The 53,307-nt window shown below is 60.2% G+C and carries 59 protein-coding genes and 1 tRNA gene (2 of these 60 only partly in view); 33 read left to right on the forward strand and 27 right to left on the reverse strand.

Translation table 11 applies throughout. The features are described 5' to 3' along the window. Positions 1 to 686 carry the 3' portion of a DUF3298 and DUF4163 domain-containing protein gene (locus BLW21_RS08005; RefSeq protein ID WP_092738929.1) on the forward strand. It extends 610 nt beyond the left edge of the window, so the window shows 686 of its 1,296 coding nt (coding positions 611–1,296); the start codon falls outside the window, past its left edge; it ends in the stop codon at positions 684 to 686. 311 nt (positions 687 to 997) lie between these two features. Next, positions 998 to 2,062, forward strand: a complete 1,065-nt coding sequence (locus BLW21_RS08010; protein WP_092738930.1) for a fatty acid desaturase family protein — start codon at positions 998 to 1,000, stop codon at positions 2,060 to 2,062. 7 nt (positions 2,063 to 2,069) lie between these two features. On the opposite strand, the gene BLW21_RS21090 is transcribed toward BLW21_RS08010, so the two are convergent. Beyond that, complete coding sequence (locus BLW21_RS21090; RefSeq protein WP_139255132.1) at positions 2,070 to 2,336, reverse strand: hypothetical protein; 267 nt, start codon at positions 2,334 to 2,336, stop codon at positions 2,070 to 2,072. A gap of 81 nt (positions 2,337 to 2,417) precedes the next feature. Further along, the gene (locus BLW21_RS08015; protein ID WP_092738931.1) at positions 2,418 to 3,341 is read right to left on the reverse strand and encodes a DUF58 domain-containing protein; all 924 of its coding nucleotides are present in this window, start codon (positions 3,339 to 3,341) and stop codon (positions 2,418 to 2,420) included. Positions 3,342 to 3,657: 316 nt separating this feature from the next. Between BLW21_RS08015 and BLW21_RS08020 the strand changes: the two genes are divergently transcribed. The 5 genes from BLW21_RS08020 (at position 3,658) to BLW21_RS08040 (ending at position 6,254) form a co-directional block, all read left to right on the forward strand. Further along, positions 3,658 to 4,029, forward strand: coding sequence for a DUF3276 family protein (locus BLW21_RS08020; RefSeq protein WP_092738932.1), 372 nt, complete (start codon positions 3,658 to 3,660; stop codon positions 4,027 to 4,029). Positions 4,030 to 4,253: 224 nt separating this feature from the next. Further along, on the forward strand, positions 4,254 to 5,351 hold the full coding sequence (ychF, locus tag BLW21_RS08025) for a redox-regulated ATPase YchF (RefSeq protein WP_092738933.1): 1,098 nt from the start codon (positions 4,254 to 4,256) through the stop codon (positions 5,349 to 5,351). 206 nt (positions 5,352 to 5,557) lie between these two features. Then, on the forward strand, positions 5,558 to 5,767 hold the full coding sequence (locus tag BLW21_RS08030; protein WP_092738934.1) for a zinc ribbon domain-containing protein YjdM: 210 nt from the start codon (positions 5,558 to 5,560) through the stop codon (positions 5,765 to 5,767). A 12-nt stretch (positions 5,768 to 5,779) separates the two neighbouring features. Beyond that, positions 5,780 to 6,037 (forward strand): hypothetical protein, encoded by a 258-nt coding sequence (locus tag BLW21_RS08035; RefSeq protein ID WP_092738935.1) that lies wholly within the window; start codon positions 5,780 to 5,782, stop codon positions 6,035 to 6,037. A gap of 25 nt (positions 6,038 to 6,062) precedes the next feature. Continuing rightward, positions 6,063 to 6,254: a hypothetical protein gene (locus BLW21_RS08040; RefSeq protein WP_092738936.1), complete on the forward strand. Its 192-nt coding sequence runs from the start codon at positions 6,063 to 6,065 to the stop codon at positions 6,252 to 6,254. 25 nt (positions 6,255 to 6,279) lie between these two features. Here the strand turns inward: BLW21_RS08040 and BLW21_RS08045 are convergent, their stop codons facing one another. The 4 genes from BLW21_RS08045 to ltaE all read right to left on the reverse strand — a co-directional run bounded on the left by BLW21_RS08045 (position 6,280) and on the right by ltaE (position 10,022). Then, positions 6,280 to 6,894, reverse strand: coding sequence for a DNA-3-methyladenine glycosylase family protein (locus BLW21_RS08045; RefSeq protein WP_092738937.1), 615 nt, complete (start codon positions 6,892 to 6,894; stop codon positions 6,280 to 6,282). Between the two features lie 21 nt (positions 6,895 to 6,915). Further along, on the reverse strand, positions 6,916 to 7,578 hold the full coding sequence (locus tag BLW21_RS08050; RefSeq protein ID WP_092738938.1) for a metallophosphoesterase: 663 nt from the start codon (positions 7,576 to 7,578) through the stop codon (positions 6,916 to 6,918). Positions 7,579 to 7,634: 56 nt separating this feature from the next. Further along, complete coding sequence (locus BLW21_RS08055) at positions 7,635 to 8,897, reverse strand: cation:proton antiporter (RefSeq protein ID WP_092738939.1); 1,263 nt, start codon at positions 8,895 to 8,897, stop codon at positions 7,635 to 7,637. 99 nt (positions 8,898 to 8,996) lie between these two features. Beyond that, the gene (gene ltaE, locus BLW21_RS08060; protein WP_092738940.1) at positions 8,997 to 10,022 is read right to left on the reverse strand and encodes a low-specificity L-threonine aldolase; all 1,026 of its coding nucleotides are present in this window, start codon (positions 10,020 to 10,022) and stop codon (positions 8,997 to 8,999) included. A 101-nt stretch (positions 10,023 to 10,123) separates the two neighbouring features. Between ltaE and BLW21_RS21490 the strand changes: the two genes are divergently transcribed. Further along, the gene (locus tag BLW21_RS21490; RefSeq protein WP_175470902.1) at positions 10,124 to 10,297 is read left to right on the forward strand and encodes a hypothetical protein; all 174 of its coding nucleotides are present in this window, start codon (positions 10,124 to 10,126) and stop codon (positions 10,295 to 10,297) included. Positions 10,298 to 10,405: 108 nt separating this feature from the next. On the opposite strand, the gene BLW21_RS08065 is transcribed toward BLW21_RS21490, so the two are convergent. Continuing rightward, positions 10,406 to 10,912 (reverse strand): metallophosphoesterase family protein, encoded by a 507-nt coding sequence (locus BLW21_RS08065; protein WP_092738941.1) that lies wholly within the window; start codon positions 10,910 to 10,912, stop codon positions 10,406 to 10,408. Positions 10,913 to 11,160: 248 nt separating this feature from the next. Between BLW21_RS08065 and BLW21_RS08070 the strand changes: the two genes are divergently transcribed. Together BLW21_RS08070 and BLW21_RS08075 are read left to right on the forward strand one after the other, a co-directional pair. After that, complete coding sequence (locus BLW21_RS08070) at positions 11,161 to 11,862, forward strand: NUDIX hydrolase (RefSeq protein ID WP_092738942.1); 702 nt, start codon at positions 11,161 to 11,163, stop codon at positions 11,860 to 11,862. A 22-nt stretch (positions 11,863 to 11,884) separates the two neighbouring features. Further along, the gene (locus tag BLW21_RS08075; RefSeq protein WP_092738943.1) at positions 11,885 to 12,367 is read left to right on the forward strand and encodes a hypothetical protein; all 483 of its coding nucleotides are present in this window, start codon (positions 11,885 to 11,887) and stop codon (positions 12,365 to 12,367) included. Positions 12,368 to 12,454: 87 nt separating this feature from the next. Here BLW21_RS08075 and coaD read toward each other — a convergent pair whose 3' ends face one another. From coaD to BLW21_RS08090, 3 genes are all read right to left on the reverse strand, one after another. Further along, on the reverse strand, positions 12,455 to 12,928 hold the full coding sequence (coaD, locus tag BLW21_RS08080; RefSeq protein ID WP_092738944.1) for a pantetheine-phosphate adenylyltransferase: 474 nt from the start codon (positions 12,926 to 12,928) through the stop codon (positions 12,455 to 12,457). A 134-nt stretch (positions 12,929 to 13,062) separates the two neighbouring features. Next, the gene (locus tag BLW21_RS08085) at positions 13,063 to 13,956 is read right to left on the reverse strand and encodes a DUF3822 family protein (RefSeq protein ID WP_092738945.1); all 894 of its coding nucleotides are present in this window, start codon (positions 13,954 to 13,956) and stop codon (positions 13,063 to 13,065) included. A gap of 86 nt (positions 13,957 to 14,042) precedes the next feature. Beyond that, positions 14,043 to 14,549 (reverse strand): NUDIX domain-containing protein, encoded by a 507-nt coding sequence (locus tag BLW21_RS08090; RefSeq protein WP_092738946.1) that lies wholly within the window; start codon positions 14,547 to 14,549, stop codon positions 14,043 to 14,045. Between the two features lie 111 nt (positions 14,550 to 14,660). Here BLW21_RS08090 and BLW21_RS08095 point away from each other — a divergent pair, with 111 nt between their 5' ends. The 4 genes from BLW21_RS08095 to BLW21_RS08110 all read left to right on the forward strand — a co-directional run bounded on the left by BLW21_RS08095 (position 14,661) and on the right by BLW21_RS08110 (position 17,798). Beyond that, positions 14,661 to 15,095: a PaaI family thioesterase gene (locus BLW21_RS08095; RefSeq protein ID WP_092738947.1), complete on the forward strand. Its 435-nt coding sequence runs from the start codon at positions 14,661 to 14,663 to the stop codon at positions 15,093 to 15,095. 2 nt (positions 15,096 to 15,097) lie between these two features. Continuing rightward, positions 15,098 to 15,661, forward strand: a complete 564-nt coding sequence (locus BLW21_RS08100; protein WP_092738948.1) for a hypothetical protein — start codon at positions 15,098 to 15,100, stop codon at positions 15,659 to 15,661. Positions 15,662 to 15,694: 33 nt separating this feature from the next. Continuing rightward, positions 15,695 to 17,122: an ATP-dependent DNA helicase gene (locus BLW21_RS08105; protein WP_092738949.1), complete on the forward strand. Its 1,428-nt coding sequence runs from the start codon at positions 15,695 to 15,697 to the stop codon at positions 17,120 to 17,122. A gap of 133 nt (positions 17,123 to 17,255) precedes the next feature. Beyond that, positions 17,256 to 17,798 (forward strand): DUF1573 domain-containing protein, encoded by a 543-nt coding sequence (locus BLW21_RS08110; RefSeq protein WP_092738950.1) that lies wholly within the window; start codon positions 17,256 to 17,258, stop codon positions 17,796 to 17,798. Positions 17,799 to 17,914: 116 nt separating this feature from the next. On the opposite strand, the gene BLW21_RS08115 is transcribed toward BLW21_RS08110, so the two are convergent. Next, positions 17,915 to 18,292, reverse strand: a complete 378-nt coding sequence (locus BLW21_RS08115; RefSeq protein WP_092738951.1) for a DUF423 domain-containing protein — start codon at positions 18,290 to 18,292, stop codon at positions 17,915 to 17,917. 176 nt (positions 18,293 to 18,468) lie between these two features. Beyond that, entirely contained in the window at positions 18,469 to 19,134 is a 666-nt protein-coding gene (locus tag BLW21_RS08120; RefSeq protein WP_092738952.1) for a YggS family pyridoxal phosphate-dependent enzyme, read from the reverse strand. Positions 19,135 to 19,327: 193 nt separating this feature from the next. On the opposite strand from BLW21_RS08120, the gene BLW21_RS08125 reads away from it, so the two are divergent. From BLW21_RS08125 to cphA, 4 genes are all read left to right on the forward strand, one after another. Further along, positions 19,328 to 19,693 (forward strand): hypothetical protein, encoded by a 366-nt coding sequence (locus tag BLW21_RS08125; protein ID WP_092738953.1) that lies wholly within the window; start codon positions 19,328 to 19,330, stop codon positions 19,691 to 19,693. Between the two features lie 148 nt (positions 19,694 to 19,841). Then, positions 19,842 to 21,665: a 30S ribosomal protein S1 gene (gene rpsA, locus BLW21_RS08130; protein ID WP_092738954.1), complete on the forward strand. Its 1,824-nt coding sequence runs from the start codon at positions 19,842 to 19,844 to the stop codon at positions 21,663 to 21,665. 313 nt (positions 21,666 to 21,978) lie between these two features. After that, positions 21,979 to 22,049, forward strand: a tRNA-Cys gene (locus BLW21_RS08135). Between the two features lie 226 nt (positions 22,050 to 22,275). Further along, a complete protein-coding gene (cphA, locus tag BLW21_RS08140; RefSeq protein ID WP_092738955.1) occupies positions 22,276 to 24,909 on the forward strand; it encodes a cyanophycin synthetase in 2,634 nt (877 codons plus the stop codon). 160 nt (positions 24,910 to 25,069) lie between these two features. Here the strand turns inward: cphA and BLW21_RS08145 are convergent, their stop codons facing one another. Then, the gene (locus tag BLW21_RS08145; RefSeq protein WP_092738956.1) at positions 25,070 to 26,017 is read right to left on the reverse strand and encodes a hypothetical protein; all 948 of its coding nucleotides are present in this window, start codon (positions 26,015 to 26,017) and stop codon (positions 25,070 to 25,072) included. Positions 26,018 to 26,103: 86 nt separating this feature from the next. On the opposite strand from BLW21_RS08145, the gene BLW21_RS08150 reads away from it, so the two are divergent. Further along, complete coding sequence (locus BLW21_RS08150) at positions 26,104 to 26,739, forward strand: methyltransferase domain-containing protein (RefSeq protein ID WP_317040224.1); 636 nt, start codon at positions 26,104 to 26,106, stop codon at positions 26,737 to 26,739. A 62-nt stretch (positions 26,740 to 26,801) separates the two neighbouring features. After that, positions 26,802 to 27,626, forward strand: coding sequence for a 3-deoxy-8-phosphooctulonate synthase (gene kdsA, locus BLW21_RS08155; protein WP_092738958.1), 825 nt, complete (start codon positions 26,802 to 26,804; stop codon positions 27,624 to 27,626). Between the two features lie 141 nt (positions 27,627 to 27,767). Here the strand turns inward: kdsA and BLW21_RS08160 are convergent, their stop codons facing one another. Further along, positions 27,768 to 28,601 carry an O-methyltransferase gene (locus BLW21_RS08160; RefSeq protein ID WP_092738959.1) on the reverse strand — a complete coding sequence of 278 codons (834 nt, stop codon included), beginning with the start codon at positions 28,599 to 28,601 and terminating at the stop codon, positions 27,768 to 27,770. Positions 28,602 to 28,824: 223 nt separating this feature from the next. After that, on the reverse strand, positions 28,825 to 29,211 hold the full coding sequence (gene apaG / locus BLW21_RS08165; RefSeq protein WP_092738960.1) for a Co2+/Mg2+ efflux protein ApaG: 387 nt from the start codon (positions 29,209 to 29,211) through the stop codon (positions 28,825 to 28,827). Between the two features lie 122 nt (positions 29,212 to 29,333). Between apaG and BLW21_RS08170 the strand changes: the two genes are divergently transcribed. Continuing rightward, a complete protein-coding gene (locus tag BLW21_RS08170; RefSeq protein WP_092738961.1) occupies positions 29,334 to 29,999 on the forward strand; it encodes a uracil-DNA glycosylase in 666 nt (221 codons plus the stop codon). 179 nt (positions 30,000 to 30,178) lie between these two features. Here BLW21_RS08170 and lepB read toward each other — a convergent pair whose 3' ends face one another. The 7 genes from lepB to BLW21_RS08205 all read right to left on the reverse strand — a co-directional run bounded on the left by lepB (position 30,179) and on the right by BLW21_RS08205 (position 36,431). Beyond that, the gene (gene lepB, locus BLW21_RS08175; RefSeq protein WP_092738962.1) at positions 30,179 to 31,390 is read right to left on the reverse strand and encodes a signal peptidase I; all 1,212 of its coding nucleotides are present in this window, start codon (positions 31,388 to 31,390) and stop codon (positions 30,179 to 30,181) included. Between the two features lie 134 nt (positions 31,391 to 31,524). Continuing rightward, entirely contained in the window at positions 31,525 to 32,244 is a 720-nt protein-coding gene (dapB, locus tag BLW21_RS08180; protein WP_092738963.1) for a 4-hydroxy-tetrahydrodipicolinate reductase, read from the reverse strand. Between the two features lie 130 nt (positions 32,245 to 32,374). Then, the gene (locus BLW21_RS08185; RefSeq protein WP_175470903.1) at positions 32,375 to 33,016 is read right to left on the reverse strand and encodes a DUF5683 domain-containing protein; all 642 of its coding nucleotides are present in this window, start codon (positions 33,014 to 33,016) and stop codon (positions 32,375 to 32,377) included. Between the two features lie 110 nt (positions 33,017 to 33,126). Beyond that, complete coding sequence (locus BLW21_RS08190) at positions 33,127 to 34,071, reverse strand: ParB/RepB/Spo0J family partition protein (protein ID WP_175470904.1); 945 nt, start codon at positions 34,069 to 34,071, stop codon at positions 33,127 to 33,129. 219 nt (positions 34,072 to 34,290) lie between these two features. Beyond that, positions 34,291 to 34,701 carry a hypothetical protein gene (locus BLW21_RS08195; protein WP_092738965.1) on the reverse strand — a complete coding sequence of 137 codons (411 nt, stop codon included), beginning with the start codon at positions 34,699 to 34,701 and terminating at the stop codon, positions 34,291 to 34,293. A gap of 141 nt (positions 34,702 to 34,842) precedes the next feature. Further along, positions 34,843 to 35,658: a ParA family protein gene (locus tag BLW21_RS08200; RefSeq protein WP_092738966.1), complete on the reverse strand. Its 816-nt coding sequence runs from the start codon at positions 35,656 to 35,658 to the stop codon at positions 34,843 to 34,845. 92 nt (positions 35,659 to 35,750) lie between these two features. Further along, the gene (locus BLW21_RS08205; RefSeq protein WP_092738967.1) at positions 35,751 to 36,431 is read right to left on the reverse strand and encodes a metal-dependent hydrolase; all 681 of its coding nucleotides are present in this window, start codon (positions 36,429 to 36,431) and stop codon (positions 35,751 to 35,753) included. A gap of 74 nt (positions 36,432 to 36,505) precedes the next feature. On the opposite strand from BLW21_RS08205, the gene BLW21_RS08210 reads away from it, so the two are divergent. Continuing rightward, positions 36,506 to 38,200: an ABC transporter substrate-binding protein gene (locus BLW21_RS08210; protein WP_092738968.1), complete on the forward strand. Its 1,695-nt coding sequence runs from the start codon at positions 36,506 to 36,508 to the stop codon at positions 38,198 to 38,200. Between the two features lie 183 nt (positions 38,201 to 38,383). Here the strand turns inward: BLW21_RS08210 and BLW21_RS08215 are convergent, their stop codons facing one another. Continuing rightward, on the reverse strand, positions 38,384 to 39,103 hold the full coding sequence (locus BLW21_RS08215; RefSeq protein WP_092738969.1) for a 3-ketoacyl-ACP reductase: 720 nt from the start codon (positions 39,101 to 39,103) through the stop codon (positions 38,384 to 38,386). Positions 39,104 to 39,343: 240 nt separating this feature from the next. Between BLW21_RS08215 and BLW21_RS08220 the strand changes: the two genes are divergently transcribed. Both BLW21_RS08220 and BLW21_RS08225 read left to right on the forward strand, forming a co-directional pair. Beyond that, the gene (locus BLW21_RS08220) at positions 39,344 to 41,197 is read left to right on the forward strand and encodes a DUF885 domain-containing protein (protein WP_092738970.1); all 1,854 of its coding nucleotides are present in this window, start codon (positions 39,344 to 39,346) and stop codon (positions 41,195 to 41,197) included. 175 nt (positions 41,198 to 41,372) lie between these two features. After that, positions 41,373 to 41,882, forward strand: a complete 510-nt coding sequence (locus BLW21_RS08225) for a DUF4126 family protein (RefSeq protein WP_092738971.1) — start codon at positions 41,373 to 41,375, stop codon at positions 41,880 to 41,882. A 160-nt stretch (positions 41,883 to 42,042) separates the two neighbouring features. Here the strand turns inward: BLW21_RS08225 and BLW21_RS08230 are convergent, their stop codons facing one another. After that, positions 42,043 to 42,360, reverse strand: coding sequence for a hypothetical protein (locus BLW21_RS08230; protein ID WP_092738972.1), 318 nt, complete (start codon positions 42,358 to 42,360; stop codon positions 42,043 to 42,045). 93 nt (positions 42,361 to 42,453) lie between these two features. Between BLW21_RS08230 and BLW21_RS08235 the strand changes: the two genes are divergently transcribed. The 4 genes from BLW21_RS08235 (at position 42,454) to BLW21_RS08250 (ending at position 45,223) form a co-directional block, all read left to right on the forward strand. After that, complete coding sequence (locus tag BLW21_RS08235; protein ID WP_245711841.1) at positions 42,454 to 43,149, forward strand: adenine nucleotide alpha hydrolase; 696 nt, start codon at positions 42,454 to 42,456, stop codon at positions 43,147 to 43,149. A 92-nt stretch (positions 43,150 to 43,241) separates the two neighbouring features. After that, positions 43,242 to 43,634, forward strand: a complete 393-nt coding sequence (locus BLW21_RS08240; RefSeq protein ID WP_092738974.1) for a thiol-disulfide oxidoreductase DCC family protein — start codon at positions 43,242 to 43,244, stop codon at positions 43,632 to 43,634. A gap of 186 nt (positions 43,635 to 43,820) precedes the next feature. After that, positions 43,821 to 44,831 (forward strand): zinc-binding dehydrogenase, encoded by a 1,011-nt coding sequence (locus tag BLW21_RS08245; protein ID WP_092738975.1) that lies wholly within the window; start codon positions 43,821 to 43,823, stop codon positions 44,829 to 44,831. Between the two features lie 104 nt (positions 44,832 to 44,935). Continuing rightward, the gene (locus BLW21_RS08250; protein ID WP_092738976.1) at positions 44,936 to 45,223 is read left to right on the forward strand and encodes a hypothetical protein; all 288 of its coding nucleotides are present in this window, start codon (positions 44,936 to 44,938) and stop codon (positions 45,221 to 45,223) included. A 101-nt stretch (positions 45,224 to 45,324) separates the two neighbouring features. Here BLW21_RS08250 and BLW21_RS08255 read toward each other — a convergent pair whose 3' ends face one another. After that, positions 45,325 to 46,737, reverse strand: a complete 1,413-nt coding sequence (locus BLW21_RS08255) for an FAD/NAD(P)-binding protein (RefSeq protein ID WP_092738977.1) — start codon at positions 46,735 to 46,737, stop codon at positions 45,325 to 45,327. 242 nt (positions 46,738 to 46,979) lie between these two features. Then, positions 46,980 to 47,945, reverse strand: a complete 966-nt coding sequence (gene rfaD / locus BLW21_RS08260; protein WP_092738978.1) for an ADP-glyceromanno-heptose 6-epimerase — start codon at positions 47,943 to 47,945, stop codon at positions 46,980 to 46,982. 215 nt (positions 47,946 to 48,160) lie between these two features. On the opposite strand from rfaD, the gene BLW21_RS08265 reads away from it, so the two are divergent. The 4 genes from BLW21_RS08265 (at position 48,161) to lpxB (ending at position 51,786) form a co-directional block, all read left to right on the forward strand. Beyond that, the gene (locus BLW21_RS08265) at positions 48,161 to 49,093 is read left to right on the forward strand and encodes an ABC transporter substrate-binding protein (RefSeq protein ID WP_092738979.1); all 933 of its coding nucleotides are present in this window, start codon (positions 48,161 to 48,163) and stop codon (positions 49,091 to 49,093) included. Further along, positions 49,090 to 50,091: a FecCD family ABC transporter permease gene (locus BLW21_RS08270; RefSeq protein WP_092738980.1), complete on the forward strand. Its 1,002-nt coding sequence runs from the start codon at positions 49,090 to 49,092 to the stop codon at positions 50,089 to 50,091. The genes BLW21_RS08265 and BLW21_RS08270 overlap by 4 nt, the downstream gene beginning before the upstream one ends. Positions 50,092 to 50,117: 26 nt before the next feature. Next, positions 50,118 to 50,537 (forward strand): 6-pyruvoyl trahydropterin synthase family protein, encoded by a 420-nt coding sequence (locus tag BLW21_RS08275; protein WP_092738981.1) that lies wholly within the window; start codon positions 50,118 to 50,120, stop codon positions 50,535 to 50,537. A 127-nt stretch (positions 50,538 to 50,664) separates the two neighbouring features. Beyond that, on the forward strand, positions 50,665 to 51,786 hold the full coding sequence (gene lpxB, locus BLW21_RS08280; RefSeq protein ID WP_092738982.1) for a lipid-A-disaccharide synthase: 1,122 nt from the start codon (positions 50,665 to 50,667) through the stop codon (positions 51,784 to 51,786). Between the two features lie 61 nt (positions 51,787 to 51,847). Here the strand turns inward: lpxB and BLW21_RS08285 are convergent, their stop codons facing one another. Next, the gene (locus tag BLW21_RS08285; RefSeq protein WP_092738983.1) at positions 51,848 to 52,513 is read right to left on the reverse strand and encodes a YiiX family permuted papain-like enzyme; all 666 of its coding nucleotides are present in this window, start codon (positions 52,511 to 52,513) and stop codon (positions 51,848 to 51,850) included. Between the two features lie 56 nt (positions 52,514 to 52,569). Here BLW21_RS08285 and BLW21_RS08290 point away from each other — a divergent pair, with 56 nt between their 5' ends. Next, positions 52,570 to 53,307, forward strand: the 5' portion of a protein-coding gene (locus tag BLW21_RS08290) for a hypothetical protein (protein ID WP_139255133.1). It continues 3 nt past the right edge of the window; 738 of the gene's 741 nt are visible here — the first part of the coding sequence; it begins with the start codon at positions 52,570 to 52,572; its stop codon lies off the right edge, out of view.

A 53,307-nucleotide genomic window follows, 5' to 3' on the forward strand; every position in this document is an offset into this window, starting at 1 on the left:
TAATGCACGCGCTGGTGCCTTTCATGGCTCCCAACCAGGAGGTGCTGGCCGCCAATATCCGCCGCGGTTTGCACGGCGATACGCTCGATACCGCGCCCGTCCCAGCCCTCGACTCCATCTGGCACGAGCAGCTGCGTGCCTTCACCCGAGACTACCGCTCCGACGCTACCCCGCTCCTGGTGGCTGCCGCCAAGGATAAGTCCGGGGAGTACCGCCCGCTCGAAAGCCTGGCCTACGAGCAGGAAGTGAACACCTACGTGCTCTGGAACGAAGGCGACCTGCTAAGCATGGGTTTCTTCGGCTACGACTACTCGGGTGGGGCCCACGGCATCTATGGCACCTACGTGCAGAGCTACGACACCCGCACCGGTAAGTCGTTGCGCTACGACGATATTTTCCAGGCCAGTGCCAAGGCTAAGCTGGAAAAGCTGCTCGGCCAGTACGCCCGCCCCAGCCTGGGCCTGGGCGCCAACGAGCCGCTGTCGAAAACCCTATCGGTGAAAACGTTGCCCGTTACCCGCAACGTGTACCTGACCAGCGGCGGCGCCGTGTTCGTGTACCTGCCCTATGAAATTGCCGCGTATGTATATGGGCAAATCAGCGTGTTTGTGCCATTTTCGGCCATGAACGGCCTGCTGAAGCCAGGCCTGCCGGTCGGTGGCAACCCGGCCCTGGCCGCCCGCTAGGAGCACGAGCGCTAAATCGCGCAAAAGTCCGTGGCACCTGAACCAGGCAAGCGCCGGCCCCTGTGCCGGTTGCCCCTAGTTGGGGGGCGCGGACTTTTGCGTGGCTTTTTATGCTGCCGCCCTAATGGAGCCGGACGTTGTGTAAAATACCGGGCTTTGCAGGCCGAATCAGAATAAGCGTACTGCTTGGCTGTATCTTTGTAGTCGTGGCTGTAGCCCCTTGTGGTACCGCCCAACCCGACCAGCTTTGTTCCCGCCAACGAGTAGGGCAACAATTCGGAACCTCATTTCCTCCTCACCACCCCACATCCATGCACGCCCCCAAATTTGCGGCTTCCCGTTCCTTCCACCAGGAACTGAAGCGGCGCACGGCCGACTATTTTGCCGAGGCCGGTAAAAGTACTACCGGTGGCAAGACCCTGTTCTTTAAGGCCCTGCTGCTCACTGGTGCCTTCGTTGGCGTTTACCTACACCTCGTGTTCTGGACGCCGCCTGCTTTGCTGGGCATTATCGAGGCCGTGGTGCTAGGCCTGTTGGGTGCGGCCATCGGCTTCAACGTGATGCATGACGGCGCCCACGGTTCGTTCAGCAAGCGTAAGTGGATGAATCAGTTTGCCTCCTTTACGCTCAACGTGCTGGGCGGCAACTCCTTCATGTGGCACAACAAGCACAACCTCATCCACCACATGTACACCAACGTGGAGGGTGTAGATGACGACCTCGATGCGCAGCCTTGGTTGCGCCTAAGCCCCGAGCAGCCGCGCCGGTTGTTGCACCGCTTCCAGCACCTGTACTTCTGGTTTTTCTACGCTCTGCTGTTCATCGCCTGGATCTTCTTCATGGATTACCAGAAGTACTTCAAGGGCAAAATCGGCGACATAGCCATCAAGAAAATGACGGCTTCCGACGAAGGCGTATTCTGGGGCTTCAAAGCGCTGCATTTGGTCCTGTTCGTGGTTCTGCCAATTTACACGGTCGGTATTGTGAGCTGGCTGGTGGGCTTCCTCGTATTTGCGGCGGTGGCCGGCTTCACGCTTAGCATCGTATTCCAGTTGGCCCACACCGTTGAGCAAACATCTTTCGTGGTGCCCCACGAAACCACCCGCAAAATCGAGGACGAGTGGGCCATCCACCAGATCCGCACTACCGCCAACTTCGCCACCGACAGCAAGCTCATCAGCTGGCTCGTGGGCGGGCTCAACTTCCAGGTTGAGCACCACCTGTTCCCCAACATCTCGCACGTGCACTACCCGGCCCTCAACAAAATCATCCGCCAGATGTGCACCGAGTTCAATGTGGAGTACAACGAGTACCCCAAAATGCGCTATGCCGTAGCCTCCCACGTAGCCCACCTACGCGAGCTAGGCAGGCGGTAAACCAAGTTCAGGAAACTGAAGAGGCATCCCCTTCTGCTGCCAGTGCTCCGGTACTGACAGCAGAAGGGGATGCCTCTTCAGTTAAAGCCTTTGTCAGTGCTTGCCGGGCCACCCGCTCCGTTGCGCACTGGGCGTCATACACTCGTTCCCGGCGGCGGCTTTCGGGTATGACAGCTAAGATGATGAGCAGGGTAGAGAGAAGAGGTAACGTCACGGCAGGTACAACCCACCACCATGACCGGTTATAGGCGCGGGCAATGTAGATGGTGGTCATAGTTGACAATAGCCACCCTGCTTTCAGCATGTATAGTTCCAAGTTGCTACGCGAGACTCCTAATCAGAATAATCATTTGTTTTAGCCCCGCACCTTGCCACGCTTTATCAGGTAGGCATACAGCACTTTGTCGAACGGCTCGCGGATATCAACCGGTACGAAGTCGATTTTGTACTGGCCGCAGCGCAGCGCTAACTCCTGCTCGTAGCGGCGCATAGCGGCCTGGTACTGCTCGCGCACCTGGTTGGGCTGTAGCTTGAGGGTCTGGCCGGTTTCGAGGTCTTCGAACAGGTAGGGGCGGTCCTGGAAGTTAAAATCGGCCTCGGTGGCGCGGTCCATCACGTGGAACAGCAGTACTTCGTGGTGCTGATGGCGCAGGTGTTGCAGCGCGGCCAGCATCTCGTCCTGCTCCTCGGGGGCGCGGCCCAGCATATCGGAAAACAACACGACCAACGAGCGTTTCGGGATTTGCTGGGCTATGGTGTGGATGACGCCCGCTACATCGGTGCGGGCCCGGCCCGGGGCGGCGGGCCGCTCCAGCAGCTGTTGCAGCGTGAGCAGCAGCGTGTGGCGGTGGGTGCTGGTCGAGCGCACCGGTGTCTGCAGTTCCACGGTATCGGCAAACGTAACGAGGCCCACGGCGTCGCGCTGCTTTTGTAGCAGGGTGGTAAGGGCCGCTGCGCACAGCACCGAGAAGTGCAGCTTGTCGTGGCCGGGAGCGGGGTAGTACATGCTCGGGCTCACATCGAGCAGCAGGTGGCAGCGTAGGTTAGTTTCCTCCTCATAGCGCTTCACAAACAGCTTGTCGGTGCGGGCAAATACCTTCCAGTCGAGGTGGCGGGTGCTTTCGCCGGGGTTGTAGAGACGGTGCTCCGAAAACTCGACCGAAAACCCATGATAGGGCGACTGGTGCAGGCCCGTAATGAAGCCCTCCACCAGCTGGCGGGCCAGAAATTCGAGGTTGGTAAAGGAGCGGACGGCGGCTAAATCGAGCGGTTGGGCCATAGCTGGGAGGAGGGAAGCAGGAGGAAGAGCAAGATACGGCCGAATCGGGGGCAGGCGTCGCCACCACCCCTGCAACGGGGTGCGGACCGGTCCGGTGTTCGGCAAGAGTACTCGTTATAATCTTGTTTTCACGCCCCAGACAATCTGAATAGCGCTGACGCAAATCATGGTATAAATCAATTTAAAAGCTATTTTCTCAACTATTGTCCTGCAATAAGAAAATTTTGGCCGCAAAACTTCCTAATATTCTGGTAACTGCGTATTTTGCATTCAACTTCAATCATCTTAGAAAAACCAAACTTTAACGGAAAGGCCAGTGGAAGACCGCTACGAACAAGAAGAAATTTACTCCCAACGCATTAAAGCCGGCAAGCGCACGTACTTTTTCGACGTGAAAGCCACCCGCGGGCAGGACTATTATCTGACCATCACGGAAAGCAAACGCCGCCTGCGCGACGACGATACTTTTTCCTACGAAAAGCACAAGATTTTCCTCTACAAGGAAGACTTTCTTAAGTTCGTAGATGCCCTGCAGGATGCAGTAGAGTACGTGCGCGAGGAATTGCTGACGGCCGAGGAAGTGGCCGAGCTCGACCGCCCGCGCCCCGCCTACGAGGAGCGCGACAACCGGGATAACCGCGAAAACAACGACGGCAACAGCTACAACAGCCCCGACGCGACTTATTAGCCCCCACTCATAGCCCTGCGCCTACCGAAACAAGCTTTACCTACTACCCGCTTACCACAGCGCGCGCCCGGCTTCGGCTTGGGCGCGCGCTGCTGGTTTGTGGCCGGCTCGTTTGGGCTGGCGCGTGCTTTCCTTGGAAAAGCCCCGTACCTTTGCCCCCTGAATTGCCAGGCAGCCTGCCGGGGCAATTTTTACTTTCTACTTCTTCATTTCAACCAAATACAATGGGTCTCCGCTGCGGTATCGTCGGCCTGCCGAATGTTGGCAAATCCACGCTTTTCAACGCCCTTTCCAACGCCAAAGCCGAATCGGCCAACTACCCGTTCTGCACCATCGAGCCCAACGTGGGCGTGATTACGGTGCCCGACGAGCGGCTGCGGATTCTGGAGGAGTTGGTAAACCCCAAGCGGGTGCTGCCCACCATTATCGAGTTCGTCGATATTGCCGGCCTCGTGAAAGGCGCCAGCAAGGGCGAAGGCCTGGGCAATAAATTCCTGGCCAACATCCGCGAGGTCGACGCCATTATCCACGTCGTGCGCTGCTTCGATGATGAGAACATCGTGCACGTGGCCGGCGGCGTCGATCCGGTGTTTGACAAGGACGTAATCGACACCGAGCTGCAGATCAAGGATCTGGAGAGCGTTGATAAGAAGCTGGCTAAGTCGGAACGCTCGGCTAAGAGCGGCGATGCGGCCGCCAAGAAGGAAGTGGTGGTGCTGCAACGGTTCAAGGATGCCCTGGAGGCCGGCCAGAACGCCCGCGCCCTCGACGTTACGCCCGAGGAGCTGGAGGCAGTGGCCGATTTGCAGCTGCTCACCATTAAGCCCGTGATTTACGTGGCCAACGTAGACGAAGGCAGCATCCAGAATGGCAATGCCCACGTGGCGGCCCTGCAGGCCCACGTGGCCCAGGAGGGTGCCGAAGTGGTGCTGGTGTCGGCCGCCATCGAGTCGCAGATTGCCGAAATGGAAGACCCCGAGGAAAAAGAAATGTTCCTGGGCGAGTACGGCCTCACCGAGTCGGGCCTCAACCGCCTCATCCGCGCTTCCTACTCGCTGCTCAACCTGATTACCTACTTCACGGCCGGTGTGCAGGAAGTACGGGCCTGGACGGTGCACCGGGGCGACAAAGCCCCCGCCGCCGCCGGCGTCATCCACTCCGATTTTGAGAAGGGTTTCATCCGGGCCGAGGTAATCAAACTGCCCGATTACCAGCAGTACAAGACGGAAGCCAAAATCAAGGAAGCCGGTAAAATGGCTGTGGAAGGCAAGGAGTACGTGGTGCAGGATGGCGACATCATGCACTTCCGCTTCAACGTCTGATCACGGATTAGCACGGATTCTAGCGGATTTCACGGATTTTGTAGCTGGCTCGTTGAACGGAGTGGTGCCACGAATTGCCCTACGGCTTCGTAGCACCACGCTCGTTGCCCGCTTTTCCGGAACAAGTAAAACCGCATAGCTTCTACACTTTCTGAATCTAAAAAACTGGCAGTCAGTATGCCAGCTAACAGCTCAGCCCCAAGGCTATGGATGTAAAAGACAGCAACGGCAACCTGCTTGCCGAGGGCGACTCGGTGACGCTGATTAAGGACCTGAAAGTGAAGGGTTCGTCGCTCACGCTCAAGCGCGGCACGGTGGTCAAGAACATCCGCCTCACCAACAGCCCTGCCGAAGTAGAGGGCCGGGCTGGTGGCAGCACCATGGTGCTGAAAACCGAGTTTCTGAAGAAGGCCTAGCGGCCCCGCACCATGCCGCTGTGGTTCTGCCGCGTGTGCGGCCTCGATTACGATGAGTCGCCCTGGGGACCCGATGGGCACACGCCCGACCATACGCTGTGCGGTTGTTGCGGAGCCGAGTTTGGCTACCACGACGCTACGCCCACCGCCGCCCGGCAGTATCGGGCGCAGTGGCTGGCGGCCGGGGCTGGCTTGTTTTATCCCAACCTGGCGCCCGCCAATTGGCAGCTAGCCGAACAGCTGGCCCAGATTCCGGTTGCTTATCAATAACCCGTAATCACCGCCCCGTTTCTTCATGGGAATTATTGATAACCTGCTGTTTGCCCTGCCCGTCTGCCTGATTTCGGCGCTGATTACCGTCTACATTGCCCACATGTATGGGCGGCGGTTCTGGCCCTGGCTGCTGTTCGGCTTCTTTGTGCCGCTACTGTCCACCTTTGTCGCCATTGCTCTCGGCATCCGCGACGCCCGCCGCAATGGCGAATGAGTGACTTTTTACTTCACTCACCGCCTCAATCCAACGACTGCCAAAGGTACTTGCTGGCCAGAGTGCGGTGGGGGCGCCAGGGCTCGGCCAGCGCGGTGAGGCGGCGCAACAGGGCGCGGCCGGTTTCTTCGAGGCCGTAGTGGCGGCGCATGGCGTTCTGGATGCCCAGGTCGCCTTCCGGGAATACGTCGGGCATGTCCAGCGCGAACATGCACAGCATCTGGGCGGTCCAGCGGCCTACGCCTTTTATTTGGGTGAGATGCCGGGTTAATTCCTCTTCATCCAGCTGGCTGAGACGGGCGTGGTTGAGCTCATCGCGCAGGTAAAAATTGGCAATGGCGCGCAGATAGCCGGCTTTCTGGTGCGAGAGGCCGGCCGTGCGCAGCTCCTCGTCGGAAAACGCCAGCAGCGCCGCCGGCTCGGGGTAGCCCTCGGGCCCGAATAGCGCTTGGAATTTGCGCCAGATAGCTGCCGCGGCCTTGGTCGAAATCTGCTGGCTCACGATGGCCCGTAGCAGGCCCAGGTACAGGTCTTCGTGGGCAGCGGGGGCAATGGGCCGGCCGGCGTCAATCAGGCGGGCCAGCACCGGGTCGGCGGCGCACAGGTAGCGCAGGGCGGCTTCGGGCGAGGGAGTAGGCATAGGGCAAAAGGTAACCGACGGCTATTCCAAGTCGATATCAAGCGGCGAGGTGGGTACCGCAAATTCGGCCAATACCTCGCCGGCTGCCGAGAGGCGCACGCCAATCAGGCCCCGGTTCAGGTAGGCTCCGGTGTCGACGTACAGCGCGTTGGTAAGCGAGTCGAGCAGGATTTTCCCATCCGGGGTGGGCGTGTGCCCCACCACCTGGCGGCGATTCTCCAGCGCCAGCAGCGGCCCGCGCCGCCACAGCACGCCGTTGGGGTCGTCGGGCTCCAGGGGCGTGGGCGTGCCGGCAAAACCGGCGTGGCTGACCACTACCTGGTCGTTGGTCCAGAATAGGGGCCTCTCGTGCAGCCAGGCCAGGTGTTCGCGCAGAAGCTGGGGCCGCCCCCGGTACTGATCCACGGTCGTCTGGCCGCCCCAACTCAGCCACGGCCGGTGGGGGCCGTGGGGGCCGTAGTGGCGCATCATGGCATGTTCATGGTTGCCCAGCAGAAACACCGTGCGGTCGGGGTGGGCCGCTTCCAGCTCGCGGGCCAGCGTTACGCAATCGGGCACGCCGTGGCCCCGGTCTACCAGGTCGCCCACCTGCACCAGCAATTCCTGCTCCGGCTGCCAGTGCCGCAACACCGCCCGGAAGGTGTGGGAGCACCCATGCACGTCGCCGATAACGAATAGATTCATTGGTAAGCTGTTAGCCACTTCTGTTGAATGAAAGCTGTCAGCTAACAGCTTGGAAATTAGTGCATCCCTGGCTCGGGCTCGGTGCTAAGGCCAAGTTTCTTGACCAGCGGCCCGATGGTGAGGCCCTGCACGATGATGCTGAACACGACGACCACGTAAGTGATGCCGACAATCAGGTCGCGGGGCATAGTGGCGGGCAGCGACAAAGCCAGCGCTACCGAAATACCGCCCCGCAAACCGCCCCAACTGAGCACCCGCAACGTGGGCCCGTTGAAATCGGTGTAGCGGCGCAGAAAGCTCAGCGGCAGCGCCACCGAGATAAAGCGGGCCAGCAGCGTGAGCACAATGGCCACCACGCCCACCAGCAGCACCGAGTTGCTGATGTCGAGTACCAGCATTTCAAGGCCGATAAGTACGAAGAGCACCGCGTTCAGGATTTCGTCGAGCATTTCCCAGAACTTGTCGAGGTACTCACGCGTCAGGTCCGACATGCCCTTTGCCCGGCCCTTATCACCCACAATCAGGCCCGCTACCACAATAGCCAGCGGCCCCGAGGTATGCCAGGATGAGGCCAGGGCCGTGCCGCCCATCACCAGGGCCAGCGTAATGAGTACCTCAATCTTGTAGTTATCGATGGTGCGCAGGGCCCAGTAGGCGGCGTAGCCCAGCAGCACACCCAGAATGATTCCGCCCACCGCCTCGCGCAAAAACAGCTCGCCGATAAACGAGGCCGTGGCCTTGTCGGTGCCATACACGGCAATTTCGTAGAGGCTGATGAACACCACCACGGCAATGCCGTCGTTAAACAGCGACTCGCCCACAATCTTGATTTCCAGGTTTTTGCTGATGCGTGCCTGCTTGAGAATGCCCATCACGGCAATCGGGTCGGTGGGCGAAATCAGGGCCCCGAACAGCAGGCAATAGATGTAGGGCGTCGGGAAGCCCATCAGCGGCAGCAGGTAGTACATGCCCGTGGCCACGAGCAGCGTCGAGAGCAGCGTCCCGATGACGGCCATGGCCGCCACCGCCCCGCGCTCCTTGCCCAGCGTACGCACATCGACGTGCAGCGCGCCGGCAAACAGCAGGAAGCTCAGCATCACTTCCATCAGCACCTTATGGAAATCGATGCTGCGCACGAGCTGGCTGGCCGTGAGCACCCAATGCACCCCCAGCCGGCCCAGCCCAATGGCCACCATCGAGGAAACAAGGGCCAGAATCATCAGGCCGATGGTGGAAGGCAGCCGCAGGAAACGGTGATTGATGTAACCGAAAGCTGCCGCTATGACCAATAGCAACGTCAGGGTATTATATAACTCCATGCAGAAAAAGAGGGAAAAGGATTTCAGTAAAAGACGCAAATTCAAAACGAATCAAGGAATCGTAGCGCGAAACGGAGTTGAGCGGCTGCCGCTTCCGTCCTACAACTCGGCCAGGGCCGCTTCTACCCGCGTCAGCATGGCGTCGTCCACATCAAGGTGCGTAACGAAGCGGATGAGCTGGGGGCCGAACGAGGAGGCCCGGATACCGCGCTGCTCCAGGTGCGCCAGAAAATGCTCGGCGGGCATGGCATCGGCGAGGCGGAATATAACAAGGTTGGTTTCGACGGGCAGCACCTCGGTCACGTAGGAGCGGGCCGTGAGCATGTCGGCCAGCTGCCGGGCGCGGCGGTGGTCGTCGGCGAGGCGCGCAACGTTGTGCTCGAGGGCGTAGAGGCCCGCGGCGGCCAGGTAGCCGGCCTGCCGCATGCCGCCGCCCATTACCTTGCGAATCCGCTGGCACTTGGCAATAAACGCCTTGGAGCCCAGCAGTACCGAGCCCACCGGCGCGCCCAGTCCCTTGCTCAGGCACACCGAAATAGTATCGAACAGGCGGCCGTACTCGCGGCCATCCTGGCCGGTGGCTACCAGAGCGTTGAACACCCGGGCCCCATCCAGGTGCAGGGGCAGGCGGTGGCGGTGGGCTACTTCGGCCACTGCCGCCAACTCGGGTAGGGCGTAGCAGCTGCCGCCGCCCCGGTTGTGGGTGTTTTCGAGGGAAATCAGGCGGGTGATGGGGTAGTGCACATTCTCGGGGCGGATGGCGGCCTCCACCTGCGCGGCCGTCAGGCGGCCCCGGTCGCCGGCCAACAGGGCCACCGAAGCGCCCGAATGGAAGGCAATGCCGCCCACTTCCCACAAATAGATGTGCGAAGTCTGCTCGCAAATAACCTCGCTCATGGGCTCGGTGTGGGCCTTGATGGCGACCTGATTGGTCATGGTGCCCGAGGGGCAGAACAGGCCGGCTTCGAGGCCGAAGCGGGCGGCCGTTTCGGCCTCCAGGGCCCGCACGGTGGGGTCTTCGCCATACACGTCGTCGCCGACCGGGGCCTGGAACATGGCCTCCAGCATGGCGGGCGTGGGGCGGGTAACGGTGTCGGAGCGCAGGTCGATAAGGGGGTGGGTCATGGGAGGTAGTAAGGGTAAAATCAGCGAAAGGTTTTCGGGTGTCAAATTTAGTCGTTACTTTTGCCCCTCAATTACCGAAAGACTTAACCGACCCGGAAAAAATGAGCGTTACCCGTCTGAAGCGGAAGCACCGCAAGAACATTGCCCGCGCCAACAACAAGCAGCGCATCATCAAGCAACTCCTGTTGACCCCCGTTCTGAAGAACGTGGACCTCGACGAGCTGAAGTCGCGCTTCGGCCAGAAGAGCGAAGCCAAAACCGAAGCCGCCGCCTAACCCGCGCCGCCTCTGGCTGCCCGTATCCCGGTGTCGGTGGGTTTGCTAGCCAGCCTTTTCAAAGTGCCTTCTCTACGTCAGGGAAGGCACTTTTTGGGTTGACAGGGCTCATTCGCCCTTCCCGCGGCTGCCTAGTTCCACGGCCTGCAACTGCTGCACTTTGCCACCAGCCACCTCAAAAAGCAGTAGCGTACGCACCTGATGAAACCCGTGGCGGCCGGCCGCACCGGGGTTGAGGTGCAGCAACTGGCGGGCCTTGTCGGGCATTACTTTGAGGATGTGCGAGTGGCCGCTGATGAACAGGCCCGGCCGGTGCTGCGCTACCAGGGCGCGCCCAGCGGGGCTGTAGTGGCCGGGGTAGCCGCCAATGTGCGTCATGAGCACCCGCAGGCCCTCGAGCTCGAAGCTCTGCACCAGCGGCTGGCTCAGGCGCACGTCGCGCCCATCAATGTTGCCATACACGCCCCGCAGCGGCGCCAGCTGCTCCAGCTGCTCCACAACGGCCGCGTTGCCAAAGTCGCCGGCGTGCCATATTTCGTCGCAGCCGCGCAAATGGTGCAGTATCCGGTCGTCGAGGTAGCTGTGGGTGTCGGAAAGCAGGCCGATTTTTTTCATGGGGCGAAGGTAGGAAGTGGTGAAACAGGGAGTTGATGTCCTGGGGCGCTTACGGCACAAGTAGCGCAAGCAGCGCCACTGAACTTTCCCCCATCATTCTACCAGCTCCCTATTTCGCTTCTTGCGAACCCAACCGCCTGCTTCGCGTATCTTGCCCGGCCCGGCAACCTTTTCGTTTCCGGAGAAATATGCTGTGCTTTGCAGCCAGTCGCTTTCGTTTTCACTTGCCTCCTGCTCACCCCGCCGAGATGAACGTTTTCATCAACGACATTCCGCTGATTATTAAAAAAAACAGCGAAAAGATTTACAAGCATAAGTACGACCTGATTCTGAATCCGGAGGACGAGTTTTCGTCGAAGGACCTGATTGGCGATGTGCTGGTGCGCGACGTAACCGATGGGTTCGTTGACCGGTTGCTGCGGCTAATGGAGGTGAAGAAGCTGAAAAAGCTGACCTCTATGACGCTGCTGGCCCGCAAGAAAAAGCGGCTCATCCTGCACCTCAAAGACCAGTTCCGCATCGTGAAAGCGGCCGGCGGACTGGTGGAAAAGGACGGCATGGTGCTCATGATTTTCCGCCTCGGCAAGTGGGATTTGCCTAAGGGTAAGCTCAAGAAGGACGAAGACCCGGCCCTGGGTGCGTTGCGCGAAGTGGAGGAGGAGTGTAATGTAAAGATTGAGCTGGGCGAAAAGCTGCCCAGTACCTGGCACTCCTACGCCTACAACGGCAACAAAATCCTCAAGAAAACCAACTGGTATACCATGCCCTGCCTCGACGACACGCTGATGAAGCCGCAGGCGGAGGAGTATATTGAAGAAGTGCGCTGGATGACGCCCCAGGAGGCGCTCAGCGTACTCGACGAATCGTATGCCAGCATTGCGCTGGTGGTGCGCCATTACCTGAGCAAAATGGCGGGCCAGATTGCGCCAAGCCCCGAAAAAACTTCTTAGCTTTAGCCTAAACCCGTTACTCATGCGCCCAAATCTATACGTTGCCCTGGCCTTTCTCGCTGCCCTCACTACTGCCTGCAGCGGCTCGCAGGTGGCCGGCGAACGGAGCAGCCCCTCTGCCAGCACTGCCGAAAGCGGCAGCACTGCCGTAGTCGATGTGCCGGCCCTGGTGGGTCGTAATATCGACCAGCTGCGTCGCACGCTCGGTGCCCCCAAGGAAACGCGCGAACAGGCCATTGGTCTGGACCCTACGGCCACCCAGATGAAGGCTACCCGGGGCCAGGACTGGATTAATACCTTTGAGCGCAACGGCACCACGCTGGTTGTGACCTTCGACGCCAGCAGCCGCAAAGTGCGCGACATTGTGCTGCTCGGCGTCGATGAAGACAACCTGCTGCGTGATGCCAATCTAAGCCTGACTTCGCCCGACTACCTGGTGCTGCCCGTTATGAGCCCCGGCAACAGCACCGAACTCATCGGCATGCGCGTAGTAGCCCGGCGCTAGCAGGCAAGCCGAATAGATAACCGTTGACAGAAAAAGCCGCTGCATTCCTCCTTATAAGGGGAATGCAGCGGCTTTTTCTGTCAACGATTACTTCAACTCAGACTTGGGCTGCGGCAGGGCGAAGGGCACGAAATCGTCGATGTTGCCGCCGAAGCGGTGGATTTCGCGGATGATGGTGCTGCTGATGGCGGCCAGCGTGGGCGAGGTGATGAGAAAAACGGTTTCGAGGGCTGGGTTGATGTGGCGGTTGGCCTGGGCAATGGTGTTTTCGTACTCGAAGTCGGTGGTGTTGCGCAGGCCGCGCAGCAGAAACCGGGCTTCCACCTCGCGGGCGAAATCGGCCGTCAGGCCCTGGTATTCCCGTACCGATACCCGGGGCTCGTCGTGAAAAACGCCTTCAATCAGCTCTATCATCTGCCCCACCGGCAGGTAGCGCTGCTTGCTGCTGTTGTTGCCGATGGCAATAATGACTTTATCAAACAGCGCAGTACCCCGGCGTACTACGTCGAGGTGGCCGTTGGTGAACGGGTCGAAAGAGCCAGGAAACAGGGCGATGCGCATGGGTGGTGAGGTGGTTAGAGGTGAAATGGTGAGCTGGTAAAATGGTGCGTTGATGTTGGGGAACCCATTTGCGCTATTTGCGCCGTCTGGCCGCTCGAATATCAACGCATTATTTCATTAGCTCACCATCTCACCTATTCGCAGAGGTGCAGGGCAAATAGCTCGAAGTAGCGATACTCGAACAGGTCGTTGAGGCGGTAGCTGTAGCCCAAATCGAAGGGGCGGTTGCCGAAACGCAGGTGGCGGATATACTTGCGCAGCATCGTGAACAGCTCCGAATCATGCATTAAATCACCCCAGATGACGACCGGGTCTTGGTCGGGGTCGAGCTGCAACTCCTGCATCACCAGGATAACATAGTAAATCAGGTCTTCGGGCGTGCTGAAGGGGTACACATTGCAAAGCAGCGGCTGCTTGCCCTGCATCACGAGTACCGTTAGCTGGCCGGGACCGATGCTGAGGTAGATGCGGCTGGCCCCGCTGGCCTCGCTCTGTTGCGCTACACCCTGCAGCAGGGCGCTGGTGCGGTGTACGAGACGGCCGGCGGGGTAGGCTTGCCCAAACCAGCCGGTCAGGCCCCGGTCAGCCGCAAACAAGCTCACAATGTCCAGGCCGCCGTGGGCATAGGCGTGTACCGACTCGTGCTCGGGGTTCAGCGCATGATGCAGGCCCAGGTAAGCGGTTTCGTCGCCGGAGCGGAACAGGGCGGCGGGCAGCAGCGTGAAGGCCCGGTTGTGCACGGCCAGGCGCACCCGGTGCCAGCCGGTACGGCCCAGCAGGTCGTGCTCGGCGGCCAGCGCCGCCAACTGCTGGGCGTAGCTGAGGCCGGGCCCGGGGGCGGCGTACTCTTCGAGAACCAGAAACTTATTGCGCCGCGCATCGGCTACGCCCAGGCGCAGTCCGGCCGGGCCGGCCGTGATGTAGAGGTTGTAAGCTGCCAGCTGCTCGGGGTCCAATGTTTCGTCGCGCAGGCGGTGCAGGGCCGCCGGGGCCAAAGAAGCAGGAGCAGCAGCAGCAGAAGACGACATGGGCAACAGAAGGGGAGAGGGGAAATAAAAAGGGCCAGTGCGTGCCAGGCAGCGTTCCGGCCCTTAAAGGTACAACGGGCCGGGTTTTACTTAAACCGGATTTGCGGGATGAACACGTCGTCGGAGCTGATGAGGTCGCGCAACACCGGGTGTACCTGCCGGGGCAGCAGCTGGCCCAGCTGCCGCGGCGATACAAACTCCAAGTGCGTCAGCAGCTGCTCGTCGGGGCCATGCTCGGGGTCGCGACCGAGGCGGGGTACGGCGGTGGCATCGAGCGGCAGCACCTCAAAAAACAACTCCAGCGCCTGCAAGGTGGGGTCCTGGTACTCGTGCAGATGCAGAAACCGGCCTACTGAAACAGTCAGGCCGGTTTCTTCTGCAAACTCGCGCTGCAATCCTTGGTGCAGTGTTTCGCCGAACTGCCAGCCCCCGCCCGGCGGCGACCAGAACGGCAGCCCATCGGGCAGCAGGCCGCGGTGGGCCGTAAGCAGCAGGTTGCCCTCGCGGACGAGCAGGCCGCATACCCGCACCCGGGCCCGGCCGGTATAGGCCTGCAGCAGTTCAGTAGACGGGGCAGTAGAAGGAAGATCCATAGAGTACGCAAAGCTACAGTATGAAGCAGTAACGCATTCGGCAGCCCGATATTTCGTTCGTCCGCCGCCCGGAAGCTGCCGCGCAACCCGCCGAAACCCCACCTTTGCCCCATGATAACCCCCAATACTCCCGAACCCCTCGAAGCCTTGCAAGCCCGTATCCGTCGCAAGCTGGTCCGCCAGCACTTCATGCACCACATCGGCGCCGACCTCACGCTAATCGAACCCGGCCGCATCGAGGCTGAGCTGACGTTGCAGCAGCAGCACCAGCAGCACACAGGCTTCGCCCACGGCGGCCTGGTGGCCACCATGGCCGACCTAGTGGCCGGTTTCGCGGCCGTTACGCTTGTGCCCGAGGGCACGGGCGTAGTTACGGTAGAGCTCAAAACCAGCTACCTGCACCCTGGCGTAGGCCAGCGCCTGCGGGCCGTGGGTTGGGTGCTGAAAGCCGGCCGCCGCCTGCACTTCTGCGAGTCGGAGGTGTGGTGCGACGACAAGCTGATTGCCAAAGCCACGGCCACCATGGCCGTTATCGAGCCCAGTTGACTATGGAGGAGACAGCAAGTTTTTTCGTGAGTTGGTTGCGCTGGCAGCAGCAGGATGGCTACGCGCTGTGGATTGATGAGCCCGAACGGGAGCTATATTGGGCGGACGCTCAAGGCAATATTCCTCTGTTTACAACCAGCGAGGAGGTCGGACTACTGGCTGCCAAGCTTGGCGTTCAGATATATATTCAGGCAGAACAGCCCCGCATGATTGATTTAGACTGTGTGTGGCAATGGCTACAACAGTCGCAGAAGCGCCCGCCCAAGGAATGCTTGGCTATCTGGGGTACGTTTAGCGACGTGGGCTCGGGAGTAAGCGTGCCGTTCGATGGCGACCGAAGGAGTGCGGTGCGTAATCGGGTTTTCGATAAGCTGTATTTCAACGACGGTATTTTCCAGATAAATCAGGACGGGAAAATGGACTTTCATGGTCCTCACACTAAACCTTGGATACCAGGCTGGCGGCGGGAGGAGCGCAAAAGGCTGAAACGCGCCCTTCAGCAAGGATTCCGGCTGTGGAATAAGTACACCTACCGGGCAACCATCGACGCGGTACTGCTGCCGTAGCCCCCGCACGGCTATGCCGTATCTTTGCACAGTATGCTAAGTGTCAGAACTCCTTCCGTCCGCGACTATTTCCCCTTCGAGCCCACCCAGGACCAGGCTGCCCTGTTTCAGCAGCTCGATGGGTTTTTGAAGGACGATTTGCCGGGCCGTAAGGCGTTTGTGCTGCGGGGCTACGCCGGCACTGGCAAAACCACCGTGGTCAGCGCCCTGGTGCAGTGGCTGCACCAGATGGGCCGCAAATACGTGTTGATGGCCCCCACCGGCCGCGCCGCCAAAGTCATGGGCACCTACTCGGGCGTGGCCGCCAGCACCATTCACAAGAAAATCTACCGCCAGACCAGCGGCCAGCCGGCCCAGGGCCTTACGTTTCAGCGCCAGCCCAACCGCGCCCAGGACACACTGTTCATTGTCGATGAAGCCTCGATGATTTCCGACGAAAAGGCCTTTGGCTCGACCGGCCTGCTCGACGACTTGATGAGCTACGTGTTTGAAAAAACGTCAAACCGCCTGCTGCTCATCGGCGACACTGCCCAGCTGCCTCCGGTAGGCCAGCTGCTCAGTCCCGCCCTCGACCCCGACCTGCTGCGCGACCGGTTCCGGGCCGAGGTGGGCTCGGTGGAGCTGCGCCAGGTGATGCGCCAGGCCGAGAAGTCGGGCATCCTGATGAACGCCACCGTGCTGCGCGAGGAGCTGCGCCAGGCCGAGCCCAACATCCAGTTCTTCACCAAAGGCTACCCCGATATCTTCTCGATGGGCACCGACAAGCTCGAAGACGGCCTGCGTTGGGCCTACAAGCACTTCGGCTACGAGAATAGCACCATCATCTGCCGCTCCAACAAAAACGCCAACCAGTACAACCAGTACATCCGCCGCATCCTGTTCGAGGCCGAAGACGAGATTGAGTCGGGCGACTACCTGATGGTGGTGCGCAACAACTACTACTGGCTGCCCAAGGATTCCGACATCGGCTTCCTGGCCAACGGCGACTTCGTGCAGGTGGTCAAAATCATCCGCCTCACCGAGGAATTCGGCTTCCGCTTCGCCGATGCCCGCGTGCGCCTCGTGGACTACCCCGACGAGCCCGACCTGGAAGTAAAGCTGCTGCTTGACACGCTGCACACCGAAAGCCCCGGCCTGCCCGCCGACCGCAACAAAGCCCTCTACGAGGCCGTCAGCGAAGATTACAACCACCTTACTACCAAGAAAGAGAAGAGTGCCGCTTTGCGCAAAGACCCCTTCCTGAACGCGCTGCAAGTCAAGTTCGCCTACGCCCTCACTTGCCACAAAGCCCAGGGCGGCCAGTGGCAGGCTGTTTTTGTCGACCACGGCTACCTGAAGGAAGACATGGTGAACTCCGAGTTTGCCCGCTGGCTCTACACGGCCGTCACCCGCTCGTCGGAGAAGCTGTTTCTGCTTAATTTCAACCAGAAGCTGCTCGGCGACCCGGCCGAGGACGAGTAAGTCATACTGAATGGTCCGATGAACTTCAACGTCTATGGGCCGCGTTAAGGATCAGCAAGACTAGCCCGAAACTTGGCTGGTGCACCTCGGTAGAATTTTCCGTACTTTTCACTGTCATTTACCCATTTGCCTTATGAAAAATGTTCTTTTTCTGGCTCTGTCGCTATCGGTGATGGGCCTGAGCGCTCAGGCGCAATCTGTGAAACCGGCCAACGCCCAGGCCAAAGTGGCGGGTCCGCAAATCCAGTTTGAGGAAACCAAATACGAGTTTGGGGCCGTATCAACGGGTGCCGTAGTCGACCACACCTTCAAGTTCAAGAACGTGGGTACCCAGCCGCTGGTCATCTCCAACATCGGTGTTACCTGCGGCTGCACCACGCCCGAGTGGAGCCGTGAGCCTATCATGCCCGGCAAGTCGGGCACGGTGGTGGCCAAGTTCAACACGGCCGGCAAGTATGGCATGCAAAACAAGGTGCTCACCGTCGAGTCGAACTCGGTGGGCGGCAACGCCATGGTAGCCATTATCGGCGATGTGAAAGAAGCCGGTGCCGCCTCGTCTTCTATGCAGACTACCCCCGCCGGTAATATTGAGTCGATGGTAGACCAGAGCGCCCCCGACGGCAAAACGAAGCTGAAGATGGATGACAATAAAATCAAGGCCAAGAAGAAATCGTAAGACAAATTCTTCCAGGTGAAAAAAGGCGCTTCCCCTCGCAGGGAAGCGCCTTTTCTTGTTCGATTGAGAAGGTAGAGCGAAAGCCAAAGGCTAAAAGCCATCAGCTTAGCTCAGCCCTACAGCTGCCGGGCGGCCAGCAGCAGCATAATCCAGCCGGCAATGAAGAGTACGCCGCCGATGGGCGTAACGGCCCCGAGCTTGGTAATGCCCGTCAGGCAGAGCACGTAGAGCGAGCCGCTGAACACGAGGATGCCGCCCAGCCACAGCCACGCCACGGTGCCCAAGCTCTTCAGTTCCGGCCGCATCAGCAGCAGCAACCCAATGCCCAGCAGCGCCAGCGTGTGAAAAAACTGGTACCGCACGGCCGTTTCAAACGTTTCGAAGCGCCCAGCCGCCTCCAGGCTCTTGCGCAGCCCGTGCGCCGCAAAGGCCCCGATGCCCACGCTCAAAGCGCCCAGCAGCGCCGCCAGTTGGATGATAATTTTAGCAGTCATTGGAATTGGTTCTTGGTGAGTAATGAACGGGCAGTAATACCTCGTCATGCTGAGCGAAGGCGCAGCCGCAGTCGAAGCATCTCTACCGCAATGGTAAAATCAACGACAGGGTTACTGTTGCAGTAAAGATGCTTCGACTGCGGCTGCGCCTTCGCTCAGCATAACTGTGTGCAAATCTACCGGCGCCCAAAAATAGCGCTGCCCACCCGAACCAGGGTGCTGCCTTCGCGCACGGCCAGCGGGTAGTCGGCGCTCATGCCCATGGACACCTCGCGGAAAGCAGGCTCATCAGCGAAATACAGGGCCCGAAGCTTGTCGAAGTAGCCGCGCAGCTGCCGGAACTCCCGGCGCACCTGGTCCTCGTCGTCGGTGTTGGTGGCAATGCCCATCACGCCCGTCAGGCGCACGTGGCGCAGGGCGCGGTACTCCTCGGAGCCGAGGATTTCTTCGGCTTCGGGCAGCGTGAGGCCGGTTTTGGTGTCCTCATCGGCAATCTGGAACTGGAGCAGGCCCTCGATTACCCGGTCGTGTTTGGCGGCCTGCTTCTCCATTTCGAGCATTAACTTCAGGCTGTCCACGCTCTGAACGGTGTGCACGAAGCTGGCAATGTACTTGACCTTGTTGGTTTGCAGCTGCCCAATAAGGTGCCACTGCACGTCGGCGGGTAGCTGGGGCTGCTTGGCGGCCATTTCCTGCGCCCGGTTCTCGCCGAACAGCCGGCTACCGGCGTCGTAGGCTTCCTGTAGCAGCGCTACGGGGTGGGTTTTAGTAACGGCCACCAGCCGGGCGTTGGTGCCGGCCAGGGTCTGCTCAATGCGGTGGAGGTTTTCGGCAATAGACATGCGGGCAAGTTCGGGGTTTCGGTGGGAAAGGGCGCTGTTGGGATTGGCGGGCGCTCTGAGTGCTTCCGCGTCGTAAGCAACCCGGCAACAGTGGTTGTGTTGCAGCTCGGTTACAGCAGGCAGCCTTTATTGTTATACTTGCCTCAGGTTTGAAAGGGTAAATAGAAATGCCTGTTAGCAGAATAAGGTCTTTATGAATGATGTTTTTAGCCGCGAGCGAGGGGAGAGGTTACTGGAGTGTTGTGCTGCAATCGAGCAACGGCTGACGAGGCTGTCCGGCAGAGAGGAAACCCCAAAAACTGGGTTGCTGGGCTTGTTAATGGCTATTGTATTTCCTGAAGTCAACGCCGCTCATCCCTATGTCTGGCGACAGCAAGCGGAGGAAATTAGCCAGGCGCTTGCCACGAATCAGCCGCAGGAGTTAGCCGCGCTGCTGAATGTACACGCCATCAATGTGGCCATCGAAGCCGCGCGCTATCAGGATGCAGACCTAACCCGCTTGGCGGAGGTACTGCGCCGCTTTTCAGGAGAAACCAGAAACTTTACAGCCAAGCAGTAAGGGCCCTTTTAATCCTACACCAAACTCCGTATCTTTGCGGCCCTGCCAGGGTGGCGGGCCGGCGCTTTAGCGTTGGGTATCAAGCAAAAACGCGTTGCGGAGGTGGGCCCTGCTCCCGGCGTGTACATCAGGGCCACTGCAATATATCATGGCAGAGCAAGTAGAATTAGTTGACAATTTCGACTGGGACAACGTGGACGCTAGCGGCTTCGGTGGTAACTATACCTCCGAGCAGCGCGCCGAAATGGAAGAGATGTACAGCGGTACGCTCACCACCGTTCAGGAAGAAGAAGTAGTAACCGGCACCGTAGTTGGCATGACCGACCGCGACGTGATCCTGAACATCGGCTTCAAGTCCGATGGTCTGGTACCCCTGTCCGAATTCCGCGACCTGCCCGACCTGAAGGCCGGCGACACGGTGGAGGTATTCATCGAGGAGCAGGAGAACGCCAACGGCCAGCTTATCCTGAGCCGTAAGAAAGCTAAAATCAAGCAGGCCTGGAAAGCCATCTACGACGCTCTGGAGAATGATTCGGTGCTCGAAGGCGTGGTGAAGCGTCGCACCAAAGGCGGCCTCATCATGGACCTCGACGGCGTAGAGGCCTTCCTGCCCGGCTCGCAGATTGACGTGAAGCCCATCCGTGACTTCGACATCTATGTTGGTCGTCGCATGGAAGTGAAAGTGGTGAAAATCAACGCCGCTTTCGATAACGTAGTGGTATCGCACAAGGTGCTCATCGAGAAAGACCTCGAGAAGCAGCGCGAAGCCATCCTCAACAACCTGGAGAAAGGCCAGATCCTGGAGGGCGTTATCAAGAACATGACCAACTTCGGCGTGTTCATCGACCTCGGCGGTGTCGACGGTCTGCTGCACATCACCGACATCTCGTGGGGCCGCATTGCTCATCCGAGCGAGGTTCTGCAGTTGGATCAGAAACTGAATATCGTAGTTCTCGACTTCGACGAAGCCAAGAAGCGTATCAGCCTCGGCCTGAAGCAGCTGACCCCGCATCCGTGGGATTCGCTGCCCGAAGACATGGGCGTAGGCACCAAGGTGAAGGGCCGCATCGTGAACGTAGCCGACTATGGCGCGTTCATGGAAATCATCCCCGGCGTAGAGGGCCTGATCCACGTGTCGGAAATGAGCTGGAGCCAGCACCTGCGCAACCCGCAGGACTTCATCAAGCAGGGCGACGTAGTAGAGGCGCAGATTCTGACCCTCGACCGCGAAGACCGCAAGATGAGCCTCGGCATCAAGCAGCTCAGCGAAGACCCATGGACTCGTGGCGACTTCTCCGAGAAGTATGCTATCGGTACCAACCACAACGGCCTGGTGCGCAACCTGACCAACTTCGGCCTGTTCGTAGAGCTGGAAGAGGGTGTGGACGGCCTCGTGCACGTGTCGGACCTGTCGTGGACCAAGAAGATCAAGCACCCATCCGAAATGGTGAAGGTGGGCGACCGTCTGGACGTAGTAGTATTGGAACTGGACGTGAGCAACCGTCGCCTGGCCCTGGGCCACAAGCAGCTGGAGGAAAACCCATGGGATACGTTCCAGACGGTGTTCACCCCCGGTTCGGTACACACGGCCACCATCATCGACAAGAACGACCGCGGCGCGGTGCTCGAGTTGCCTTACGGCATCGAAGGCTTCGCTTACCCCAAGTCGCTCCAGAAGGAGGATGGCTCGATGGCTGAGAACGGTGAGTCGCTCGAATTCCGCGTGATTGAGTTCTCGAAGGATGACCGTCGCGTGGTACTTTCGCACCAGGCTGTGTACAACAAGCAGGCTGAAGAGGAAGGCCGTTCGGCTAAGTTCGCCAAGAAGAAGCCATCGGCTGCCGGTGCTGCTCCACAAGGCGAAGGCAAGCTCAGCGACATGAAGAAGACCACCCCGGCCGAGAAATCGACCCTCGGTGACCTCGATGCGCTGTCGGCTCTGCGCGACAAAATGATGGACAACGAGTCGTAAGCCTCACCGCTTACCACAAGTGAATAGGAGAGGCCCCGGCGCAAGTCGGGGCCTCTTTTTTTGGGCTTACTATAAGTAAGAGTCATTCTGAGCGAAGCCAAAGCCAAAAAACCTGTATTGTAATGGTAGCTATGGCTATTGCAATGAAGAGGTGGAGATTCTTCGACAAGCGGATGCCAGATGGAGAATGACAGTCATCCTGAAAAAGAAGCTGCAGGTCGCCAATCACTTACCCGCATTTTGCCCGAAAAAGACCGCCTGACTTTGGCGTAAGTCAGATTAAGCCGTATGTTTGCATCCTCAAAGCCCTCCCGGTGACGTGACCGAGCGGCTAGGTAGAGGTCTGCAAAACCTCCTACGGCGGTTCGAATCCGCCCGTCACCTCTTCTTACTTCATTGCCTGAACCCCGGTTGATTCGTTTCAATCGGGGTTTTTTGCGCCGAAATAAATCTGGCTGCAAGAATTATCCGGAAGTTGGAAGTTGGGGCTCTGCGGGCTTAAATTGTACGGGATCTAGTGGCCTCGTTGTGGTTTAGCCGCGCTTTATCCCTACATTCCGTTCCTGCGTAGAACCGCGCACCAACCCGTTTTCCTTCATCTTTCTTCTTTATGAAAATTGTGAACCTGCGCACTATGCGCGGCCCCAGCTTCTGGTCTGTTAAGCATTACCGTTTGATTGTAATGAAAGTGGATTTGGAGGAGCTGGCCGATAAGTGGTCGAGCAGCCTGCCGATGCTGGCCGAGCAGCTGCCGGGGCTGCTGCCCCGGCTAACCGATGCCCCACCTTCCGACGCGGACAAGGCCATATTGAAGAAACCCCCGCTCACGGCCGCCCTGCTCACCGATGGTGAGCCGCTGGGCTACGTGATTCAGCATGTGGCGCTGACGCTGCAGCGCACGGCGGGCATGCCCGTGTTCTGGGGGAAGTCGTACCCGGCCGAACAGGAGCCGGGCGTGGAGTTCGTGGTGTTTGCTTACCAGGAGGAGCGGGCGGGCCGCATGGCTGCCGAGGCCGCTGTGCAAATCGTGGATGACATCTGCCACGGCCGGCCAGTGAGCGTGGAGCGTACAGTAGAGGAGCTGCATGAAATCCGGGAGGAAGAATTCTTTGGCCCCAGCACCTGGAGCATCGTATCGGAGGCCACCTCGCGCAACATCCCCTACATCCAGCTCAAAAACAGCAGTATCATTCAGCTGGGCTACGGCGTGAACCAGAAGCGTATCTGGGCCACTACGAGCAGCTACACTTCGCACGCCGCGGTGGAGGTGGCCGGCAATAAGAATCGTACCAAGGCCATGCTGGATGCGGCCGGCGTGCCCGTGCCCAACGGCACCACGGTGTACTCCGAAGATGAGTTGCGCGAGGCCATCGAGGAGCTGGGCTTTCCCATCGTAACCAAGCCGCTTAATGGCAACCACGGCCGCGGCGCTACCATTGGCATCAAGAGCTGGGTAGAGGCCGTGGATGGCTTCCAGGCCGCCCGCGAGCATTCGCGGGCCGTGATTGTGGAGCAGCTCGTGCAGGGCCACGACTTCCGGATGCTGGTAGTGAACGGCAAGCTGATTGCTGCCGCCAAGCGCACCCCGGCTGCCGTAACCGGCGACGGCCAGCACACCGTGCAGGAGCTGATTGATATCGTGAACGAGGACCCGCGCCGGGGCGTCGGTCACGAAAAGGTGCTCACCAGCATCAAGGCCGACCAGCACACCCAGGATTTACTGCTCACGCACGGTCTGACGCTGGAGTCGGTGTTGCCCGAAGGGGAGGAACTGTACCTGAAAACAACGGCCAACATCAGCACCGGCGGCACGGCTACCGACGTAACCGACCTGGTGCATCCCTACAACGTGCTGATGGCCGAGCGCGTGGCCGGCATTGTGGGCCTCGATATCTGCGGCATCGATTTGCTGACTTCCGACATTGCCATCCCGCTGAACGAAACCCGCGGCGCAGTTATTGAGGTGAATGCCGCGCCGGGCTTCCGGATGCACATTTCGCCCACCCAGGGCCTGCCCCGTAATGTGGCCGCCCCGGTCATAGACATGCTGTTTCCAGCCGGCAGCAAGTCCCGGATTCCAATTTTTGCCGTCACCGGCACCAACGGCAAAACTACCACTACGCTACTGCTGGCCCATATTGTGGCCTCAAAAGGCTACAAAGTGGGGCACACTACTACCAACGGCATTTATATTCAGGGCGTGCAGCTGCAAAGCGGCGACTGCACTGGCGGGCAGAGTGCTGAGTTCGTACTCAAAGACCCCACGGTGAACTTTGCGGTGCTCGAAACGGCCCGCGGTGGTATGCTGCGCTCGGGTCTGGGCTTCCATACCTGCGACGTGGCCGTGGTAACCAACGTGGCCGCCGACCACCTGGGCATGCGTGATATCTACACCGTGGAGGATATGGCGGCCGTGAAGGGCGTGCTGCCGCGCACAGTGCGCAAAAACGGCTGGGCCGTGCTCAACGCCGACGATGACTTGGTGTACGCCATGCGCGAGAAGCTCGATTGCCGGGTGGCCCTCTTCAGCATGGACGAGCACAACCCGCGCATCCGGGAGCATGCCGAGCATGGCGGCCTGGCAGCCGTGTACGAGGAAGGCTATATTTCCATTTACAAAAACAGCTACAAACTGCGGATAGACCGGGCCGCCGAGTTCCCGATTACCTTTGGTGGGCGGGCCAGCTTCAACATCGAAAACTCTATGGCTGCTGCCCTGGCCTGCTACTGCTACGGCTTCGACAAAGACGAAATCAAGCAGGCCCTGCGCACGTTTGTGCCCTCGGGTGTGAAAACGCCCGGCCGCATGAACGTGTATAAGTTTCCTGATTTTGAGGTGATTGTGGATTATGCCCACAATGCTCACGGCATGGAGAAGTTTGCTCAATTCCTCGAAGCTACCGAAGCCACCCACAAAGTAGGCGTGATTTCGGGCCTCGGCGACCGGCGCGACGAAGACACGCTGGCTTTTGCCCGCATCGTGGGCCGCGTGTTCGATGAGGTGATCCTGCGCCAGGACCGCGACCTGCGTGGCAAAACGGCCCAGCAACTCAAGGACCTAATGACCGAGGGCCTGCGCCTCGATGCTCCCAACGTTCCCATTACTTACATCGAAGAAGAGATGGAGGCCATGGACCATGTGCTGCAAACCGCTCGGCCCGGCTCGCTCATCGCCATGTTCACTGAAGACATTACCGCTACACTCAAAAAGCTCGACGAATTCGAAGCACAGATCACGGATTAGCACGGATTTTAGCGGATTTCACGGATTTTGTAGCTGGCCCGGTTAGCTGCTTTCAGCCTACTACAACTCCAAAAATAAAAAGCCACCTCGCAAGAGGTGGCTTTTTTTAATCGGCTACAAAATCCGTGAAATCCGTTAAAATCCGTGCTAATCCGCGGTCCTACTTGAGCGTGAATGTCGTCTTGCCAATCAGCACGCCACCTTCGTAGAGTTCTACAGTGTGGAGGCCGGTTTTGTAAGCGGCACCCTTGGCGTAGAGGAACTGGACGGGCTGGCGGGTATTGTCGTACACGATGTCCTGCTTGGCTGTGTAGAAGGCCTCCGAGCCGTCAATCATGAAGGTGCCGCCGCCGGTGCTCAGGTTGTAGAGAGCAGCGCCATCGGGCTCAATCAGACGCATCATAATCTCCTTGGTTTCCTTCGGCGATACGTCGTTGCGGGCCAGGTTGAAGGTTACTTTAACCTTCTCAACCCGCTTGGCCTTGAACTCGTTGTCGGAGTCTTCCTTTTCCTTTTCGCGGCTGTTAACCACGTTCACGCGGATGTTTTCGGACTGCAGGCGCGAGGCCACGGCTACTTTCTGGCTCAGCTCCTGGTTGGAGCGCACCACCGACGAAATGGTGTCAGTGAGCTTGTTCTGGCGCTCCTTAAGCGTGGTAGTTTCGGTGTAGAGGGCCTCGTTATCAGCTTTGAGCTGGACGATTTCCTCGTCTTTCTTCCGCAGCTGGGTTTCGAAGTTAGCAGCCCGTTGCTTGAAGCGGCGCTGCTCGCTTACGCTGAAGCTGCTGGCCCGGAAGGAGCGCAGCTTGAGCAGGTCGGAGTTGATCTGGGCCAGCTTGGCTACCAGCGAGTCATTAGCCAGACCCATGCCCTGCACTTCTTGGCTCTGGCGCTCGTAATCGGCTTTCAGGGCCTCATACTGCTTGATCTGGTCTTCGAGCTTGGCATCCTTGCTGACCACATCGGCCTGCAGCTTTTCGTTCTGCTGGCTCTTCTGCTGGTTCATATAAAACAGAAACCCGTTGATACCCAGCAGCACCAGAATAAGGGCCCCAATCAGTAGCAGGCGGTTATTGTTCTTTGGTTCGGGGCTCTGATCTTGTTCCATACAGAAAGGGTTTGGGTGGAGGTCCGGACAGTCCGGACGCGGTAGTACCTTTAAGGCAAAAATAACGGAGTTTGGTACCCCGGCAAGTGCCGAAGGTACAACCCCGCCACGAAATGCCGCCCAACCCGCCTCTCGATACCGCCTACTGGCAGCAGCGTTACGAAATCGGCCAGACCGGCTGGGATGCAGGCGCTATAACGCCCCCACTGCGCGAATATTTCAACCAACTGGGGCTGCCCGACGGCCGCCGCATCCTCATTCCAGGGGCCGGCCGCAGCTACGAGGCCGAATATCTGCATGACGCCGGCTGGCCCAACGTACTGGTCGCCGACCTGGCTCCGGCGGCGTTGGCGGCGCTACAGGCCCGCGTGCCGGGCTTCCCGGCGGCCCACCTGCTGCTGGCCGATTTCTTTGCCCTGGAGTCCGTCCCGCCTTTCGACCTCATCGTGGAGCAAACCTTTTTCTGCGCCCTCGACCCTGCCTTGCGCCCCGCTTATGCCCGCCAATGTGCCCAGCTGTTGCGGCCCGGTGGCACGCTTGTGGGTTTGCTCTTCGATACCGAATTTGCACCGGCTGGCCCGCCTTTCGGCGGTTCGCGCGAGGAGTACCGTGCCTACTTCGAGCCCTACTTCGATTTCGCTCATTTCACTGCTGCTACCAACTCGCTGCCGCCCCGCCAGGGCCGGGAGCTGTTTATCTGCCTGAAAAAGAAGGACCGTTAGGGGCAGGGCTCGTCCCTGCGTCTAACGGTGCTGTTACCCAAACCCTACTATCCCCCAACTCCATGCTAGAAGCTCTTGCCAACGTGCTGCCGCACTTCCGCAATACCAATTCCGGTCAGTTTTTTCTGATGGCCGGCCCCTGCGTAATTGAAGGGGAGGATATGGCCCTGCGCATTGCCGAGCGCATCCAGCACATCACCGACAAGCTCCAGATTCCGTTCATTTTCAAAGGTTCGTACCGCAAAGCCAACCGCTCGCGCCTCGATTCCTACACCGGCATCGGCGACGAAAAAGCCCTGCGGATTCTGCAGAAAGTAAGCCAGCAAATCGGCGTGCCCACTGTTACCGACATCCACGAATCGGGCGAGGCTGCCATGGCCGCCGAGTACGTGGACGTGCTGCAGATTCCGGCTTTCCTGTGCCGACAGACCGATTTACTCGTAGCCGCTGCCCAAACCGGCAAAGTGGTGAACGTGAAAAAAGGCCAGTTTCTGAACGGCGAGGCCATGCAGTTCGCGGTGGACAAAGTGCGCCAGTCGGGCAACAACAACGTGCTGCTAACCGACCGCGGCAACTCGTTTGGCTACTCCGATCTGGTGGTCGATTTCCGCAACCTGCCCGCCATGCGTGCCTTCGGCGTACCTGTTATCATGGATGTAACCCACTCGCTGCAGCGGCCCAACCAGAGCAGCGGCGTAACAGGTGGCCAACCGGCGCTCATCGAAACCATTGCCAAAGCCGCCATTGCCGTGGGCGCCGACGGCCTGTTCATCGAAACCCACCCCACGCCCGCCACCGCCAAATCCGACGGTGCCAACATGTTGCCTTTGGACCAGCTGGAAGACTTGTTGATGAAGCTGACGCGGGTGCGCGAGGCGGTGCGGTAAGCGCGGCCAGGGCAAGAACAAAGACGGCTGTCATCCTGACGGAGGAAGGACCTTACTCTACCAAACCAGCCTTTTCAAACGGTTGGATTCGTGGGCTAAGTTCCTTCCTTCGTCAGGATGACAGCCGTCTTCTTTCACTACCTACGCTCCAAATACCCGGCTTAGCTCCAGTAGCCTGTCCAGCGGGTTATCAAAGCGCAGGGTGAAGTGCTGGCGGGGCAGGCTGGGGCGGAAGAAGACGAGGCCGATATAGAACAGGTCGACGGTGAGCGTGACGTCGGGGTGCTGGCGGACGGCTTCCCAGGCACGTTCCATTTCGGCTGACCAATGGATATCGTCGAGCACAAAAACGCTGTGGTCGGTGCGGTGGGCGTTGAGCTGCTCGAAGTAGCGCACCGTGGGTTCGTAGCGGTGGTTGCCATCGAAAAAGGCGAAATCGACGGGGTCGGGCAGGGCCGCCAGGGCAGGAGCGAGGGTATCGTCGAGGTTGCCTTCGATGAGGGCCACGTTTTCGGCACCCACGGCGCTGAAGGTTTGGCGGGCAACGGCGGCCGTGGTGGGGCAGCCCTCGAAGGTAAGCACCCGGGCCCGCGAGTCGGCCAGAGCCAGGTAGGCAGTGGTGAGGCCCAGCGAGGTACCCAACTCGACTACGGTGCGCGGCCGGTAGTGATTAACGAGCCGAAACAGCAGCTGTCCCAGCTTTGGGGGCTTGGCGGCGGTACGGGCAATGTCGCGCAGGCGGCGCGTGCGGCCCGCCCCGGCCACTCGCGAGCCCGCCCCGAAGTCGCGCACCGTAATAGCCGTGTCGTCGGTGAGCAGGGCGGCGCGGCGGGCTTCTACGGCCTCGTAGGCGGCAAACTGGCCCGAGTGGTTTACTACGTGGGTGTAGAGGCCGAATACGGAGGGCGAGTGCAGCCCGTGGGCGTTGCCCGAGCGCCCCAGGAAACGGAGGTAGCTAAGAATCTGGAAAAGCAAAGCGTGGTTGCGGAGCGTTAGGTTGGAACAGGAAAGGTAGAAACCGTTCGGTTTAGGAGCGCGTAGGGGCGAGTCTTGTCCCTGCCCGTCGTCAGAACAGCCCGTGTGGAAATCGTTTAACGGTGGGCGAGGACAAGCCCCGCCCCTACGTCGTGCGCCAAATAAATCCACAAAAAAGCCGCCCGGAGGCGGCTAAAAGCAGTTTGAAAACCGAGTCGAACAATTAATTCAGGCGGTAAGGCACGATTAGCGTAAACTCCGGAATTTCGACGTCGAACTCGTTGCCGTCCATCAGGCGCTCCATCTGGTAGGTGCCCCGCATCTTGCCCACGCCCGATTTCAGGTTGCAGCCCGATACGTACTGGTGCGATTCGCCGGGTTCGAGCACCGGCTGCTGGCCCACCACGCCTTCTCCCTCCACCTCGCGCACTACGCCATTGGCATCCGAAATAAACCAGTGGCGGCGCAGCAGCTTCACGGTATATTCGCTGTTGTTGCGGATATCAATTTTGTAGGCGAAAACGTAGTGCTCCTGACCCGGGCTCGAATAGTCGGGTAGGTAGTTGGTAATAACGCTGACGGTTACGCCCTGAGTGGTGGTCGTATTCATAACGGCGGAGTTGCAGAGGAGAAAAAAACTAACAGCACGGGCCCGGATTTGGTTTACTTGCTTTCCCTAACGCAGCCCGCACCCGCAATGCTGCCTCAAACTAACAAATAATCCTGGTTCGTATGTCGGTTAAGATAGAAGAAAGCTGGCGCCAAGTGCTGGCGCCCGAGTTCGAGAAGGCCTACTTCCAGCACTTGATTGCCTTCGTGAAGGGTGAGTATGCCACGGCCGAAGTATTTCCGCCCGGTCCGCAAATATTTCATGCCTTTGAGGCCTGCCCGTTTGATGCCCTGAAAGTGGTAATTCTGGGCCAGGATCCTTACCACGGCCGCGGCCAGGCCCACGGCCTCAGCTTCTCGGTAGCCGAGGGCGTGCGCACGCCCCCGTCGTTACAGAATGTTTTCAAGGAGTTGGCCGCCGATTTACCCGATACTACCCCGGCCCCCAACGGCAACCTCGATAGATGGGCCCAACAGGGGGTGTTGCTGCTTAACGCCACGCTCACGGTGCGGGCCAAAGAGCCCGCCAGCCACCAGAAAAAGGGCTGGGAGCAGTTCACCGACGCCGTTATCCAAACCATCTCCGACCAGAAGGAGCATGTCGTGTTCATCCTCTGGGGCGCCTCGGCCCAGAAAAAAGGCGAAGTCATTGACGCCCGTAAGCACCTCGTGCTGAAGGCTGCCCACCCTTCGCCCTACGCCGCCGACCGCGGCTTCTTCGGCAGCCGCCCCTTCAGCCAGACCAACGCCTACCTGGGGCAGCACAGCGAGGCGCCGATTTTTTGGTAAAAGCTTGGTGCTTCGTTGTTAGTGCTTGGAAAAGGCGTGTCATCCTGAGCTTGCGAAGGACCTTACTACCCTAGAACGAGTCGTTGTCACGATTATCGTTCGAGCGTTGTGAGGTCTTTCGCAAGCTCAGGATGACACGCCTTTTCCAAGCACTAACAACGAAGCACCAAGCGCTAAATTTAATGCACTAGGTTGAACAGGCGGTTCCAGCGAATTTTGCTCAGGAAGCTGCCGTTGGGGTCTACCGACATCCAGATGAGTACGGCCTTGCCCACAATGTGGTCTTTGGGTACGAAGCCCCAGAAGCGCGAATCGAGGGAGTTGTGGCGGTTGTCGCCCATCATAAAGTAGTAATCCTGCTTGAAGGTGTAGCTCGTGAGCGGCTGACCGTTCTGCAGAATCCGGCCCGTGCCATCGACGGTGATACCTTCGTTGTGCTCGTAGCGGGTGATGATTTTCAGGTACTGGGGCGTATTCTGGGGTGTGAGTTGCACGGTCTGGCCTTCCTTCGGAATCTGGAGTGGTCCGTAGTTATCCTTGTTCCAGCTGGGGAAGGGGGCGTTTTGCAGGGCCTGGCTGTAGGGGTAATCGGGGTTGTTGGGGAACACCTCCTGGCCCTCCCGCTGGCCCACGGGCGTTTGCAGGTTGATGATGCCCTTCACGTAGGGTTGCTTCTTGAAGTAATCGTAGGAAGCGCGGGTCATGCTGATAAGGTAACCCGGGCCGTACTCGGCGCTGTTTTCCTGGTAGGGTAGGCCCTCGGGCGTATTGTACTCCACAATGCCCTGCTCCTTGAAGGCCGTCATCAGGTCGTCGTTGGCCTGCGGCACCTGCAGGTAGTAGCTGCTCTGCATCTCGGGGAAGTTCTCGGCCGGCTTCCCGTTGATAAACACTTGGCTCTGGCGCACTTCGAGCACGTCGCCGGCCACGGCCACGCAGCGCTTGATGTAGTTGGTGCGCAGGTCGGCGGGGTGCTCGGCTTCGAAGGGCACATTGAACACCACCACATCGTTGTTTTTTACTTCCGAAAAGCCCGGCAGCCGGTAGCTCGGCAGCTGAATCAACTCGGAATAGCTCTTAATGTTGCTGCCCCAGATGGTCTGGTGCGTGAGCGGCACCTGCAGCGGCGTCTGGGGGGTGCGGGGGCCGTAGTGCAGCTTGCTTACAAACAGGTAGTCGCCCACCAGCAGGGTATGCTCCATGCTGGGCGTTGGGATGGTGTAGGCCTCAAAGGTGGCCCACCGGATAAGCGTGGCCGCAATAACGGCGAACAGAATAGCGTCGCCCCACTCGCGGATCGGGCCCTTGCGCTTCTTGGGCACGGGCGTGCCCACCGGGGCCGCGCCAGCCGGATTATTTTCGAGGTATTTCTCCCAGGATTGTACTGCCATGATGCAAATGAGCCAGAAAAAGCGGACTACCGGCCGGAACCGAGACGCTGCGGTTTAAACAATGGAAGATGCGAAATAATGCGCGAACTGTAGTTTGGTGATTGGCCGGTTTACCGAATTACCAAACCACCCAATCACAACTCCAGCAAATCTTTCATGCCGAACACGCCCTGGCGGCCGGGCAGCCACTCGGCGGCCAGCAGCGCCCCCTGCACAAAACCCTCGCGGGTGTGCGCCTCATGCTTGAGCTCGATGGTGTCGGCGGGGCAGGAGTAGGTAACGATGTGGGTGCCGATAACCGCGCCCTCGCGCTCCGACAGCACGGCCAGCTCGTGCGCCTCGCTGGTAGCCTCATTGCGCCAGGTGGTTTTGCCGGGAAAGTGGCGCAAAATACCTTCGGCCACCGTCAGGGCCGTGCCGCTGGGCTGGTCGACTTTCTGGGTGTGGTGAATTTCGCGTACCTGCACATCGTAGCCGCCGAACTGGTGCATTTTGGCCGCCATGTACTCGCTGAAGTGAAAGAACAGGTTCACGCCCACGCTGTAATTGGAGGCGTAGAACAGCGGCGTACGGGTTTGCTCACTCAGCGCCTGGGCTTCGCCGAAATGGTGCAGCCAGCCGGTAGAGCCACACACTACCGGCAGGCCCTGGCGCAGGCAGGCCGCCACGTTCTGGAAGGCGGCGTCGGGGTGGGTGAACTCAATGGCCACGTCAACCTGGGCGGGTGTGAAATCGGTGATGCTTACGTTGGGCCGGCTGGGGTCGATGATGCCGACTAGCTGGTGGCCCCGGGCCCGGGCCTGGGCTTCGATGGCCCGGCCCATTTTGCCGTAACCAATCAGGAGAATATTCATTGAGGAGCTAGAAGTTAGAAGCAAGGAATTAGAACGGGATGGAGCTAGCTTGGTCGCTAGAAGATGAGAAGTGAGAATGCAAGCAGAAAGGCAAGCACATTCTAACTCCTGGCTTCTATCTTCTAGCTCCTTATTTTAGGTGCAGCGTAAGGGCCAGACCGGCGCGCGGGGCCTGGCCCGGACTGGGTAGCATGGTCGGGTCAAGGCGAAGGCTTAGGTCGTCGCTGATGTCGAAGTTGCGCAAGTGGGCGTCTACCAGCGCATCGAGGATGGTGATGCCGTACACCACGGCCGTATAGCCAATAAACGTGTCGCGGCGGCTGCGGTAGAAATTGATGCCCCGCTGCACATTGGCCCGGCTGGTTTCCTGGCTCACGCGCTTTCCACTCAGCGTGCTGATGAGCTTATCAGGGTCGGCTATCAGCTCGTCTCGGCCATCCACGTACTCTCTATAAGCTGTCTGGTAGAAATACAGGCCGTAACCCACGCCGCCCAGCCCCCCGTACACGAGCGGCAGCTTCCAGTAGCGGCGGTTGTAGATCTGGCCCGCGCCGGGTAGCACCAGGGCCAGCAACGTGGCCTTCTGGGGCCGTGTCACCCGCATGCCCAGCAGCCGCTCGGTGCGCCGGGTCGAGTCGAAGGCGGCGGGCCGGCGGGCGACCTTGGCCGAGTCGGGCCCGACCGTAACCACCTGCGCCAGGGCCGCCGACGGCCGCAGCCCACTCAGTAGCAGGCTCAGCAAGCAAAACAGAGAAAAGCGAAAACGAAGCATACAGACGGAGTAGGGGGCGGGCCACGCAGCCGGGTAGAAAACCGGACCAACACGGCCGGCTCCCAGCCAACGTGCCACGCAGGAGCCTTCGTATAAAATGCCGGCTGCGGCTAGGATGGTTGCAGAATGTGCAGAATGCGCTGCATGTCCTCTACCGAGTCAAAGGCAATCTTGATTTCGCCCCGACCCTGAGCTCCGGGTTTCACCATCACCCGGCTGCCGAAACGCTCCGAAAGGTGCCGCTCAGTTCGCTTGATTTCGGCCACCGGTACCGCTGGCTCGGCGGGAGTCGTTGGCTTCTTGTCAGTTTCGCCGCTGGCCCCGCTGCGCACCAGCTGCTCCACCTTGCGCACCGATAGCTCCTCGGCCACAATGCGGCGAAACAGGGCCAGCTGCTGGTCCATGCTCTCGATGCTGATGAGGGCGCGGGCGTGGCCCATGCTGATAACTGTGTCGCGCAGGCCGATCTGAATATCGGGCGGGAGCTTGAGCAGGCGCAGGTAATTGGTCACGGTCGAGCGGTTTTTGCCCACCCGGTCGCCCAGCTCTTCCTGCTTGAGGTTGCACTCGCTCACCAGCCGCTGGTAGCTCAGGGCAATTTCGATGGCGTTAAGGTTTTCACGCTGGATGTTCTCAATCAGGGCCATTTCCAGCATCTGCTGGTCGTCGGCCTTGCGGATATAGGCCGGAATGGCGTCGAGGCCGGCCAGCTTGGAGGCCTGCAGGCGCCGCTCGCCCGAAATGAGCTGGTAGGAGTTCGTACCCGTCTGGCGAAGCGTAACGGGCTGGATAATGCCTTGCACGCGGATGCTCTCGGCCAGTTCCTGCAGGGCATCCTGGTCGAAGTGGGTCCGGGGCTGGTAGGGGTTGGCCTGGATCTGGCCTACCGGAATCAGGCCAACCGAGTTGACGGGGTGAGGCACGAGGCCGCCCAGCCGCTCGCTTTTCTTCTCGTAGCTGCCCTCAATCAGGGCGTTCAGGCCGCGGCCCAGGCCACCTACCCGGCGCTTGGGAGCCGCGGCGGCGGCGTTCTTCTCTTCGTTTTTTTCAGACATACCTGCAAGCCGCCCTCACCCAATAGCACGGAGCAAAAGCGGGAGTCAAAAATACACAAACAAGCGGGATGCCGGGATAAAAATGTTCCACGCCACCAGAAAAACCGTGAAACACGCGGCAATGAGCCACTTAGCCGGCAAAATTCGTCGGCTCCCTACAGTGGGGGTTGCGGCTCCGGAAGAGAAAAATGCCCAACCGGCCGACTGCAGCCCGCCAGGCTAGCGCTGCCCAAACGGCCGGCGCTTAAAGCTGACGTTGCTCAGCAAATCCTTCTCGTACACGGCCAAGCAGTTGGTGCGGAACTCCGCCGCAAACGGCTCGGAGCCGGGCTGCAACACCCGGGGCGCCTGGCGGGCAGCGCTGAAGAAATATACCTTGGTATTGCCGTACTTGGTGTAGGGCATGTACTCGCCGTACTGCTGCATTTCGGCCCAGCGGGCGGTATCGGCCACCGTTACAGCGTAGATGCGCTGCACCGGGCCGGTGTTGTTCTCGTTGCGGTACAGGGCTGTTTCCGTGAAGCCGCCGTCCAGGTCCTGGGGGCCGGGCTGGGTCAGGGCATCGAACACAAACCACAGCAGCAACGCCACTGCGGCCGCAACCAGCAGGTATTTAGGACGCAGCTGCATTTCTATCAGGCTTACTGGTTGTCTAATTCATAACGCGAGCGTAGGGGCGGGGCTTGTCCCCGCCCGCCGTTGAACAGTTATTGAACGGTTCGTTCCAGCGGCGGACGGGGACAAACCCCGCCCCTATAACTCGTGCGTTTCCTACGCCGCGGCGTCTTCCGGTTCCTCGCTGCCGGTGCCGTTCAGTACCTCAATGTTCTTTTCCACGATTTCGCGGGCCAGGTTGAGGTAGCTGATGCTGCCTTTGCTCTCGGCGTCGTGCAGGATAACCGGGATGCCGAAGCTGGGCGACTCGCTCAGCTTCACGTTGCGCGGGATGATGGTATCGAACACCAGTTGCTGGAAGTGCAACTTCACCTCCTCGACTACCTGGTTGCTCAGGCGCAGGCGCACATCGTACATCGTGAGCAGGATGCCCTCAATTTCCAGCTCCTCGTTCAGGCGGCTCTGGATGATTTTGACGGTGTTGAGCAGCTTGCCCAGGCCCTCCAAGGCGAAGTATTCGCACTGCACCGGAATAATAACCGAGTGGGCGGCCGTGAGGGCATTCACCGTAATCAGGCCCAGCGAGGGCGAGCAGTCGATGATGATGAAGTCGTAAAGCTCGGCCAGCGGGCGCAGGGCGTCCTTCATCTTCTCCTCCCGGTTGGGCAGGTTGATCATCTCCACCTCGGCACCCACCAAGTCGATGTGCGAAGGCATCAGGTCGAGGTGAGGCAGAATGTTGGTCTGCAGGATGATATCCTGGGCGTTGATGCCGTCGACCATACACTCGTAAATGCTGTTCTCGATGTCCTTCGGGTCGAAGCCCACGCCGGAAGTGGCGTTGGCCTGGGGGTCGGCGTCCACGAGCAGGGTCCGATACTCCAGCGCCGCCAGCGAGGCCGCGAGGTTGATCGAGGAAGTGGTTTTGCCCACGCCGCCCTTCTGGTTGGCTACCGCAATAATTTTGCCCATGGAATTGAAAAGCTGTTAGCTATCCGCTGTTAGCTTCGTTCAGGTTGAGAAGAAAAGCTGTTAGCTGATAAGTATCGGCTAACAGCTTATAATCAGAGGGAAATCGTTTCGCCCACTTTCAGCAACAGCAGCTCCTTGCCGGCCGCCCGGGCTTTGGTCCGGGCTTCGTCGTGGTTGATGGTGATGGGCGGGAAGGTGTCGAAGTGCATGCCGATAACTTTGGTGGCGCCCACCCAGGTGGCCGCCGTCAGCGCATCATCCACGCCCATTGTAAAATGGTCGCCGACGGGCAGAATGGCGAAGTCGAGCTGGTGCTGCTCGCCGATGAGCTTCATATCGTAGGTCAGGGCTGTATCGCCGGCAAAGTAGAAGGTTTTGCCCTCGGCCTTGATAACGAAACCAGCCGCCAGCCCGCCGTAGGAGCCGTCGGGCATGGAGTTGGAGTGGGCCGCGCCCACCAACTGTACGGTGCCGAAGGGCAGCTCCACCGTGCCGCCGATATTCATTTTCAGGTCGGCTTTCAGGCCTTGCTTTTCAAACCAGCCCAGCACCTCAAACATGCCCACGAGCTGGGCACCGGTGCGCTGGCCGATTTCAGCCACATCGGCCACATGGTCGCCGTGGCCGTGGCTGAGCAGGATGTAATCGGCCGGGATTTTATCCACCGCCACCTCTTTAGCCAGCGGGTTGGGCCGGATAAAGGGGTCGAAAAGAACGTGGTGGCTGCCGGTTTCCAGCAGAAAGCAAGAGTGGCCGAAGTACGTGAGCTGCATAGTGGAAATGGAAATATTGCGGCACTAAGGCCGCTAATCCCGGATGGGATACCTTTGCAAATATACACTGTTTCATGGTACCCCTGCTTCCATTTTCGCGCCGCGCTGCCGTTTCCGCCCTCTTTCTGCTGCCGGGCTTGCTAGTGGGGCTGAGTGCCTGCACCGAATCGGGAGCCCCCACCGATGCGCGCCGGGTGTTCCGCTACAACCAGCCCGAAAGCCTCACTTCGCTCGACCCGGCCTTCGCCCGCAACCAGGCCAACACCTGGGCTACCACCCAGCTGTATAACGGGTTGGTGGAGCTCGACGACAGCCTGCGGCCCGGCCCCAGCCTGGCCCGGCGCTACCGCATTTCACCCCAGGGCACTACGTACACCTTCTGGCTGCGGCCCGACGCCCGCTTTCACGATGCCGCTGTATTTGCGGGCGGTAAAGGCCGCCGCGTTACGGCGCAGGATTTCGTCTACAGCTTCCGGCGGCTGCTCGACGGAGCCACGGCCAGCCCCGGCGGCTGGATTTTCCGGGGCAAGGTGTTGGAGAAGGTCGGGGGCGAACCCTCGGATACCTGCTTTGTGGCCGTGAATGATTCCACGTTGCGCATTCACCTCAAGGAGCCGTTCATCCCGTTTCTGGGCATCCTGACGATGCCTTACGCCTACGTAGTGCCGCATGAGGCAGTAGATAAATGGGGCAAGGACTTCCGGGCCCATCCGGTGGGCACTGGTCCGTTCCAGTTCAAGGAGTGGGACGAGGGCAACGCCATCATTTACCACCGCAACCCCAATTATTGGAAGAAGGACGCGCAGGGAAAACGACTGCCCTATCTCGATGCGGTGCAGATTACCTTCATTCAGGACCGCAAAACCGAGTTCCTGACCTTCATGCAGAGCAAGCTCGACTTTCTGAGCGGCATCCGCAGTGGCTCGCGCGACCTGATCATGTACCCCGATGGCACGGTGCGCGAGGATTTCCGGGGCAAGTTCCGGATTCAGAAAGTGCCCTACCTCAACACCGAGTACATCGGTATGCAGCAGGACCTGACCAACCTGCGCGGCGACAACCTGGAAACCGGCCGCGCCCTGCAGGATAAGCGGGTGCGGCAGGCGCTCAACTACGCCCTCAACAAGCCCGAGCTGCTGGCCTACTTCCTCAATAACGTGGGTCAGCCGGGTATTTCGGGCTTCGTGCCGGCTTCGCTGCCCTCATTCAGCGCCGCCAAGGTGCCCGGCTACACCTACCAGCTGGCCCGGGCGCGGCAGCTGCTGGCAGCGGCCGGCTACGGCCCGGGCAAGCCACTGCGCCTGCGCCTGAACACGGTGGCCGAAACCAAGGAACTGTGCGAGTATTACCAGAAAAAGTGGGCCGAAGTGGGCGTGCTGGTCGATATTGACGTGAACCAGGGCGCGGCCCACGGCGAGCTGATCGACAATGGCCGCGCCGCCTTCTTTACCCGCAGCTGGCTGGGCGACTACCCCGACGCCGAAAACTACCTGGCCCTGTTCTACAGCCCCAACTTCGCGCCCGCCGGCCCCAACAAAACGCACTTCAAAAACGCCGCTTACGACCGTCTCTACCAGCAGGCCAAGCTCGAACAGGACGACACCAAACGCTACGCCCTCTACCAGCAAATGGACCGTATTGTGGTCGAAGAATGCCCCGTCATTTCGGTGTATTACGACGAGGTTGTGCGCCTGACCCAGAACAACGTGCGCGGCCTCACGCCCAACCCCATGAACCAGCTGGTGCTGGAGCGGGTGAGGAAAGAATAGAGCTAAAGAATAGAGCTTAGAAGTGAGAGCTTAGAAACGGCCTGTCATCCTGAGCGAAGCGAAGGACCTTTTTTGCGTGAAAACAGCTGTGCCAACTGCTCGTTCTTGCATGATAAGGTCCTTCGCTTCGCTCAGGATGACAGGCCGTTTCTAGGCTCTAGTCTCTAATTTCTAAGCTCTAAATCAAGGATTCGTGCTCCACATGCTGGCTTCTTTGATGAAGATGCGGCGGTTGAGGCGGAGCTGGCTGATGACGATTTCGGCCAGGTCTTCGGGCTGCATCACTTTCTCGGGGTCACCGTCGGTGAGGTTGTTGCTGGTAGCCAGCTCGGTGGCCACGGTGCTGGGCGTAAGGGCCGACACGCGGATGTTCTGCTTGCGCACTTCCTGCATCAGCGACTCGGTGAAGCCCAGTAGCGCGAACTTAGAGGCGCTGTAGGCGCTGCCGCCCGCCGAGGCCCGTAGGCCGGCCGTAGAAGCCACGTTGATAATGTCGCCGGTCTGGCGCTCCACCATCTGGGGCAGCACGGCGCGGGTGGTGTAATAGGCGCCCATCAGGTTCACCTGAATGATTTTCTCCCACTCGGCCGGGTCCATGTCCAGAATTTTGGCAAAGGTGCCAATGCCGGCGTTGTTAATGAGAATGTTGATGGTGCCCAGCTCGGCGAGGGCCGTGCTCACGGCCTTTTCTACGGCGGCGCGGTCGGCCACGTCGGCAGTTACCACTACGGCGGCGGGGCCGCCGGCGGCTTCAATTTCCTGGGCCACGGTTTGCAGATCGGTTGCGGTGCGGGCCAGCAGGGCCACGCGCACGCCCTGCGCGGCCAGGGCCAGGGCAATAGCGCGGCCAATACCTTTGCCTGCGCCCGTTACGAGGGCCGTTTTGCCGGTTAAGTCTTCCATAAAGTCAGTGGTTGGGTTGAATGAAGAATAGATAACCCGGCGGCCCGGTAAAAGTTGAGCGCCCGGCCCCTGCTGGCTACTAGTCGGGCTTGAAAAACGTGCTTACCTTTCCGCTGCCGGTTGCCTGTCGCACCTGGGGCATCTGAACGTTTCGGTGCAACGATAGTGGTACCACACCGTCCAACGGCCCGTCCACAAAATCCGCGAAATCCGCTAAAATCCGCGCTAATCCGTGATCTGATGAAATATATTGCTCTCACTACCCTGCTGGCTGCCGCGCTGCTCACCGGCTGCAATCAGCAGCAGAAAGCGGCCGACGAAACCGCCGCCTACACCGCGCCCGACCTGAAAAATGTAAAGGACATTGAACAGCTGTTTGCGCACTACTGGGAAGAAAATTCCCGGCTGTTTCCGCTCGAAGCCACCACCCAGGGCGACAACCGCTTCAACAGCCAGCTGCCCAACGACGGTACCCGGGCGTTTCGCGGGCAGCTGCGGGCCTTTTATCAGAAGTACCTCGACGGCCTGCACCAGTTCAAGCGCGAAAGCCTGCCGGTAAACGACAAAACCAGCTACGACATGCTGGAGTACGACCTGCAAAACAAACTCGAAGGGCTGAAGCTGAACACCTGGATGATGCCGTTTCAGCAGTTCTGGGGCCTGCCCATCAGCCTGGGCCAGTACGGCTCGGGGGAGGGAGTGCAGCCCTTTAAAACGGTGCAGGACTACGACAACTGGCTGGGCCGGGTGCACGGCTTCACGGCCTGGACCGATACGGCCATTGCCAATTTCCGGCAGGGCATGGCGGCCGGCGTGGTGCTGCCGCGGGCACTGGTTGTGAAAATGATTCCGCAGATGCGGGCCATGCAAACCAAAGACGCCACCCAAAGCCTGTTCTACGGCCCCATCAGAAAACTGCCCGCCAACCTGCCAGCCGCCGACAAGCAGCGCCTCACGGCCGCCTACCAGACGGCCATCCTCACCGAGCTGGTGCCGGCCTATAAAAAGCTGGGCGACTTTCTGGAAACCGAGTACCTGCCCAAAGCCCGCGCCAGCACCGGCATTGCGGCCATTCCGGGCGGCCCGGAGCTGTACCGCTACTACGTGAAAACGTGGACCACTACCGACAAAACGCCGGAGGAAATCTACCAGACCGGCCTGAGCGAGGTGGCCCGCATCCGGGGCGAAATGGAGCTGGTGAAGAAGCAAGTGGGCTTTAAGGGAAGTTTGAAGGCGTTCTTCGAGAGCCTCAAAACAAACCCCGAACTGATGCCCTACAAAACGCCCACGGAAGTGCTCGACGCTTTCCGGGCCATTCAGGCCCGCATGGAGCCCAACCTGAAAACCATGTTCGGCCGGGTGCCCAAAACGCCGTTTGAAATCCGGCAGACCGAGGACTTCCGGGCCTCCTCGGCCTCGGCCGAGTACAACCAGGGCTCCCCCGACGGCTCGCGCCCCGGCGTGTTCTACATCCCGATTCTCGACGCCACCACCTTCAACGTCACCTCGGGCATGGAGTCGCTGTTTCTGCACGAGGCCATTCCGGGACACCACTACCAGATTTCGCTGCAGCAGGAAAACACCAACCTGCCCAAGTTCCGGCGCTTTGCCTGGTACGGGGCCATGGGCGAGGGCTGGGCGCTGTACTCCGAAAGCCTGGGCCGGGAACTAGGCCTCTACAAAGACCCCTACCAGTACATGGGCGCGCTGGGCGACGAAATGCACCGCGCCGTGCGCCTGGTAGTGGACGTGGGCATGCACACCAAGGGCATGAGCCGCGAGCAGGCCATCCGGTACATGATGGCCAATGAGGCCATCGGCGAGGAGGGGGCCACGGCCGAGATTGAGCGCTACATGGCCATTCCGGGCCAGGCGCTGAGCTACAAAATCGGGGCCCTCAAAATCCGCGAGCTGCGCCAGAAGTACGAGCAGCAGCTGGGCGGCAACGCCCACCGCCTGCGCGAGGAGTACGCCGGCCAGAACCGCGCCCATTTCAGCCTCAGCGACTTCCACGACGCGCTGTTGCGCGACGGCGTGATGCCACTGGCCGTGCTGGAACGCAAAATGGATACCTGGGCAGCGAACGAAAAGTGATTTCTGGGAAGCTAGAAATCAGAAGCTGGCACGGCTATAGTATTTCTGATGCAGCGGTGGTTAGGACTATAGAATATCGTAATGAGCGTTTTCGCGTAAGAACGGTTTGCGCGGGTTCAGCACTGCCTGCATCCGCTGCTAACGCCTGTTTTCTGACTTCTAGCTTCTCAACATTATGACCAAGTATCATTGGCAAACCGTGGGTCTGGGCGCCTTGGCAGGCTTCCGGAGCATGACGGCCCCGGCGCTGCTAAGCAGCAACCTGCTCACCTATCATCCTAAAGCCCTGGCTGGCTCGCCGTTGCGCTTTCTGCAAAAGCCCTGGGTGGCTCAGGGCTTTAAGCTGCTGGCCGCCGGCGAGATGGTGGGCGACAAGCTCCCCCAAACCCCCAACCGGATTGCACCCGCCGGCCTGCTGGGTCGGGCCGCCTCGGGGGCGCTGGTAGGAGCTACCATCTTCCGCATCAACCACGACAAAAGCCTGAACGGAGCTGTGCTGGGCGTGCTGGCCGCCGTGGCTGGCTCCTATCTAAGCTTCTTTCTGCGCAAGCAAAGTACGCTGGAGTCGGGCCTGCCGGGCGGCGTGGTGGGCGGTTTCGAAGACCTGCTGACGCTGGGCTCGGGCCTGGCCCTGACCAAAGGCACCGATGTGGGCAAGCCCCAGCCCCGCGCCTGGGATTTGTAGGGGCAGATCTGGTTTTGTTCCTATGCTCAAGTGAGCCTATCAAACAGAATGCCCCACCAGCTAGTCCGGTGGGGCATTCTGTTTGATAGGAGCAGGGGGAAGGAGGGAGAACCGGTAGGGTGATGAAGCCGGAAAAATCCGGTAGTTGGTACGGCCGTAGTTAGTTTTCGCGGGTTGTGGCCTTTGCAGTGGGGTTGGTTTCGGGCATAGAGCTGGTGGGGGAGGTACCCGGCCGCGCATCCATAGCCGCATTGACCGACGTTTTCTGGTCGGCAGCCGAGCCTTTGCCGATGGGTGTGTAGGCACTCTGGCTCCTGCTCACGCTATCGAGGTCGGTATCAGCCGCTGTGGCTCTGGGGCCATTGGTAAAATCCTGGCTGAACTGGGGCTCAACGCCGGGGCCGTTCTCGTAGTCGCAGGCGGTGGTGAGGCCCAGGCCCAAGGTGGCCAGCAGGGCGAAAGTAAATACACGATTCATGAGAAGGGAAATCAAGAGGAAAAGTCGGAAGCGGCTTTACCGGGCAAACGTGCCGGATGGGGCCGGGGTTGCGTTGGATCGTACCTTCGCCGCATGGCTATTCCGACGCTGATGAACTGGAGTGGGGGCAAAGATTCGGCCCTGGCGCTTTACCACGCCCTGCGCAACCCCGCGCTGCACGTTACCGACCTGCTCACGAGCGTAAATGCGCACCACGGCCGCATATCGATGCACGGCGTGCGCACGGCACTGCTCGAAGCCCAGACCCAACGCATTGGCCTGCCCCTGACGCAACTGCAATTGCCCGAAAACCCCGATATGGCTGAATACGAGCGGCTGATGCGCGCCACGCTGGCGCCGCTGCGGGCCCGGGGCGTGGCGCGGTCGGTGTTCGGCGACATTCATCTGGAAGATTTACGCCGCTACCGCGAGCAGCAGCTGGCCACGATGGGCTTGGAGGCCGTTTTTCCACTCTGGCAGCGCCCCAACGCTGAGCTGCTGGCCGAGTACCTGGCGCTGGGTTTTCAGGCCGTAGTGGTGTGCGTAAACGAGCAACACCTCGACCGCAGCTTCTGCGGCCGCGAGCTGGATGCCGAGTTTCTGCGCGACCTGCCGCCCGGTATAGACTCGTGCGGCGAAAACGGCGAATACCACAGCTTCGTGTACGAGGCGCCCTATTTCAGCAGCCCCATTGTGGTGCAGCGTGGCGAGCTGGTGCGCCGCGCCTATCCTGCCCCGGCCGGCAGCGGGGCCACCGAAGCCGCCTTCTGGTTCCAGGACATATATTGATTTGAGCTGTTAGCTAACAGCCATTAGCTGATAGCTCTCGTTCATTCAGCTAACAGCTAACAGCTAACAGCTAACAGCTAACAGCTAACATTATGGTTATTCTCTTTGATGGCGTTTGCAACCTGTGCAACGGGTTTGTGCAGTTTATCATCCGGCACGATGCGGCCGGGCAGTTTCGGTTTGCCGCCCTGCAGTCGGCGGCGGGGCAGGAACTGCTGCGGGCCCACCAACTGCCCGCCCCTTCCGAGCCCGACTCGGTGGTGCTGCTGGCCGACGGGCAGGCGTACACGCACTCGGCGGCGGCGCTGGGTATTGTAGCCCGGCTGGGCGGGCGCTGGGCAGCGCTGGCCCGGGTCGGCCGCTGGTTTCCGCGCCCCCTGCGCGACGCCGTGTACCGCCTTATTGCCCGCTACCGCTACCGCTGGTTCGGCCGCCAGGAGGCCTGCTGGCTCCCCACTCCGGAGCTACAAAGTCGGTTTCTATAGGTAAAGAACTGGTGAAAGAAGGATAAGAAAACCGTCATGCTGAGCGGAGTGCAACGAAGTCGAAGCATCTCTACCGCTTCATTGCTGTCAACAGGATTCGTATTGCAGTAGAGATGCCTCGACTCCGCTCAGCATGACATTCGTATTTCCCTAACCCCTAACCCCTAACCCCTAACCCCTAACCAAATGCACGCTCTCATTCTTTCTGGTATTGATCAGCCCCTGACGCTACAAAATGTGCCCACGCCCGAACCCGCGGCCGGGCAGGTGCTGGTGCAGCTGCACGCCGCCGCCCTCAACCACCGCGACGTCTGGATTCAGAAGGGTCAGTACGCCGGCCTTAAATTTCCCATCATCCTGGGCTCCGATGGCGCCGGTACGGTTACGGCCCTCGGCGAGGGCGCGCCGGCAAGCCTGCTGCACCAGGCCGTGCTTATCAACGCGGGCCAGGGTTGGGGCGCCGACCCTCGCGCTCAGGGCCGCGACTTTCAGATTCTGGGGCTGCCCGCCGATGGCACCTTTGCCGAGTACGTGTGCGTACCGGCCGCGGCCGTGCGGGCCAAGCCGGCGCACCTGAGCTTCGAACAGGCAGCCGCGCTGCCGTTGGGTGGCCTGACGGCTTACCGCGCCGCCTTCACGCGGGGGCAGGTGCAGACCGGCGAGCGGGTGCTCATCAGTGGTGTGGGCGGGGGCGTGGCGCTGCTGGCCCTGCAAATGGTGGTGGCCGCGGGCGCCGAAGTATGGGTAACGTCGGGTTCGGAGGAGAAGATTGCCCGGGCCATGGAGCTGGGAGCAAAAGGCGGCATCAGCTACAAAACCGAAAAGTGGCCCGCCACCCTCACGAAGCAGGCTGGTGGCGGCTTCGACCTCATCATCGACAGCGCCGCTGGTCCTGGCTTCAACGACCTGATTGACGCCGCCGCGCCCGGGGGCCGCATCGTATTCTACGGTGCAACACAAGGCGACGTGCCCGATATGGCCGCCCGCAAGGTGTTCTGGAAGCAGCTTTCGCTGCTGGGTACCACGATGGGCACCGAGCAGGACTTCGCCAATATGGTGGACCTGTTGGAGCAGCATAAGCTGGTGCCAGTAGTCGACGAAACCTTCCCGCTGGCCGAGGGCGAACAGGCCCTGCGGCGGATGGATGAAGGCGTGCAGTTCGGTAAGATCGTGCTAAAAATAAAGGCCGATAAATAGCTGCTTAGAGTATCTTTAAGGTAGAAATTTTCGTCTTTAAACGGAATTAAATAGCTGCTAATTTAGTTAGCTTTATATCCGCTAACTACGAAGTTTTCTGCCTTATGAAGATGCCCGCTGAATACCTCGCCTGCCCGGTTTTTGAGCTGACGTACCCGACCGGCGAAACCGCCGAATCGGTGCCGGTAGTGGCCTACACCGATGCCTTGCAGGCCGTGGAAGCTGCCTTGGCCGACGCCGAGCGGTATAAGTACCTGCTCATGCGGGCCCTGCGCCGCAGCGCCCCGGTTGTGGCGCAGCAGTATCCCGAGTTGCCCACGCTACCCTTCCCAGAACCTGGCACCGATACCCGCGTGCTTCCTCTTTACCCACCCAATGAGTTGGCTGCCTAAGTAGGGGGCCATGCGTAGGTCAGCTCTTTCATTATTCTGCACAAAAACCCCGCTTCCTGTCCTCAGAAGCGGGGTTTTTTGTGTGTAAAAATAAGAGAGGGCTACGCTTCAGCGCGCTCCAGCTGGCGCAGTCGTTGGCCCAGTAGCAGTGCCAGCGTTACGGCCTGGGCGCGCAGTTCGGGCACGGCCGTCGACTCGAAGTAGGCAGGGCGGCGGCTGGGGCCGAGGGTGAACAGTATTTCGGAGGCTTGGCCGGATGCGTCGAGCAGCGCGCCGTCGGCATCAGTCAGCATACCCAGGCCCAGCGGATCGGGTACCAGCTGGCCGGCTGCGCGCAGTTGCACCACCAGCGGCTCCTGAATGCGACGATAATCGAGCAGCGGGCCGGTGCATGTGATGACGTGCTGCGCCCTGAGCTGCCGGTCGGGCTGACCAATACGGCTTACAGTTACCAGTAAATCATCGTCGGCGGGCTCAATTTCGCACGCCCGGCCCTGCAGTTGCTGCACCCGGCCCGAAGCCAATAACTGCCCGATGATGGCCGCGTTGCCGGGAGGGCTGCGGTGGCGCAGCACCGACCAGATGCCGGCCAGGTGGCGCAAAAAGCGGGACTGCTCGGCTAGCGGCCAGCTGGCCCAGACGCGCGGCAGGTCGGGCCGGAGTGAGTCGAGCACGGTCTGCCAGGGGAGGCCCTGGACTTGGGCGGCCGCCACGTGCCGGCGCACTACCCGCAGCACTGCGCCCACGCTGGCCAGGCCGGCCAGTTCGGTGGCCCAGAAGCTGGGGTAGGAAGGGGCACCGGGCACGGCGGCGGTGGGCCAGCGGCCGTGCTGCGAAACCACCGTCAGGCGGCCCTGGTGGCCATCGGCCCGTAAGCCCAGCAGCACATCTACGGCCGTCAGGCCCGAGCCAAGCAGCAGCACATCGTCGGTAGACTTGATGGCCGACAGAGCCCCCGAGGCCCAGGGGCTACCGTGGTAGCCAGGGTGGCTGAGGTAGTTATGGGGCAGGGGCGTGGGTGGGGCGGGCGGGAAGTTGCCCAGGGCCAGCACCACCAGATCGGAGTGGATGAGCTGGCCGTTGCGCAGCCGCACCCCGGCCCCCGATCCATCGGGGCTGGGCTCAACGCTCAGCGCCGACGAGTTGTGCCACTGGCAGGTCATGCCGTTCATGGCGGGCCACTCCAGCACCTGGCTCACGAGCTGCTGCAAGTAGCGGCCGTAACTCTGGCGGGTACAGAAACCGTCCTGGCAGCCCTCTTCGGCTCCCGTAACGCGCAGCCAGTTCTGGAAATGGTCGGGCCGCTCGGGAAAGGCGCTCAGGGCTTTGGCCGGTACATTCAACAAGTATTCCGACCGCCGCGCAGTGTAGGCCAGGCCAGGTCCCGGCGCGGGGCGTGGCTCCACCAAATGCACGTCGCACTGGAAGGGCTGGCCCGCCAGCTGGGCCAGCTGCAGGGCCAGCATCGACCCCGAAAATCCGCCGCCGATAATCGTAATACTCCTGCGCTGCATAGCCTGACTGGTTAGGAGCTTTAAGATAGTGTTCTTGCCGGACTGTGGGCTAAAAAGAATACCAGATGTTCTGCATTTGCCGCCCGTCGCTGAACAAAATCGGTGAAATAAGCTGGACGACGTAGGGGCGGGGCTTGTCCCCGCCCGCCTCTCGCACCGGTTCAACAATTTTGTTCAACGACGCGAACAGCGGGCGGGGACAAGCCTCGCCCCTACACCGTGCTGTAGCTGCGTAACAGCTGTTAGTAATACGCGCCGGGTACCAGGTAATTGCGTACGTAGTCGTTGATGCCGTCTTCGAGGCGGGTGAAGGGCCGCTCGTAGCCGATGCCGCGCAGCTTGCTCATGTCGGCCTGCGTGAAGTACTGGTAGGTGTCGCGGATGTCTTCGGGCGTGTCGCGGAAGTGGATGTCGGCGGTGCGGCCGAGGGCGGCGAAAGTGCTCAGCGTGAGGTCGAGGAAGGTGCGCGCCTCGCCGGTGCCCAGATTGTAGATGCCCGAGGCGCGGCGGGTCTGCATCAGAAACATGCACACATCCACCACATCTTTCACATACACAAAGTCGCGCTGCTGCTCGCCGTCGGCGAAATCGGGGTTGTGCGAGCGAAACAGCGTCATCGAGCCCGTTTCCTGAATCTGGCGGAAGGCATGCAGAATAACCGAGGCCATGCGGCCCTTATGGTACTCGTTGGGGCCGTACACGTTGAAAAATTTCAGGCCGGCCCAGAAAAACGGTTTTTCCGGCTGCTGCACGGCCCAGTTATCAAAGTCGTTCTTCGACTCGCCGTAGGGGTTGAGCGGGCGCAGCAGCGGCAGCAGCACGTCGTCGTCGGAGTAGCCCAGCGTGCCCGAGCCGTAGGTGGCCGCCGACGAGGCGTAGACCAGCGGCAGCTGGTAGCGGCAGCAGGCCTGCCACATCTGCTTGGAGTACTCCAGGTTGAGGACGTTGAGCAGCTCGCGGTTGGTTTCGGTGGTGTCGGTGCGGGCGCCGAGGTGGAAAATGAACTCCACATCGGCGTGGTGCGCCTCGAGCCACGGGAAAAACTCCTCGCGGTCGACGTACTCCGTCAGGTGCTTGCCCGAGAGGTTGAGCAGCTTCCGCTCGTTGGTGAAGTTATCGACCACCACAATTTCGTTGAAATTGGCGGCATTAAGGCGGGTAACGAGGGCACTGGCAATAAAGCCGGCCGCTCCGGTGACGATGATCATAAGGCAGAGAATTTAGACCCAAAAGTAACCAGCTGCCCGCGAATGGCCGGCCGCCGGCAGGTTTCGGGGAAGATAACGGGTCAGGAACTCCTGGTACGGGCCGCGCCGCAAGCCGGGTTAGATGTAGCGGCACCCGTTAACGCCGCTCGCCGCCCAATGCGCGGAATGTGGGCATAACAGTTCGGGCATGCTTTCGGCCGGTTACCTTTGCGCGTATGCCCCGTTTATTCGCTGCCCGCCTGCTCGGGCGCAGCCTGCCGCTACTGCTGCTGCTGGCCGCCTGCCGCCCCGATACGCCCGCCACCATTGCCCCGCCCGAAGCCGCCGCCGCCCCTCAGCAGCTGCGCGACGATTTGGGTCGGACCCTGACCGTGCCGGCCCATCCGCGCCGCATTATGGCCCTGGCGGCCTCCATGACCGAAATGCTGTACGCCGTGGCCGATACGGCTACCATTGTAGCCCGCACCCAGGTCTGCGACTATCCGGCGGCCGCGTTGCGCAAGCCCGTAATCAACAGTTACCCGCTTGATCTGGAGCGTTTGGTGGCCCTCAAACCCGATGTAGTTTTCACGACCACCGGCATCACCTCCGAAGCCGACGCTCAACGCCTGCAGGAGCTGGGAATTCCGGTGTACTATCAGCAGTATGATAAGGTGGAGGATATTTTTCGGGGCCTGACTGATCTGGGCCGCATTCTGGGCCGCGTGCCCCAGGCCCGGCACCTGGTCGATTCGCTGCGGGCCGAGCTGCGGGCCGTTGAGTCACTGCCCAAACCTTCGCCGGCCTCCACGGTACTGGCCATCACTTGGACCGACCCGATTTACGTGTACGGCCAGAACACGCTGTTTACCGACAAAATCCGGCTGGCCGGCGGGCAGAATGCGGTGCTGGAAAAATTCACCCAGCCCTACCCGGCCCTCACCCGCGAATACATCCTCCAACTCAACCCCGACATCGTGCTCGGCGGCTCGTTCGGCAAGCTCGACAGCACATTCTTCCGCCTCTATCCCGAGCTAAAACGCATTCAGGCCTACCAGACCCGCCGCATCTACGACCCCACCGACGACCTGATGTCGCGCCCCGGCCCCCGGGTAGTGGAATCGGTGAAGGAATTACGGGGGCTTATCTGGTCGCCGCCCGCGCCATGAGCCGCCCCGCGCTGCCCTTTATTCTGGCCAGTCTGCTGCTGACAGCAGCCCTGCTGGCCGTGGGTTTGCGGGTGGGCAGCTACGAAACTGATTATGCCCTGATTGGCCGCGCGCTGCTGCACTACGATGCCCGCGACCCGGCCCAGCTCGTGCTCATCGAGCTGCGGCTGCCGCGGCTGCTGCTGGCACTGCTGGCCGGGGCCGGGCTGGCCCTGAGCGGCTACGTGATGCAGGCCATGGTAAACAACCCGCTGGCCGACCCTTACTTGCTCGGTACGGCTTCGGGCGGGGCGCTGGGGGCCAGCCTCACGTTCCTGTTTCTGCCGGGCCTCACGGTATTCGGCCTGTACGCGCCCCCGCTGGCGGCACTGGTCGGGGCGCTGGGTGTTACGCTGGTGGTGGTGGTGGTAGGCAGCCGGCGGGGGCGGGTGGTACCCACGCTGCTGCTGCTGGCGGGCGTGGCTATGGGCTCGTTGGTGACGGCCGTGGGCGGGCTGCTTACGTTTCTGGCCGCCACCGAGGAGAAGCTGCGCACTATCACGTTCTGGTCGTTGGGCGGGTTCGAGCGGGCCAACTGGGCTACGCTGCCCTATCCGGCCGCCGCCGTGGGGCTGGGGTTAGCGGCGCTGGCGCTGCTACGCCCGCAGCTGAATCTGCTGCTGCTGGGTGAGGAGCGGGCCACGGCCCTAGGCCTGCCGGTGGCCCGCACGCGTTGGCTGCTGCTGCTCATTGCCTCGGGCCTCACCGGGGCCGTGGTGGCGCTCTGCGGCCCCATTGGGTTTGTGGGGCTGGTCATTCCGCATCTCACGCGCTGGCTGCTGGGCACGGTGGGCGGGGGCAATATGCTGTTCTGCGCGCTGCTGGGCGGCAATTTCCTGGTGCTGTGCGACCTGCTGGCCCGCGTGCTCTATCCGCCCGCCGGCTTGCCCGTGGGCCTGGTCACGGCCCTGTTCGGCGTACCGTTCTTCGTATATTTGCTGCGCAAACAAGGGGCGTAGGCAACTACGCCTCCAACATCTTACCAATGATATACATAAGCCGCCAGGAACACTTCAACGCCGCTCACAAGCTGCACAACCCCAAGTGGAGCGACGAGCGCAATAAAGAAGTGTTCGGCCCCTGCGCCAACACCAACTGGCACGGCCACAACTACGACCTTATCGTGACGGTGAAGGGCCGGCCCGATCCGGAAACCGGCTTTGTCATCGACCTCAAGGAGCTCAGTACCCTCATCCGCACCCACGTCATCGATCAGGTCGATCATAAAAATCTCAATCTTGACGTGCCCTTTATGGCCGGCCAGCTGGCCAGCACCGAAAACCTGGTGGTAGCCTTCTGGAAAATTCTGCAGCCCGAAATCGAAGCCATTTCTCCGGCCCGCCTGCACTCGCTCAAGCTCTACGAAACGCCCCGCAACTTCGTGGAGTATTTTGGGGAGGAGTAGGTCCCAGGGGCTGTCATGCTGAGCAGCGCGAAGCATCTCGCTCGTTCGAAATCAAGTTACTTTGGCAACGTCAGCACGCGAGATGCTTCGCGCTGCTCAGCATGACTGCCAAGTTTAATTCAAACAGATGAAGTATTACCTGATAGCGGGCGAGCGGTCCGGGGATTTTCACGCGGCCAGCCTGATGCAGGAGTTGCGCCAGCAGGATCCCGAGGCTGAGTTTCGCTTCTGGGGCGGCGACCTGATGCAGGCCGAGGGCGGCGAGATGGTGCGTCATTACCAGGAAATGGCCATTATGGGCTTCTGGGAGGCCGCTACCAGCGTGCTCAAGTTTCGCGGCTACCTCAAGCAGGCCCAGCGCGACCTGCTGGCCTGGCAGCCCGATGTGGTGATTCTGGTGGATTACGCCGGCTTCAACATGCGGGTGGCCAAATTTGCCAAAGAGGCCGGCCTGCAGGTGTTCTACTACATCTCGCCCAAAATATGGGCCTGGAACCAGGGCCGGGTGCATCAGGTGAAGAAGGTGGTCGATCGGATGTTCGTGATTCTGCCCTTCGAGCAGGAGTTCTACCAGCGCTTCGATTACAAGGTCGACTACATCGGCAACCCCATTGCCGACAGTGTGGGCGAGCACCAGAAAGCAGCAGACTTTTACCTGCGCAACCAGCTCGACCCCGAGCGGCCCATTATTGCGGTGCTGCCGGGCTCGCGCAAGCAGGAAATCGAGGAGATGCTCTACGAGATGCTGGCCATTCTGCCGCCTTTCCTGAACTACCAGTTCATCGTGGCCGGCGTCGATAACCTCGAACGCAACTACTACGCCCACTTCGAGCGCAACAACGTGCGCGTCCTCTTCGACCAGACCTACGACCTGCTGGCCCACGCCACGGCCGCGCTGGTTACCAGCGGCACCGCCACGCTCGAAACGGCGCTGTTCCGGGTGCCGCAGGTGGTGTGCTACCGCACCAGCGCCGTGTCGTACGCCATCGGCAAAGCCGTCATCAAGGTGCCTTTCATCTCATTGGTCAACCTGATTGCGGGTAAGGAAGTCGTGAAGGAGCTTATCCAGGGCGAGTTCAACTCCCGCAACCTTGTCATCGAGTTGAAGAAAATCACTGCCGACGAAGACTTCATTGCCAAGCAGAAAGCCGGTTACGCCGAAATCTGGGAGAAGCTGGGCCAGCAGAAATCGTCCAAGAAAGCCGCGACGCTGATGGTGGGCTACCTACGCGAGCCGAAAACGGCGTAGGGCGGCGGAAATAACGCGATTGGTACGGCGGAAAGCCCGGCGCTGGCGGATGGAGTGATGCTCACTGCACCGTCACCAGCTCCGGGCTTTCCAGCATCCGGACCGGCGAAATCACCCGCTCATCCAGCGGTAGCTTGTTGCCATACCGCTCGCGCATTTTGGCCTGCACGGCGGGGTGGGAGAGGTCGAACTCGCGCAGCTGCTGAAGCTGGCCGATTGCGCGGCCGGTTGCTTGCTGGTACATCTTCCAGAGCAGCTCCGAGCAGTAAATGCGTTCATCCGACCAGCCAAAATACAGGTCGTAGTTACGGCCCCGGTATTGCTCGCCGACGGCCTGCAACTTACGTAGCACGGGTGGCGTCAGCACCGTTTCGGCGTCGCGCAGGCGCTTGACGACGAACTGCCCATCTTTGCCCCGGGCCACCCAGGCAGCCAGGGAAGTTTCGCTTACTGGCTGCACGGCTTCAAATACGCGCCATTCACCGTTTTTTTGAAACAGGATGCCACAGTGGCTGTACGCCGAGTGCGTGGCCAGTTGAATGGCCCGGCTCTGGGCCGATTGGGAAGTCTGGAAAATCAGGTCGCCGTTGCGGAGCCGGGCGCCCAGCTTCGCAACGGTTCGGCTCGCGGTCCGGGTAGCTTGGTAACGCGTTAAGTAGCGTTGGGCGCGTGGATAAGCTGCCAGCGCAGAGGCGACCAGAAAAAGCAGCAGCAATATTCGGCGCATAGTGATTTAATCTAAATGCTGGACTTCCTCTATCGGAAAAGCAAGACAAGGTAAATATGAGTTATATATCAGCTAAAATGGCGGCAGCGGTGGAAAACATCTACCAGGTATTTGCCTGCTACCCGCTCAATCCAGCAATGGAGGGCAGCCCAGTTTATGCCGACACGATAGAGGCGTGGAATAAAATGCTGGCAGCAAAACCTCTGCGCAACTTAACGGAAGAGGACCTGCAAATCTTCTATTTTAAGGCCCTTACCACTTGGGGCGACGTAAACGACTTCCGGTATTTTCTGCCGCGCATTCTGGAGCTGCTAACTGCTTTTAGTGGCAACTGGGAGGAGTGGGTAGCGCTAGACAAGCTCTGTTACGGCCATTGGAAAACCTGGCCGGAAACAGAACAGAAAGCTATTCGCCATTACTTGCTAACCCTTTGGCGAGAGGTGCTAATTTCCGAATCAGAAATGGCCAATATCAGTCTGGGAGATTATCTGGCTGCCATTGCGAATGTGTATCCTGATTCAGGGCAACTAATCCAGCTTTGGCACCAAATTAAAAGCTCTCACAAAATTCCTCGGTTGGTTGACTTTGTGTATAAAAACCCGCAAGAATTGTTGGGCAAGAAGCGGCTGAGCATTTTTGATAAAGCCCACGAGCAAAGCGCACACTTCTTTTCGTGGCTGACTAGTGCGGCGCTGATGGCAGAACTCACGGCCGATTTCTTCCGCAACCCATCGTCGGCGTATGCTACGGAGCTTTCGGCCGTAATCCGGATGCTCGAAGAAGCGGCTAAAAAA

The organism is Hymenobacter psychrophilus (genome assembly GCF_900107135.1).
Taxonomy (GTDB): domain Bacteria; phylum Bacteroidota; class Bacteroidia; order Cytophagales; family Hymenobacteraceae; genus Hymenobacter; species Hymenobacter psychrophilus.

Excerpts from the sequence above, each read along its gene's own strand:
- BLW21_RS08010 (WP_092738930.1), top strand. The coding sequence starts at position 998 with ATGCACGCCCCCAAATTTGCGGCTTCCCGTTCCTTCCACCAGGAACTG.
- BLW21_RS21090 (WP_139255132.1), bottom strand. The coding sequence starts at position 2,336 with ATGACCACCATCTACATTGCCCGCGCCTATAACCGGTCATGGTGGTGG.
- BLW21_RS08015 (WP_092738931.1), bottom strand. The coding sequence starts at position 3,341 with ATGGCCCAACCGCTCGATTTAGCCGCCGTCCGCTCCTTTACCAACCTC.
- ychF (WP_092738933.1), top strand. The coding sequence starts at position 4,254 with ATGGGTCTCCGCTGCGGTATCGTCGGCCTGCCGAATGTTGGCAAATCC.
- BLW21_RS08030 (WP_092738934.1), top strand. The coding sequence starts at position 5,558 with ATGGATGTAAAAGACAGCAACGGCAACCTGCTTGCCGAGGGCGACTCG.
- BLW21_RS08035 (WP_092738935.1), top strand. The coding sequence starts at position 5,780 with ATGCCGCTGTGGTTCTGCCGCGTGTGCGGCCTCGATTACGATGAGTCG.
- BLW21_RS08040 (WP_092738936.1), top strand. The coding sequence starts at position 6,063 with ATGGGAATTATTGATAACCTGCTGTTTGCCCTGCCCGTCTGCCTGATT.
- BLW21_RS08045 (WP_092738937.1), bottom strand. The coding sequence starts at position 6,894 with ATGCCTACTCCCTCGCCCGAAGCCGCCCTGCGCTACCTGTGCGCCGCC.
- BLW21_RS08050 (WP_092738938.1), bottom strand. The coding sequence starts at position 7,578 with ATGAATCTATTCGTTATCGGCGACGTGCATGGGTGCTCCCACACCTTC.
- BLW21_RS08055 (WP_092738939.1), bottom strand. The coding sequence starts at position 8,897 with ATGGAGTTATATAATACCCTGACGTTGCTATTGGTCATAGCGGCAGCT.
- ltaE (WP_092738940.1), bottom strand. The coding sequence starts at position 10,022 with ATGACCCACCCCCTTATCGACCTGCGCTCCGACACCGTTACCCGCCCC.
- BLW21_RS21490 (WP_175470902.1), top strand. The coding sequence starts at position 10,124 with ATGAGCGTTACCCGTCTGAAGCGGAAGCACCGCAAGAACATTGCCCGC.
- BLW21_RS08065 (WP_092738941.1), bottom strand. The coding sequence starts at position 10,912 with ATGAAAAAAATCGGCCTGCTTTCCGACACCCACAGCTACCTCGACGAC.
- BLW21_RS08070 (WP_092738942.1), top strand. The coding sequence starts at position 11,161 with ATGAACGTTTTCATCAACGACATTCCGCTGATTATTAAAAAAAACAGC.
- BLW21_RS08075 (WP_092738943.1), top strand. The coding sequence starts at position 11,885 with ATGCGCCCAAATCTATACGTTGCCCTGGCCTTTCTCGCTGCCCTCACT.
- coaD (WP_092738944.1), bottom strand. The coding sequence starts at position 12,928 with ATGCGCATCGCCCTGTTTCCTGGCTCTTTCGACCCGTTCACCAACGGC.
- BLW21_RS08085 (WP_092738945.1), bottom strand. The coding sequence starts at position 13,956 with ATGTCGTCTTCTGCTGCTGCTGCTCCTGCTTCTTTGGCCCCGGCGGCC.
- BLW21_RS08090 (WP_092738946.1), bottom strand. The coding sequence starts at position 14,549 with ATGGATCTTCCTTCTACTGCCCCGTCTACTGAACTGCTGCAGGCCTAT.
- BLW21_RS08095 (WP_092738947.1), top strand. The coding sequence starts at position 14,661 with ATGATAACCCCCAATACTCCCGAACCCCTCGAAGCCTTGCAAGCCCGT.
- BLW21_RS08100 (WP_092738948.1), top strand. The coding sequence starts at position 15,098 with ATGGAGGAGACAGCAAGTTTTTTCGTGAGTTGGTTGCGCTGGCAGCAG.
- BLW21_RS08105 (WP_092738949.1), top strand. The coding sequence starts at position 15,695 with ATGCTAAGTGTCAGAACTCCTTCCGTCCGCGACTATTTCCCCTTCGAG.
- BLW21_RS08110 (WP_092738950.1), top strand. The coding sequence starts at position 17,256 with ATGAAAAATGTTCTTTTTCTGGCTCTGTCGCTATCGGTGATGGGCCTG.
- BLW21_RS08115 (WP_092738951.1), bottom strand. The coding sequence starts at position 18,292 with ATGACTGCTAAAATTATCATCCAACTGGCGGCGCTGCTGGGCGCTTTG.
- BLW21_RS08120 (WP_092738952.1), bottom strand. The coding sequence starts at position 19,134 with ATGTCTATTGCCGAAAACCTCCACCGCATTGAGCAGACCCTGGCCGGC.
- BLW21_RS08125 (WP_092738953.1), top strand. The coding sequence starts at position 19,328 with ATGAATGATGTTTTTAGCCGCGAGCGAGGGGAGAGGTTACTGGAGTGT.
- rpsA (WP_092738954.1), top strand. The coding sequence starts at position 19,842 with ATGGCAGAGCAAGTAGAATTAGTTGACAATTTCGACTGGGACAACGTG.
- cphA (WP_092738955.1), top strand. The coding sequence starts at position 22,276 with ATGAAAATTGTGAACCTGCGCACTATGCGCGGCCCCAGCTTCTGGTCT.
- BLW21_RS08145 (WP_092738956.1), bottom strand. The coding sequence starts at position 26,017 with ATGGAACAAGATCAGAGCCCCGAACCAAAGAACAATAACCGCCTGCTA.
- kdsA (WP_092738958.1), top strand. The coding sequence starts at position 26,802 with ATGCTAGAAGCTCTTGCCAACGTGCTGCCGCACTTCCGCAATACCAAT.
- apaG (WP_092738960.1), bottom strand. The coding sequence starts at position 29,211 with ATGAATACGACCACCACTCAGGGCGTAACCGTCAGCGTTATTACCAAC.
- BLW21_RS08170 (WP_092738961.1), top strand. The coding sequence starts at position 29,334 with ATGTCGGTTAAGATAGAAGAAAGCTGGCGCCAAGTGCTGGCGCCCGAG.
- lepB (WP_092738962.1), bottom strand. The coding sequence starts at position 31,390 with ATGGCAGTACAATCCTGGGAGAAATACCTCGAAAATAATCCGGCTGGC.
- dapB (WP_092738963.1), bottom strand. The coding sequence starts at position 32,244 with ATGAATATTCTCCTGATTGGTTACGGCAAAATGGGCCGGGCCATCGAA.
- BLW21_RS08185 (WP_175470903.1), bottom strand. The coding sequence starts at position 33,016 with ATGCTTCGTTTTCGCTTTTCTCTGTTTTGCTTGCTGAGCCTGCTACTG.
- BLW21_RS08190 (WP_175470904.1), bottom strand. The coding sequence starts at position 34,071 with ATGTCTGAAAAAAACGAAGAGAAGAACGCCGCCGCCGCGGCTCCCAAG.
- BLW21_RS08195 (WP_092738965.1), bottom strand. The coding sequence starts at position 34,701 with ATGCAGCTGCGTCCTAAATACCTGCTGGTTGCGGCCGCAGTGGCGTTG.
- BLW21_RS08200 (WP_092738966.1), bottom strand. The coding sequence starts at position 35,658 with ATGGGCAAAATTATTGCGGTAGCCAACCAGAAGGGCGGCGTGGGCAAA.
- BLW21_RS08205 (WP_092738967.1), bottom strand. The coding sequence starts at position 36,431 with ATGCAGCTCACGTACTTCGGCCACTCTTGCTTTCTGCTGGAAACCGGC.
- BLW21_RS08210 (WP_092738968.1), top strand. The coding sequence starts at position 36,506 with ATGGTACCCCTGCTTCCATTTTCGCGCCGCGCTGCCGTTTCCGCCCTC.
- BLW21_RS08215 (WP_092738969.1), bottom strand. The coding sequence starts at position 39,103 with ATGGAAGACTTAACCGGCAAAACGGCCCTCGTAACGGGCGCAGGCAAA.
- BLW21_RS08220 (WP_092738970.1), top strand. The coding sequence starts at position 39,344 with ATGAAATATATTGCTCTCACTACCCTGCTGGCTGCCGCGCTGCTCACC.
- BLW21_RS08225 (WP_092738971.1), top strand. The coding sequence starts at position 41,373 with ATGACCAAGTATCATTGGCAAACCGTGGGTCTGGGCGCCTTGGCAGGC.
- BLW21_RS08230 (WP_092738972.1), bottom strand. The coding sequence starts at position 42,360 with ATGAATCGTGTATTTACTTTCGCCCTGCTGGCCACCTTGGGCCTGGGC.
- BLW21_RS08235 (WP_245711841.1), top strand. The coding sequence starts at position 42,454 with ATGGCTATTCCGACGCTGATGAACTGGAGTGGGGGCAAAGATTCGGCC.
- BLW21_RS08240 (WP_092738974.1), top strand. The coding sequence starts at position 43,242 with ATGGTTATTCTCTTTGATGGCGTTTGCAACCTGTGCAACGGGTTTGTG.
- BLW21_RS08245 (WP_092738975.1), top strand. The coding sequence starts at position 43,821 with ATGCACGCTCTCATTCTTTCTGGTATTGATCAGCCCCTGACGCTACAA.
- BLW21_RS08250 (WP_092738976.1), top strand. The coding sequence starts at position 44,936 with ATGAAGATGCCCGCTGAATACCTCGCCTGCCCGGTTTTTGAGCTGACG.
- BLW21_RS08255 (WP_092738977.1), bottom strand. The coding sequence starts at position 46,737 with ATGCAGCGCAGGAGTATTACGATTATCGGCGGCGGATTTTCGGGGTCG.
- rfaD (WP_092738978.1), bottom strand. The coding sequence starts at position 47,945 with ATGATCATCGTCACCGGAGCGGCCGGCTTTATTGCCAGTGCCCTCGTT.
- BLW21_RS08265 (WP_092738979.1), top strand. The coding sequence starts at position 48,161 with ATGCCCCGTTTATTCGCTGCCCGCCTGCTCGGGCGCAGCCTGCCGCTA.
- BLW21_RS08270 (WP_092738980.1), top strand. The coding sequence starts at position 49,090 with ATGAGCCGCCCCGCGCTGCCCTTTATTCTGGCCAGTCTGCTGCTGACA.
- BLW21_RS08275 (WP_092738981.1), top strand. The coding sequence starts at position 50,118 with ATGATATACATAAGCCGCCAGGAACACTTCAACGCCGCTCACAAGCTG.
- lpxB (WP_092738982.1), top strand. The coding sequence starts at position 50,665 with ATGAAGTATTACCTGATAGCGGGCGAGCGGTCCGGGGATTTTCACGCG.
- BLW21_RS08285 (WP_092738983.1), bottom strand. The coding sequence starts at position 52,513 with ATGCGCCGAATATTGCTGCTGCTTTTTCTGGTCGCCTCTGCGCTGGCA.